Origin of the sequence: Winogradskyella sp. UBA3174 (assembly GCF_002364335.1) — a bacterium.
GTDB lineage: Bacteria > Bacteroidota > Bacteroidia > Flavobacteriales > Flavobacteriaceae > Winogradskyella.
Genome location: NZ_DEXW01000077.1, coordinates 6756 through 64426 on the forward strand (window position 1 = coordinate 6756; position 57671 = coordinate 64426).

The 57671-nt window shown below is 32.1% G+C and carries 58 protein-coding genes (1 of these 58 only partly in view); 16 read left to right on the forward strand and 42 right to left on the reverse strand.

From position 1 onward, the window contains the following. From B2U95_RS16325 to B2U95_RS14550, 13 genes are all read right to left on the reverse strand, one after another. Positions 1-96, reverse strand: a 96-nt coding sequence (locus B2U95_RS16325; protein WP_414727683.1) for an HYC_CC_PP family protein, incomplete at its 3' end; no start/stop codon positions are given. Positions 97-737: 641 nt separating this feature from the next. Next, the gene (locus B2U95_RS14495; RefSeq protein WP_296317383.1) at positions 738-2195 is read right to left on the reverse strand and encodes a transporter substrate-binding domain-containing protein; all 1458 of its coding nucleotides are present in this window, start codon (positions 2193-2195) and stop codon (positions 738-740) included. A 39-nt stretch (positions 2196-2234) separates the two neighbouring features. Further along, complete coding sequence (locus tag B2U95_RS14500) at positions 2235-2966, reverse strand: hypothetical protein (RefSeq protein WP_296317385.1); 732 nt, start codon at positions 2964-2966, stop codon at positions 2235-2237. Then, entirely contained in the window at positions 2966-3679 is a 714-nt protein-coding gene (locus B2U95_RS14505; RefSeq protein ID WP_296317387.1) for a DUF6090 family protein, read from the reverse strand. The genes B2U95_RS14500 and B2U95_RS14505 overlap by 1 nt, the downstream gene beginning before the upstream one ends. 75 nt (positions 3680-3754) lie before the next feature. Continuing rightward, entirely contained in the window at positions 3755-4261 is a 507-nt protein-coding gene (locus tag B2U95_RS14510) for a Pycsar system effector family protein (protein WP_296317388.1), read from the reverse strand. Positions 4262-4276: 15 nt separating this feature from the next. Further along, positions 4277-6103, reverse strand: coding sequence for an adenylate/guanylate cyclase domain-containing protein (locus B2U95_RS14515; protein WP_296317391.1), 1827 nt, complete (start codon positions 6101-6103; stop codon positions 4277-4279). Positions 6104-6190: 87 nt separating this feature from the next. Further along, positions 6191-7330: a hypothetical protein gene (locus tag B2U95_RS14520; RefSeq protein ID WP_296317393.1), complete on the reverse strand. Its 1140-nt coding sequence runs from the start codon at positions 7328-7330 to the stop codon at positions 6191-6193. 434 nt (positions 7331-7764) lie between these two features. After that, positions 7765-11256 carry a T9SS type A sorting domain-containing protein gene (locus B2U95_RS14525; RefSeq protein WP_296317394.1) on the reverse strand — a complete coding sequence of 1164 codons (3492 nt, stop codon included), beginning with the start codon at positions 11254-11256 and terminating at the stop codon, positions 7765-7767. Positions 11257-11443: 187 nt separating this feature from the next. Beyond that, on the reverse strand, positions 11444-11635 hold the full coding sequence (locus B2U95_RS14530) for a cold-shock protein (RefSeq protein ID WP_296317396.1): 192 nt from the start codon (positions 11633-11635) through the stop codon (positions 11444-11446). 392 nt (positions 11636-12027) lie between these two features. Continuing rightward, the gene (lpxD, locus tag B2U95_RS14535) at positions 12028-13017 is read right to left on the reverse strand and encodes a UDP-3-O-(3-hydroxymyristoyl)glucosamine N-acyltransferase (RefSeq protein ID WP_296317398.1); all 990 of its coding nucleotides are present in this window, start codon (positions 13015-13017) and stop codon (positions 12028-12030) included. A gap of 92 nt (positions 13018-13109) precedes the next feature. After that, positions 13110-14660, reverse strand: a complete 1551-nt coding sequence (locus tag B2U95_RS14540; protein WP_296317400.1) for an SDR family NAD(P)-dependent oxidoreductase — start codon at positions 14658-14660, stop codon at positions 13110-13112. A gap of 29 nt (positions 14661-14689) precedes the next feature. Then, on the reverse strand, positions 14690-15139 hold the full coding sequence (locus tag B2U95_RS14545) for a KTSC domain-containing protein (RefSeq protein WP_296317402.1): 450 nt from the start codon (positions 15137-15139) through the stop codon (positions 14690-14692). An 89-nt stretch (positions 15140-15228) separates the two neighbouring features. Next, positions 15229-16782 (reverse strand): DEAD/DEAH box helicase, encoded by a 1554-nt coding sequence (locus B2U95_RS14550; protein WP_296317404.1) that lies wholly within the window; start codon positions 16780-16782, stop codon positions 15229-15231. Positions 16783-16944: 162 nt separating this feature from the next. Between B2U95_RS14550 and B2U95_RS14555 the strand changes: the two genes are divergently transcribed. Both B2U95_RS14555 and B2U95_RS14560 read left to right on the forward strand, forming a co-directional pair. Then, positions 16945-17868 carry a M23 family metallopeptidase gene (locus B2U95_RS14555; RefSeq protein WP_296317406.1) on the forward strand — a complete coding sequence of 308 codons (924 nt, stop codon included), beginning with the start codon at positions 16945-16947 and terminating at the stop codon, positions 17866-17868. Between the two features lie 60 nt (positions 17869-17928). After that, a complete protein-coding gene (locus B2U95_RS14560) occupies positions 17929-20166 on the forward strand; it encodes a DNA topoisomerase 3 (protein ID WP_296317408.1) in 2238 nt (745 codons plus the stop codon). On the opposite strand, the gene B2U95_RS14565 is transcribed toward B2U95_RS14560, so the two are convergent. From B2U95_RS14565 to B2U95_RS14575, 3 genes are all read right to left on the reverse strand, one after another. Beyond that, complete coding sequence (locus B2U95_RS14565; protein ID WP_296317410.1) at positions 20156-20623, reverse strand: GyrI-like domain-containing protein; 468 nt, start codon at positions 20621-20623, stop codon at positions 20156-20158. The two genes, B2U95_RS14560 and B2U95_RS14565, sit on opposite strands and share 11 nt — an antisense overlap. Before the next feature lie 2 nt (positions 20624-20625). Continuing rightward, a complete protein-coding gene (locus B2U95_RS14570; protein ID WP_296317412.1) occupies positions 20626-21063 on the reverse strand; it encodes a DUF1801 domain-containing protein in 438 nt (145 codons plus the stop codon). Between the two features lie 69 nt (positions 21064-21132). Continuing rightward, positions 21133-21588: a cold-shock protein gene (locus B2U95_RS14575; protein WP_296317413.1), complete on the reverse strand. Its 456-nt coding sequence runs from the start codon at positions 21586-21588 to the stop codon at positions 21133-21135. Positions 21589-21610: 22 nt separating this feature from the next. Here B2U95_RS14575 and B2U95_RS14580 point away from each other — a divergent pair, with 22 nt between their 5' ends. Further along, the gene (locus B2U95_RS14580) at positions 21611-21793 is read left to right on the forward strand and encodes a hypothetical protein (protein ID WP_296317415.1); all 183 of its coding nucleotides are present in this window, start codon (positions 21611-21613) and stop codon (positions 21791-21793) included. Between the two features lie 184 nt (positions 21794-21977). Beyond that, the gene (locus B2U95_RS14585; RefSeq protein ID WP_296317418.1) at positions 21978-22337 is read left to right on the forward strand and encodes a DoxX family protein; all 360 of its coding nucleotides are present in this window, start codon (positions 21978-21980) and stop codon (positions 22335-22337) included. A 4-nt stretch (positions 22338-22341) separates the two neighbouring features. On the opposite strand, the gene B2U95_RS14590 is transcribed toward B2U95_RS14585, so the two are convergent. The 4 genes from B2U95_RS14590 to B2U95_RS14605 all read right to left on the reverse strand — a co-directional run bounded on the left by B2U95_RS14590 (position 22342) and on the right by B2U95_RS14605 (position 27008). Beyond that, positions 22342-22704 carry a DoxX family protein gene (locus B2U95_RS14590; protein WP_296317419.1) on the reverse strand — a complete coding sequence of 121 codons (363 nt, stop codon included), beginning with the start codon at positions 22702-22704 and terminating at the stop codon, positions 22342-22344. Positions 22705-22777: 73 nt separating this feature from the next. Next, a complete protein-coding gene (locus tag B2U95_RS14595) occupies positions 22778-24058 on the reverse strand; it encodes an FAD-dependent oxidoreductase (protein WP_296317421.1) in 1281 nt (426 codons plus the stop codon). A 19-nt stretch (positions 24059-24077) separates the two neighbouring features. Beyond that, positions 24078-24530 (reverse strand): hypothetical protein, encoded by a 453-nt coding sequence (locus B2U95_RS14600; protein WP_296317423.1) that lies wholly within the window; start codon positions 24528-24530, stop codon positions 24078-24080. Between the two features lie 3 nt (positions 24531-24533). After that, positions 24534-27008 (reverse strand): zinc-dependent metalloprotease, encoded by a 2475-nt coding sequence (locus B2U95_RS14605; protein WP_296317425.1) that lies wholly within the window; start codon positions 27006-27008, stop codon positions 24534-24536. 135 nt (positions 27009-27143) lie between these two features. Here B2U95_RS14605 and B2U95_RS14610 point away from each other — a divergent pair, with 135 nt between their 5' ends. Further along, the gene (locus B2U95_RS14610; RefSeq protein WP_296317427.1) at positions 27144-27437 is read left to right on the forward strand and encodes a DUF3817 domain-containing protein; all 294 of its coding nucleotides are present in this window, start codon (positions 27144-27146) and stop codon (positions 27435-27437) included. Beyond that, positions 27430-28668, forward strand: coding sequence for a mechanosensitive ion channel family protein (locus tag B2U95_RS14615; protein WP_296317428.1), 1239 nt, complete (start codon positions 27430-27432; stop codon positions 28666-28668). Before B2U95_RS14610 ends, B2U95_RS14615 begins: the two co-directional genes overlap by 8 nt. On the opposite strand, the gene B2U95_RS14620 is transcribed toward B2U95_RS14615, so the two are convergent. After that, positions 28665-29057 carry an acyl-CoA thioesterase gene (locus B2U95_RS14620; RefSeq protein ID WP_296317430.1) on the reverse strand — a complete coding sequence of 131 codons (393 nt, stop codon included), beginning with the start codon at positions 29055-29057 and terminating at the stop codon, positions 28665-28667. The two genes, B2U95_RS14615 and B2U95_RS14620, sit on opposite strands and share 4 nt — an antisense overlap. Before the next feature lie 196 nt (positions 29058-29253). Between B2U95_RS14620 and B2U95_RS14625 the strand changes: the two genes are divergently transcribed. Then, on the forward strand, positions 29254-29670 hold the full coding sequence (locus B2U95_RS14625; RefSeq protein ID WP_296317432.1) for a glyoxalase: 417 nt from the start codon (positions 29254-29256) through the stop codon (positions 29668-29670). Here B2U95_RS14625 and B2U95_RS14630 read toward each other — a convergent pair. After that, on the reverse strand, positions 29667-30344 hold the full coding sequence (locus tag B2U95_RS14630) for a DUF2461 domain-containing protein (RefSeq protein ID WP_296317433.1): 678 nt from the start codon (positions 30342-30344) through the stop codon (positions 29667-29669). The genes B2U95_RS14625 and B2U95_RS14630 overlap by 4 nt on opposite strands. A gap of 270 nt (positions 30345-30614) precedes the next feature. On the opposite strand from B2U95_RS14630, the gene B2U95_RS14635 reads away from it, so the two are divergent. Together B2U95_RS14635 and B2U95_RS14640 are read left to right on the forward strand one after the other, a co-directional pair. Beyond that, the gene (locus tag B2U95_RS14635; protein WP_296317435.1) at positions 30615-30836 is read left to right on the forward strand and encodes a hypothetical protein; all 222 of its coding nucleotides are present in this window, start codon (positions 30615-30617) and stop codon (positions 30834-30836) included. Between the two features lie 160 nt (positions 30837-30996). Beyond that, the gene (locus B2U95_RS14640) at positions 30997-31422 is read left to right on the forward strand and encodes a hypothetical protein (protein WP_296317437.1); all 426 of its coding nucleotides are present in this window, start codon (positions 30997-30999) and stop codon (positions 31420-31422) included. Between the two features lie 57 nt (positions 31423-31479). On the opposite strand, the gene B2U95_RS14645 is transcribed toward B2U95_RS14640, so the two are convergent. Next, on the reverse strand, positions 31480-32265 hold the full coding sequence (locus tag B2U95_RS14645; protein WP_296317439.1) for a tRNA pseudouridine synthase A: 786 nt from the start codon (positions 32263-32265) through the stop codon (positions 31480-31482). 70 nt (positions 32266-32335) lie between these two features. On the opposite strand from B2U95_RS14645, the gene B2U95_RS14650 reads away from it, so the two are divergent. Next, positions 32336-33133, forward strand: coding sequence for a LytTR family DNA-binding domain-containing protein (locus tag B2U95_RS14650; RefSeq protein ID WP_296317441.1), 798 nt, complete (start codon positions 32336-32338; stop codon positions 33131-33133). Positions 33134-33229: 96 nt separating this feature from the next. After that, positions 33230-34456, forward strand: a complete 1227-nt coding sequence (locus tag B2U95_RS14655; RefSeq protein ID WP_296317442.1) for a S41 family peptidase — start codon at positions 33230-33232, stop codon at positions 34454-34456. A gap of 93 nt (positions 34457-34549) precedes the next feature. Here the strand turns inward: B2U95_RS14655 and hisIE are convergent, their stop codons facing one another. The 19 genes from hisIE to B2U95_RS14750 form a co-directional block, all read right to left on the reverse strand. Further along, a complete protein-coding gene (gene hisIE, locus B2U95_RS14660) occupies positions 34550-35167 on the reverse strand; it encodes a bifunctional phosphoribosyl-AMP cyclohydrolase/phosphoribosyl-ATP diphosphatase HisIE (RefSeq protein WP_296317444.1) in 618 nt (205 codons plus the stop codon). Positions 35168-35240: 73 nt separating this feature from the next. After that, positions 35241-35996 carry an imidazole glycerol phosphate synthase subunit HisF gene (hisF, locus tag B2U95_RS14665; RefSeq protein WP_296317447.1) on the reverse strand — a complete coding sequence of 252 codons (756 nt, stop codon included), beginning with the start codon at positions 35994-35996 and terminating at the stop codon, positions 35241-35243. A 115-nt stretch (positions 35997-36111) separates the two neighbouring features. Next, the gene (gene hisA, locus B2U95_RS14670) at positions 36112-36846 is read right to left on the reverse strand and encodes a 1-(5-phosphoribosyl)-5-[(5-phosphoribosylamino)methylideneamino]imidazole-4-carboxamide isomerase (RefSeq protein WP_296317448.1); all 735 of its coding nucleotides are present in this window, start codon (positions 36844-36846) and stop codon (positions 36112-36114) included. Positions 36847-36876: 30 nt separating this feature from the next. Further along, on the reverse strand, positions 36877-37458 hold the full coding sequence (gene hisH, locus B2U95_RS14675; protein WP_296317450.1) for an imidazole glycerol phosphate synthase subunit HisH: 582 nt from the start codon (positions 37456-37458) through the stop codon (positions 36877-36879). Then, a complete protein-coding gene (gene hisB, locus B2U95_RS14680; RefSeq protein WP_296317451.1) occupies positions 37458-38591 on the reverse strand; it encodes a bifunctional histidinol-phosphatase/imidazoleglycerol-phosphate dehydratase HisB in 1134 nt (377 codons plus the stop codon). Before hisB ends, hisH begins: the two co-directional genes overlap by 1 nt. A gap of 117 nt (positions 38592-38708) precedes the next feature. Then, positions 38709-39743: a histidinol-phosphate transaminase gene (gene hisC, locus B2U95_RS14685; protein ID WP_296317453.1), complete on the reverse strand. Its 1035-nt coding sequence runs from the start codon at positions 39741-39743 to the stop codon at positions 38709-38711. 2 nt (positions 39744-39745) lie between these two features. Next, positions 39746-41026 (reverse strand): histidinol dehydrogenase, encoded by a 1281-nt coding sequence (hisD, locus tag B2U95_RS14690; protein WP_296317455.1) that lies wholly within the window; start codon positions 41024-41026, stop codon positions 39746-39748. A 2-nt stretch (positions 41027-41028) separates the two neighbouring features. Then, complete coding sequence (gene hisG / locus B2U95_RS14695; RefSeq protein ID WP_296317456.1) at positions 41029-41886, reverse strand: ATP phosphoribosyltransferase; 858 nt, start codon at positions 41884-41886, stop codon at positions 41029-41031. 229 nt (positions 41887-42115) lie between these two features. Further along, positions 42116-42931: a prohibitin family protein gene (locus B2U95_RS14700; RefSeq protein WP_296317457.1), complete on the reverse strand. Its 816-nt coding sequence runs from the start codon at positions 42929-42931 to the stop codon at positions 42116-42118. A gap of 11 nt (positions 42932-42942) precedes the next feature. After that, positions 42943-44976, reverse strand: a complete 2034-nt coding sequence (locus B2U95_RS14705; RefSeq protein WP_296317459.1) for a VWA domain-containing protein — start codon at positions 44974-44976, stop codon at positions 42943-42945. A 233-nt stretch (positions 44977-45209) separates the two neighbouring features. Continuing rightward, positions 45210-45956: a 3-oxoacyl-[acyl-carrier-protein] reductase gene (fabG, locus tag B2U95_RS14710; protein WP_296317461.1), complete on the reverse strand. Its 747-nt coding sequence runs from the start codon at positions 45954-45956 to the stop codon at positions 45210-45212. Between the two features lie 209 nt (positions 45957-46165). After that, entirely contained in the window at positions 46166-47038 is an 873-nt protein-coding gene (gene sucD, locus B2U95_RS14715; RefSeq protein WP_296317462.1) for a succinate--CoA ligase subunit alpha, read from the reverse strand. An 80-nt stretch (positions 47039-47118) separates the two neighbouring features. Then, positions 47119-47529, reverse strand: a complete 411-nt coding sequence (locus tag B2U95_RS14720) for a nuclear transport factor 2 family protein (RefSeq protein ID WP_296317465.1) — start codon at positions 47527-47529, stop codon at positions 47119-47121. Next, positions 47530-48465, reverse strand: coding sequence for a UDP-3-O-(3-hydroxymyristoyl)glucosamine N-acyltransferase (locus tag B2U95_RS14725; protein WP_296317466.1), 936 nt, complete (start codon positions 48463-48465; stop codon positions 47530-47532). It lies immediately after the preceding gene. Between the two features lie 80 nt (positions 48466-48545). Continuing rightward, positions 48546-49112, reverse strand: a complete 567-nt coding sequence (gene efp / locus B2U95_RS14730; RefSeq protein ID WP_296317468.1) for an elongation factor P — start codon at positions 49110-49112, stop codon at positions 48546-48548. An 87-nt stretch (positions 49113-49199) separates the two neighbouring features. After that, on the reverse strand, positions 49200-49985 hold the full coding sequence (gene lpxA, locus B2U95_RS14735; RefSeq protein ID WP_296317470.1) for an acyl-ACP--UDP-N-acetylglucosamine O-acyltransferase: 786 nt from the start codon (positions 49983-49985) through the stop codon (positions 49200-49202). A 93-nt stretch (positions 49986-50078) separates the two neighbouring features. Further along, the gene (locus B2U95_RS14740; protein ID WP_296317472.1) at positions 50079-51485 is read right to left on the reverse strand and encodes a bifunctional UDP-3-O-[3-hydroxymyristoyl] N-acetylglucosamine deacetylase/3-hydroxyacyl-ACP dehydratase; all 1407 of its coding nucleotides are present in this window, start codon (positions 51483-51485) and stop codon (positions 50079-50081) included. Beyond that, positions 51472-52500 (reverse strand): UDP-3-O-(3-hydroxymyristoyl)glucosamine N-acyltransferase, encoded by a 1029-nt coding sequence (gene lpxD / locus B2U95_RS14745; RefSeq protein WP_296317474.1) that lies wholly within the window; start codon positions 52498-52500, stop codon positions 51472-51474. The genes B2U95_RS14740 and lpxD (B2U95_RS14745) overlap by 14 nt, the downstream gene beginning before the upstream one ends. 51 nt (positions 52501-52551) lie before the next feature. Beyond that, a complete protein-coding gene (locus tag B2U95_RS14750) occupies positions 52552-53781 on the reverse strand; it encodes an HD domain-containing protein (RefSeq protein WP_296317476.1) in 1230 nt (409 codons plus the stop codon). A 41-nt stretch (positions 53782-53822) separates the two neighbouring features. Between B2U95_RS14750 and B2U95_RS14755 the strand changes: the two genes are divergently transcribed. From B2U95_RS14755 to B2U95_RS14775, 5 genes are all read left to right on the forward strand, one after another. Further along, on the forward strand, positions 53823-55370 hold the full coding sequence (locus B2U95_RS14755; RefSeq protein ID WP_296317478.1) for a bifunctional response regulator/alkaline phosphatase family protein: 1548 nt from the start codon (positions 53823-53825) through the stop codon (positions 55368-55370). A gap of 274 nt (positions 55371-55644) precedes the next feature. Then, complete coding sequence (gene tsaE / locus B2U95_RS14760; RefSeq protein WP_296317479.1) at positions 55645-56109, forward strand: tRNA (adenosine(37)-N6)-threonylcarbamoyltransferase complex ATPase subunit type 1 TsaE; 465 nt, start codon at positions 55645-55647, stop codon at positions 56107-56109. A 156-nt stretch (positions 56110-56265) separates the two neighbouring features. Next, positions 56266-56409, forward strand: coding sequence for a hypothetical protein (locus B2U95_RS14765; protein WP_296317480.1), 144 nt, complete (start codon positions 56266-56268; stop codon positions 56407-56409). Further along, positions 56351-56905: a hypothetical protein gene (locus B2U95_RS14770; protein WP_296317481.1), complete on the forward strand. Its 555-nt coding sequence runs from the start codon at positions 56351-56353 to the stop codon at positions 56903-56905. The genes B2U95_RS14765 and B2U95_RS14770 overlap by 59 nt, the downstream gene beginning before the upstream one ends. 110 nt (positions 56906-57015) lie before the next feature. After that, positions 57016-57671 carry the 5' portion of an alanine dehydrogenase gene (locus B2U95_RS14775; protein WP_296317483.1) on the forward strand. 544 nt of this gene lie beyond the right edge of the window, so only the first 656 of its 1200 coding nucleotides appear in the window; the start codon lies at positions 57016-57018; its stop codon lies beyond the right edge, outside the window.

Sequence of the window (57671 nt, forward strand, 5' to 3'; positions counted from 1 at the left end):
TCCACAATAATGCATGTTTATTGTAAACGACATTGTAGAGAATAACACTACAAAAGCCATTGCAAAAGACATTATTTTATGGAATACTTGCTTCATATCAATTATCAAAGGTAGAAATTTAAAAGATCTTTTTGATAATATCTTGTTAATTTACAGATTGCGACAACACTTTATAAGTACTATTTTTAGAAATAGTAGCTTAAATAGAGTAGAATTACTATTGAAGTTTACGCTCCAAAATAGTTATATATGCTGTTATTATGTAAAATAGAACTTCAATGTTTAGGCTTGGCCTCATAAAATTTTGGTTTAAACAATAGGCGAAGTGAGCGTAGATATTTTAGGCTATACAAATACAATTACCCTTTGGATGATTGGATTTACTCATGGTAAATTTATTATATAATAAGGAATTCGTGAACCTTACGGTTTGTATACAACACTTTACTAAATGTTCGTTTCTAATCGTATTTAGCTAAAAATGTACACTGTACATTTCCTTAACGCTAAATAGTCTAAAATATAGCGAATGAGCGCCATTGCATCCAGTGGATGGTTTTAGTTGGATACAGGTATTTACATAATTTAAGGAAAAAGAAATGCAATAAGACCTATGCTTTTATAGTTAAAGCAATTTTACATAACGTCAAATTATAGGATTTTATAAATGTCCTATAATTTATATTATGTAAAATACAAGTTTAATCTTCCCTGGGATACATAACACCTCTAGATGCTTACTCCAAAGTAATAAATTGCTTGTAATGATTATAGCGCTCAAAGATCTGTTGTATATAATTAACAGGTTCTGAGCCACGCACATAGCCATGTTTTACAACAGCTTTGTTATAATTTTTCGGAAAACGCAATGCCAATAGCATGTTTTCAACATTATCGGACCAGATCATTGGATCTAAACCATTTACTTCTGCTAAACGCTGTGCATCTTGCACATGTCCATAACCACAGTTAAATGACGCCAATGCCAATTTAATTCGGTCTAAACTATCAGGAACTTTATCGAAATAAGAATGCATAAGGTTTAAATAAGCTGTACCTCCTCGCAGACTTTCCTTAGGATCTGATAGATCTTTAATACCCAAGGAAACAGCCGTTGCAGGCATAACTTGCATTAACCCTGAAGCACCTGCCCATGATTCTGCACTAGGATCAAATCGAGACTCCTGGTAGACCTGTGATGCTATCAATCTCCAGTCCATGTCTATGTTGTTGGCATAGGTCTTTATAAGGTCGTCATATTTACTTATTTGATTATTCGTTAAACTATAATAGTCACTTCGTATTCTGCGTTTAAAAGACCTTCTATTTTTAAAATATTTATTATAAATAACACGATAATCCGTCTTTTTCCGTTCCGTTTTAATCCAGTTATTAATGACCATTCGGAAGTTCTTAGACTTTTTTCGAGTGACCCAAGCAATACGTTGTGATAGCGAAATAGGAACATCAATATTTAAAATCGAATTGTTAGAGGCATTTATATTGGCGAGGTTTTCATCAGCTATCGTGTATTTAATAGTGCCATCTGCCACCATATCCATAATCTCAGCGGTAGATAGCTGGCTACTCAGGGTATCAATAACAATGGTCCCTCCTATTTCGTTTGATAAACTCATTAACCGTTCGTGGTAGGCCGAATTTTTTCGAATGGATACCGTATCGTCAATTAATTCTAAAGGGTCATGTATGAGTTGATTTTCTAGTGTTTTCCATGACATTTTTAAATGGTTATCTGGTTTTTTTTGCACCAGTACTTGCTTGGTAAGGTATAAATATTCTGTAAAATCAACTTCCCGCTTGCGTTGATTGGTGATGGTCATGCCATGAGCAATCAGGTCTACATCACCTCTATTTAAGACTTCAAATTGAGCGTCTAAATCATCAGATATTATAATTTCTAGTTTTAGATTGAGATGGTCTGCAAGGCGCTCTAAAATTTCATATTCAAATCCCATCGCCTGACCTCTGTACAAGAAATAACTGGTGCTACTATAAACCACTAAAGCTCTTAAAACGCCATCTTCTGTGATATCATCTAAGTCTCGGTCTACTGAATTAGCGACAATGCTATCATAGAGGTCGTCTTCATTGGCCACTTTTAATTTTTCGCGCTGTTCGCAAGAAATTATTTGAAGCGCAATTAGGACTAATAAGAAGTATTTAAATTTAGTCATCTCTTAATACCAAATATAAGGATATTTGAATAAGCATAATTATGCCGCAGCATCTTCCATTAAGCGTTCTAGTTTTTTCTTATAGCGCATAAGATCAGAATAAAACCCTTTTACTAAATCACCATAACCATTCATATATAAAAATCGTAAGGATGCTATTCTGGCTTTATGACCTTCGTCATACAGCAAATAGTTTATACAATCATTCTCGCATCTAAAATCGGTAATTAGCATGGTATACCAGGGTTGTGTAGATTCGAGATATGCAAGATTTGTAGTAAACTTTTCATAGATGATTTTTTCAATATCGTCTATATTTTTAAAATACAATTTATAGAGACTACTGAGATACACTAGACTTTCAGAAGCTTCAGAATTATCTAATACTGCATTATCTATCCAATTCACGTTTTGCTTGTCTAGTCCTAAATCTTTGACATCAAATAATATGGTAGAAATTAAACTGCCATCATCTACTTTAATTTTATCATACTTACGCCCTAGTGTTTTTAAGTACACATTATCTAAAGTATCTAGTTCATTTCTAAATTTATCTATGTCCCTAATATCTTTTTCTAATTGCACCAGTACCCTATTTTGTAAGTTATTATTGGTATCTGTAATTTGTTGTTCTTTATTCCAATTATTAAGCCATAAAGCTATGAGAATACCAACAACAACAAGTATAATCTCGCCAATGGCATAAGCGATATAGTTGGTAAAGCGTTTTTCTTTGAGCATTTCGCTACGTATTTTGTTGAAAATTTTCATTAATATCTATTATTTAAAAAGCCTAGTGTTTTCTGTAAACCTGCTTTGTAGTCTTCAATATCTAATAAAAAGTCATTATAAAATAATTCAAAATAAGCTAGCCGATTAATATAATTAGGACTTTCAAAATAATTAAGACAATTTTCTTCACATTTCCCTTTAGTAATATAGTCTGAATACCAATCGTAATTATCGCGTAAGTATTCCATATTATTGACAACCTCTTCTAGTATAAGCTTATTTTTAAATTGAAATTCATCTTTGCTATAAATTTCATAAAAGCTCAAAATAGAATCGACATATTTATTTTTGGTCTTCAGATCTTTGTTATAATTAGATAACAATTCTTGTCCTTTAGATTTAAAATTAATGATATAGCTTCTTGCTAAGATATATCTACAGTCTACACAATTTCTTATCGAATCTTTAAATTTAGGTCTATAGAGCATTTTTTTGATAAGCTTTTGTGCAGGGTTCAAAGTTTTTATAGCATTTTTTGTTTCTTTTAAGTCGCTTTTAAAATCTGCTTCAATGACAGTAATGATGCGATTTAATTCGCTCTGGTCTCCCTTTTGTTGTTTCCAATCGTTAATAGCTAAGGCAATTAATATACCAATAACTACAAGTACAATCTCGCCAATGGCATAGGTTAAATATTTTCGTGTTTGTGTACCTCTTAGTAACTGAAAACGGGACTTACTGAAGAATCTCATGAGAAGAAAATATAAAATTATTATTGTTTTAAAACTATTTATATTCCGTTTAAGATAAATAGTTTGCTCTAGGATTTAAGCAAATAAAATCCAATATAATGTTGTCAATATTATAAATAGAAAGCTTAATGCAAAAAACAAGATTGATTTACGGACATTTTTAAACTTAAGATTTATAATCTTACTCTCAGTGTGTATTTGTTCAGCCAGTAATTTATATAATTCCTTTTCAGAACCACATACTTTTATTAATTCTGTAGTGTACTGATCCGTATCTCCAAATTTGTTTACAGCATCTCTAAAGAAAAAGACATTTTTATTATAGCTTAATTCTATTTGTGGTTTAAAACATCTAAAACAATAAAAAATAGAAATGGCTACTAAAGTAAGCCAGCAAACTAGTAATATTAATAATACTGTATTGTCCACAAAGACCTCTCTAAAACGCTCTATACGATCTGCAAAGAGTCCTAAAATTAGACTGTGAAATGAAAATACTATACCAGCTTTTAATTCTGATGCTCTTATGAGTTTTTCTAAGCGTTCTAACTGTTCCCAATAATTATTTGGATCTTGTGCCATTGATGAATTATTAAGTTAACAATTTACAAAATACATTTTCATGTAACCTCTATTTTTTACTTCAATTTCACCTCTATATTCACAGTCAAATTCAGACTTTACGATTTGGTAAGTGTTTTCAGAAATATTAATACGTCCTGCTTCTGAATTGCTTTCCATACGCGATGCAATATTTACAGCATCTCCCCAAATATCGTAGGCGAACTTTTTAGTACCTACAACACCTGCTACTACAGGTCCTGTATTAATACCAATTCTAATATCAAATGCTGCTGTTGTTATATCATCTAGTTTGGCATTAGCCACAAAATCATTCATTTCTTTGGCAGCTAATACCATTTCTTTTGCCTGGTCAATACTATCTAAACTCAAACCACCAACAGCCATATACGCATCACCAATGGTTTTAATTTTTTCTAAACCATACTTTTCCATAATTAAATCGAACTTAGAGAAATAATGATCTATGGTTTCTACCAACTTTTCAGGAGATAGATTCTCGGCATAACTCGTAAAGCCTTTGAAATCTGAAAACAGAACTGTAGTCGATGGGTATTTTTTAGCTTTTACTCTGCCATTATCTTTAAGTTCTTGCGCTGTTTCCTCTGGTAAAATATTGAGTAATAACTTGTCGGATCGCTCTCTCTCTAACGTTATAATTTTATTAGTAGCTCTCACAAACTTGTTCCGTTTAAATAAGCCAAAGGCTAACAAACCAATTAAAAATAAAACACCAACGGTTGCTAATAATATAATGCGGTTAGTTTTTCCTTTTTGTAATAAATTTTCTTCTCGTAGAATGCCTTTAGCTGTTTCATTTTCTGCATTTTCTGCCTCGAGTTCTCTTTTAGCCACTTCAAAATTCATAGACTTTTCTACGTTTTCTAAATTCACGACGCTATCTCTGTAGATAATATGAGTTTTATAGCGGCCTAAAGCTTCAGATGTATTGCCAGATCTTTCTAATAGTTGAGACAATTGTAAATTAGCGTCACTTATTTGGTCTTTTAAATGATATCTTTCTGCAAGTTTTAAACTTCTATTAGTATAATTAAATGCAGCGTCGTAATCTTTTTGAGCCACATAAATATCTGACATTGAATTAAGAAAAACAGAGATTGGATAATAATCTTCAACTTCTTCGAGGATTTTAATTGCCGCATTAATGTTTTCTTTTGCTAAGTCATGCTTACCTTGTTCTGCATAAACCATACCTGTATTCCCTTTATTATAGGCTTTACCAACAGGGTAATCTAATAGCTCAAATAGTTTTCCTGATTCTGCGAAATTTAATAAAGCTTTGTCGTATTGTCCGGTTTTATAGTATTCATCACCAGCGTTTAATAATGCGGATGCCAAACCGATTTCATCATTAATACTTCTCGAATATGTTATAGCTTCATCATAATATTTTTCTGCACTTTCGGAATTACCTAGCATTGAATAAGTATCTGCAATAGACCTTAATAAAGTACCTGAAAATTTAAAATCTTTATTCTCAATAGCTAATTCATTACATTTAGAAAAAGCTTCTATTGCTTCATGAAATTCACCTTTTAACTGCAAAGCATTTCCTTTCTGTAAAAAACCTATAATGCGGTAATCCAAAACAACCTCTTTTTTGAAAAGTCTATTGTTAGCTGAGCTTCCTGCTTCTTCTATTAAAGTTTGAGCATAAAATAATTTCTCCTCTGGATTCGTTTCGTTCTGTACAATCTGTGCAAGTAAAATTATAATGTCTTTTTTATTAAAAGTGGTTTTATACTCTTGTTTTAAATCATCTACAACTTCTTGATTTAGCTCACTATCATCTTGACATAATCCTTTTTGATAGCTGAACAAAAACAAAAAGCAGCACAATAATAAAATTGACTGCTTTTTAATATAAAATTTTAAATATTTACACATAAATAATACTTCATAATTAATTTACGATTGAGGCCTTTTACGTACTTGTAGTTTCGGATCAATAGTGAAACTTCTAGTCTTAAAAGGTATAGGGGCTACATTTGCCCAAATATTAGCTTGATAGTTACTCATTTTTTCCACTTGCGGGCCAGAACAAACAACTGGACCTTTAGTGTTGTTACCTGCAATACCTTCAATAACAAATGGAGCATCTGCAACCGATTTCCAAACATTATTGCTATAATTATTCATAAATGCTACTTTTGCACCAGAGTATACAACAGGTCCTTTCGCATTATTACCTGCAATACCTTCAATAACAAATGGTGCCAAAGCAACTAAATGCCATACATTGTTGGCATAGTTATTCATATAAGCGACTTGTTTTCCTGAATAAACTATAGCACCGCCTGAATTTTCGCCTGCTATACCCTCAATTACAAAAGGAGCATTGTTAACTTCATGCCATTTATTGTCAGCATAACTATTCATATAAGCAACTCTATTACCTGAGTATATTATAACTCCGTTCGCATTGTCACCAGTAATACCTTCAATATTAAAAGGTGCAAGAGCAGTCTCTTGCCATACATTTTTAGCATAATTATTCATGTAGGCAACTCTATTTCCAGAATAGACAATAGCACCTAAAGAGTTTTCACCGGCAACACCTTCTATTTCAAAAGGCGCATCATTAATTGCATGCCAAATATTTTTTTGATAACTACTCATATAAGCTACCTTTTGACCTACATAAACAATAGGACCATTTTCATTATTACCAGCAATACCCTCATATCCATTAAGCCCTATTGTAATCGTATAACTCTCGGTATCTCCTTCATTAATGGATTTATCATTCTTTATATTCGCTTTAAACTTATTATGTCCATTACCGCGACCAAACTGATTCATTAATGCAGAACCACCATCTTTTTTCACATTTTGAAAGAATACTGGTGTCATACCATTTTTAGCGACGACAGTCCAAGTTATCATCTGATTTTTGTACACTGACGAAACGTAGTGTTCAGGATCACCTAGAAGTCCATCAGGATCTCCCATATCATCCGAAAATGCGACCATTAAATTTTTGTTAAGTTCTGTAATGGCATCTGTATCTACAGTTACAGTTACATTAGTATCTTTTGCTGTACTCATGATTTTTAAAGTTTTTATTGATTAATAGCTAATTGTAGGGAGTAAGCGAATTATGTTATGGCTATAAGAAACTGATGTTCTAGAAATAATGCCTATTTCTATAGTATTGAATTTTTTCTTTTGGTATACTATAATGTGTTATCATATGGCTTTATCTAAAGCATACAATAAGCAGTGAGATAGTTCTACAGCACTAACCCATAGAAACTTTTATACCTAAAAACGGTATAAAAACATGCTCTGGTAAATTAGGGATAACAATAAATTAAGGTAGTGTTCTTAGGAAAGGAATAGTTTAAAATTACATATTATTGTCTTAAAAACCAAATATTAATAATTAATAACTAATTTACTCTTAGATAAATAACCTTAAAATTCATTAATTTATAAGCATAAAAAAAAGCCCATCATATTGTGATGGACTTTTTTATAACTTAGTTTCTACCACTAGTAACAATAAGCTTACCTTTTTGTATCCTATTTTTAGACCGTATAGTATATAAATAGACACCTGTACTTAATTGCCATTGTACTAATGGAATCTCACTATTGGCTTCAGTCTTAATCTGCGCTATTTGTTTCCCTTGGATACTATATAACGAAAATCTAATAGAATCATCCGTAGGACTTTTAACAGTAATCGCAGCATCACTAGATACTGGGTTTGGATATAATAGTATGGATTCATAACCCTGTTCTTCAACACTTAAGGCCTCACTACCAAGATTTATATTATCTATAAAAATCGGTTGACCAAAACCATTTATATTCCTAAATTTTATATTTACAGTGTCTGAACCTATAAATGCTGTTAGGTCAATAGTTTCTGTTCTCCATTCATCATCTGCAGGAACAAACTCTACTGTCGTATCTGCTGCAGTAGCAAGCACAGTACCAAATTTACTATACACTGTAGAATATGTTGCACCGCAATCTATGGATACTTGTACTTCTAAGCCATCGGAATAAACATCTGAGTATTGGGCATAAGCAACATCAAAGCTTAGTATTGCATCTTCTGTATTGGTTGCAGACATATTTAATGGTGCAATAATATCGCAGGTCTCCCCTTCTTCTGAAATAATATAATTATTTACCATCATACAACTCGTACTTAATCCAAAACCACCAACATTTGTACTATAAGTCCAAGAGAAATTACCCGAAGATTCTTGAGACCAACCTTCTGGTACAAATTGAACTTCAAAATCTTCTTCTAATTCTGTAGTACTTAATGCTTCTATATCTATCGTTATAGAATCACTTGCAGAGATACCTGCTGCATTTGTAACTGTTAATGTTACTATATGACTGCCAATCATTGTAAATGTCACTTCAGGATTTCGTAAATTAGAGGTCGTAATATTTCCATTTTCGAATGTCCAATCCCAGGTTGCTCCTGTATGATTTAACATAGAATAATCATCAAAATAAAATATGTCTTCTGTACAAGATGCACTAAACTTATCGACCATGATATTGGCAACAGGTCTACTTGGCGCTTCATACAAAGGACTTTCCCAAATACCTTTGCCATAACTTGCCAATCGTATTTTGCCATCTCTATAAAAAGGTTTTAAAGCACTTGTTCCTATCGTAGCTGGTAAATTTAAATTATCAATGGCCCAAGATGCCATGGTATTATTTTTATAATACACAGATGCGCTTGTACCAACATATACTCCTCCATCTGTACCTCCTATAGTAACTATAGATTGAATGTTTTGCGCATTTAATTCACTTGAAGTTTCATTGGTCCATGATGTACCACCATTAATAGATTTAAAAACTTTGCTACCATCATTTCCTCTAGCATATGCTACCCAAATAATTTGATCGTTTTCTGGATCTAAACTTATTAACGCTAAACTTCCTCCAGTGCTAGGCAAGCTAATAGTTGTGTTTGTTTGCCAATCATCTGTGGTTTTAACTATAGCCGCATTGCCAAATTCTTTACGCACAACGATATACATGGTTTCTGTGTTTGAACGTGAAATTTCAATATCTAAGACTTGATCGTTAGTAGCTGCAGTGAACATAGATGAAAAACTTGTACCACCATTTGTGCTTTTAAATAACTGATTGTCGTTTCCTAAGTAGACAATGTTATAAGAACTAGGATGAAACTCCATTTCCGATGATTCTGCAAACCAAGGACTTTCAGTTGGTAACATTTCTATTGACGCGTTAAGAATAGCACCATCAATAGCTTGAGGTATAATTTTACTTCCAATATTTGATGAATAAATACGCAGATCATTACCAGGATTAACATATCCAGAAGCGGGTTCTCCGCCTCCTAAGTCTAAAAAGGCACCACTTGGAAATCCTTCATAATACACATCTACTCCATTATGAAATGTACCACCTATGAGTAAATCATTATTCCATCCAGAATCAAAACCCCAAAAATCAACACCATGAACACCATTCATTTTAAATTCTGGTTGTGAACCAAACAAATCCATTGATTTATAGACACCACCATCTGTACTTGCCCAATACTCATTGCCAAAGGCCCTAAAATCTTGCATGTCTACATGCATAGGATTGTAATCACCACAACCATAATTATAAATACAACTAAAGGTTTGGCCACCATCTGTAGAGCGCCACATACCTATGCCTCCTACTAATATTTCATCAGGATTTGTATTTGAAGCCATCATAGCACAATTATAAAAGCCTTGATTAAAACTGAAGCCATTGGTTACTGGGCTAGAAGATATAAGATTTGGATGCCCAGGATCTGTATACGGTGAACCATCATAACTCATCGTATTAACCCAAGATATTCCACCATCATTACTTCTATATATGCCTATAAATCCATTATCACCAGGTTTAGAATCACCAATAAGATAGGCATAAATACGATTCGAATCTGCAGCACTTACTGCAATTCTTGCTCCGACAACAGTACGACTTGAATTAGTAGAATTATACCAACCTGTAGTTTGCGGTGTCCATGTAATACCAGAATCTACTGAAGTTAAAAATTGATGTGTATTTGTCGCTTCATTTCGTCTAACAGTATATAATATATTAGGATTATCAGATTTTGCCTTGACGTCAAAGCATTCAAAATTTAAAGTTTGAGTCCAACTAACACCACCATTTATAGTACGATGCATACCTGCTTTGCTTGCTACTAATACAATCTGAGGATTAACAGGATTGATGAATATTTCAGCAGGATTTTCAATATAACCAGATAAAGTAATAGTACTATCAAATACAACTGACCATGTATTGCCACCATTTGTAGTCTTTAAAATTTCACTACCAGAACCAATATATACAATATCTGAATTCGTGGGATGTACTGCTAATGCTGCAACTCCTGCATTTGCCAATACGACTTGTGGCGCTAATGAGGTCACAAGTGATAAGGATACATTAATCCAATTATCGCCACCATCATTTGTTTTATAGACTTCTCCATTCTCAGTTCCGCAATACAGCACATTAGGAGAGGCAGCACACTGACCTACAGAATAAACATTCGCTTGTGCTCCGCTTAATACAGCACCACCTTCACGAAAATTTTGAAACGGACCAAGTATAGACCAATTTCCAGATACACGCTTCTGTTGTAACAAAGCATTAGATTTCCTCCTATCTAGAAGGTTTCTAAGTTTTATTTTTTTTTCTACGTCATAGAACCCCTCATCATTTATAAAGTTGTTTATAGCTTTTCTCCAGCGTTTATAAAATTGCGTATGATATGATTTCACAAAAGAATTGTCTTTATAATACGTCTTGTAAAGATTATCTACAGTATTCACATTCGGATTTTCACTATACATTACTTTAGCCCATTCTGGAGCTTTTTTATAAAGCGCCCCACTTTTAATTGGGTAGCTTGTTTGTGAAAATGAAAATGCACTAATAAAAAATAAAATAAAAACGACGTTTTTTAACATAGCAAGTTTTTTAATTCTACAATTTAGCTCAAATAATTATATCTACTAGTATATATAAACCAATTATAGATCAAAAATCCCGCAATAAAACCACTATATTTTAAAATTCTTTTGAAAATAAAACTATTACAATCAAAAAAGTCCATCACATTGTGATGGACTTCTTTAACTTAGGTTAAGCGATATATTAGATAACTTTTACGTTTACTGCGTTTAATCCTTTTTTACCTTCTGTAAGATCGAATTCAACGGTATCGCCTTCGCGAATTTCGTCAGTCAATCCAGAAATGTGAACGAAATGTTCTTTGTTTGAACCTTCTTCTGTTATAAATCCGAAGCCTTTAGCGTCGTTGAAGAATTTTACTGTTCCTGTACTCATAATGTAATATAATTTATTGTTATTAATTACTTAGTAGTATCCAACAAGTGTGCCAAAAATTAAATACCGTCAAATAACAGATTTATTAATACTTTAAAACGATACGTCGATAAAATCGTCATCTATAAGCTACTAATTTATGTAACTCTTATTTTGAGAATAATTTTGCTTTTGAGATATGCCTCTATTTCTATTAAAGCTTAAGAATTATGGATACAAATTTCTCTTTATTTAATTAGATCAACAGTCTCTCTTATTGGTTATTAGTTTCAAGCGATTACAGACCATCTGTTATTTTAGATGCAAAATCAGACAGTTATAGCTTCAGGCTTACTTCGTTTAAAACGAAAAGTTAAAAAACGCAAATAAAATTTAGGTTTTAATACAATTTGTTATCTCGCTAATTTCCTTAGCGCCACCCATTGTTTTAGCATTTCTCTAGAATCTACTGCAGGATAACCTAATACTGTTTTTCCAGCTGCGACATCTTTCATTACACCAGATCCAGCACCAACGGTTGCACCAGAATGAATTGTTGTGTGATCTTTAATAGATGCACTACCACCAATAATAACACCATCTCCTAAGGTTACAGAACCAGCTAATCCACTACTCCCAGCCATAATACAAGAACGTCCAAGTACACAATTATGAGCAATCTGCACAAGATTATCTATCTTACAGCCATCTCCTAATATTGTAGAACTGAACTTAGCACGATCTACACAAGAATTCGCACCTATTTCTACAGCATTACCGATAACAACATTACCTATATGTGGAATTTTAACTAAACCTCTACCGTCGTCACTTGGACGGTATCCAAAACCATCTGCTCCAATACTTACATTGGTATGAAAAATACAATAACTACCTATAACACTGCGCTCTCTTATCACAGTTCCCGACCACACAGTAGTATGATTGCCTATAGTTGTTTCATCTAAAATAGTCACATTAGGATATAACGTAACATTTTCACCCAATACAACATCTTTACCAATATAACAGCCTGCACCTATTTTAGTTCCGTTTCCAATTTTTACTGAAGCATCTACAGTGGCTGAAGGATGAATTTCTGAAGAGAAATGTGGTGCGTCTAGCGTAAACACATCTAATAATTTAGCCATAGCCAAATCTGCGTTTTTCACTTTAATTAATACACGGTTTTCGCCAGGTTCTAAATCTATGTTGTCATTAATAATGGCTAAAGATGCTTTAGAGTCTGCCCAAAGGCCAGCATATTTTCTACTTCCTATAAATGTGGCGTGGCTAGTATTAGCCTTTTTAATTTCTTCTAAGCCTTCTATATTTTGAGTCGTATTTCCAACGATTTCACCATGTAGCATGGCGTTAATTTCTTGAATAGTAAATGATTTCATTCGTACTTTAATATCTATAAGTTAATAGACATACAAGATACTGTTAAAAATTTTAAATTGAAATTATCTTTGGAATAGATACGAATAGAAATTTACCAACTTATTGGACGGTAATCTTTTAAGAATTTACCACACCAATGTTTACCTGTGTTAATACCATCAAAAAGTGGATCCATTACGCGTGCAGCACCATCTACAATGTCTAGTGGTGGCTGAAAATCGTGTAACTCCTGCTTCCGTTTTGCTAATTCAGCAGGATCTTCGTCTGTTACCCAACCTGTATCAACAGCATTCATGTAGATACCATCTTTAGCTAAACTACCTGCTGCAGTGTGCGTTAACATATTTAAAGCAGCTTTAGCCATATTGGTGTGCGGATGACGGTCTTCTTTAAAGAATGAGTGGAACTTCCCTTCCATCGCAGACACATTAATAATATGTTTTTGACCTGTGTTGTCTTTTTTCATCACTTCAGATAAACGGTTACAAAGAACAAATGGAGCTACTGAGTTAACTAATTGAACTTCAATCATTTCTGTAGTTTCTATCTCACCTAACTTTAACCTCCAACTATTTGTTTTTCTTAAGTCTACTTGTTGTAAATCAGCATCGAGTTCACCTTCAGGAAATACTTCTTGAGCCACCAAAGTATTATCGAAACTATATGGGATTTGAGAAAGTTTAGCAGACGACCGTAAGCCGATACCAGGTTCTGGTCCGTGCCATGTTACAGGCATGTTTTTATTAGAAGATGCACCAGAAGTAAGTTGCTTTAACTCATCTAAACATTCGGTATGATCGTTTAGTACATCTCTAGCAAACTTTGGCAATGCTTCTATTGGCCGTTCTTCATTTTGCATTAAATGACTGTAAAAACCAGCTGGTCGTCTTACAGTTTGTGCCGCATTATTGATAAGAATATCTAATTTATCGTAACGTTGTTCTATAAAATTACAAAAGATTTCTACACTCGGAATATGTCTTAAATCTAAACCATGAATTTTTAAACGATGGCCCCATTCTGTAAAGTCATCTTCTTGTGAAAATCGTAAGGCTGAATCTACAGGGAAACGTGTTGTCGCAATAACAGTCGCACCTCCACGTAATAACATTAATGTAATATGATATCCTATTTTTAATCGCGAGCCTGTAATAACAGCAACTTGCCCTTTAACATCAGCTGTTTGAAAACGCTTGGCATAATTAAAATCACCACATTCTGTGCACATGGTGTCATAAAAATGATGAAGCTTGGTAAATAAAGTTTTACAAACGTAACAGTTACGAGCAGACTCTAATTCTAATTGTTCTTTGGCCTTTAAATCAGCCTCAGGCAGAAGCTTGGGCGCCACGAATATATGTGCTTCTCTTGCACTACGAATACCAGTGACCTTACGTGCATTTTTATCGCGTGCCGCTTGTTTTCTTTTTGCAGCTTTTTTAGCATCTTTTTTTCGACGAGAAAACTCTTCTCTACTTGGACGCGATAATTGTCCGGATGCAGTTATAAGTGCTGTACGTTGTGGTTTTGGAATTTCAAAAATCTGATCTGTATTTGCAACTAACCGTTCTAAAATGATGATGCACTTTTCAATCTCTTCTGGTGAGATGTCTTTAGATTGGTTTGTAGTGTCGTTACTCATAACTATAAATGAAATACCTTCTATGTGGACTAGGCCTCCTGAAGTTCTTTCTTAGATTTTCTGTATAAATATGAATTAAAGATACTACGTCTAGCAAATCGCATTTGTTTATCTGAATTCAGAAACTTGATAAATACACCTTTAGGCACTCCAAAATATTCATAAGTACTGCCATCTAAAAATGTAATTTCTAGCTGTAAGCCTTTATGCTGAAAATCTTGAATACTAGAATTCGTTATAATTTCTGTGTATTCTGCTAAATTAGCAGCCTTAGTTTCTGGAGCAATACTTACTAAAAAATGATACCCATCAATAATTTCAACACTTTTTAATTCGGCTTCTTCTTGACCAACATCACCATCTTGAAATTTATCTGGATGCCATTCTTTTACTAAATTTCTATAGGTTTTTTTTAAGGCTTTTAAATCTATTGAACCTTCTATAGAAAATAGTGTTTTGTATTGTTTAATGCGCTTCATTATGTGTGCTTTGAATTAAGGCGCGAAATTACGCTATTTTACAATAAAAATGTTAATTAATTTTCACAAATACAAACCTCTAAAAACACCTAGTCCTCAGGCGGATGACCGTGTATTTCCTCAAATTTTTCATCAAAATTAGCACGCAAATAAGAATTTAGCTTCTTCTGATAATCATCCTTCAACCATTTTAAGAAATTATAAGTGCTTTTACTGATGCATTTTGCATAGGTTTCTATACGTTGGTTAGTATCATCTTTTAGGAGCTTCGCTAAAATAATAGCATCATAAATATCTTCACTATTCTCTATACAAATTTTAGCGTGTTGCTCTATGGATCTTTCTAAAACAACTTTAGAAGATTCACCCTTTGCTACGGCATCTTTATAAGTTTGTTTAATATCAAAATAGGTGTCTTCAGATTTTGAAAACTCTTCTTTAACTTCATCAGATAAATCGTGCTTAAAAGTAGACTCAATAATATCGTCACTCTTAATACGATCTGCATACCAATTCGGTGATTTAAAGATGAGTTGCCAATCTAAGTCTGCTCCCCAAGGTCCGAATCTGTAAAGGTTGTTTCCTAGATCTATAGTGGTAAAATAAGGTTTGTTATTTAAAATACGAGAACCTCTACCAATCATCTGATAGTAAAGGGTTAATGATTTCGTTGCTCTATTTAAAATTATTGTATCAATAGTCGGCTCATCAAAACCTGTTGTTAAAATACTTACAGATGTTAAAATAGCATCTGGTGTTTCGTGAAACCATTGTAAAATTTGTTTTCGCTGCTTTTTAGTCGCTGTATTATCCAAGTGCATAATCGGTAAATCAGCTTCTTTAAAGGCATAATACACATTTATAGAGGTATTAATTCCGTTATTAAAGATAAGTGCTTTTTTGCCCAATGAATGTTTTTTATAGGCATCTACAAGTTTTTGTAACATGGCAGGACTAGAGTATAAATCCTCTGAAGATTTCACTGTGTAATCACCATTAGAACCCACCTCTAAAGACGTTAATCCCATGTCATATGCATAAGTTTCGGCACGTGCTAAAAACTCATTTTCAATAAGGTTTTCTATGGTTTCTCCTGTAATTAACTCATCATAGTTATCTTTCATTGGTAACTCTTTGTTAGAGCTCAATGGTGTCGCAGTAACCCCTAACACGAAAGATTTTTCAAAGAATTTAAAAAGTTTAGTAAATGAATTGTAATGCGCTTCATCAATAATCACTAAGCCAACATCTGAGATATCAAGCATATCATCATTCAAACGATTATTTAAGGTCTCAACCATTGCCACAAAACAAGAATAATCTGCTTGGTCGTCTAAGTTTGCTTTACTATTAACCACTTTATTAGTTACACCAAAGCTCGTCAACATTTTAGAAGTTTGGTTACAAAGCTCAACACGGTGCGTCATTACTAACACCTTTTTATTATGATTTTTAAGATATTGACGCACCATTTCAGAGAAAATCACTGTTTTACCACCACCTGTTGGTAGCTGATATAATAAGTGATAATCATCTGGTGCATTATCAAATTTTTCAAAAATCTTATTTATAGCTCCTTGTTGGTAATCGTATAATTCTTTATCAGTTTTCTTTTCTTGAATAACTTGATTTGTTTGCGACATAAATATGTTTTCGTAGATTTTATTTAAGTTGCAAAATTACAACACTTTGCAGCATAAAAAAAGCATCAAAAGTTAATTGAACCCTTTTATTATTTGAACGTTTCTAATGAAACAATAATAATTTTATATTTGCGTTAGAAATCTGAAAATGATAATCATTTAATGAAATACCCCCTTTTCTGTCTTGCTTTAGTTTGTACCACGTTATTAATTAATGCACAAGATGATTCCCTCGCTAATTCAATTAAGATAAAATTACCTATAACAAGCTTCATTAAAGGCAATGTTACAGAGGAAGTTGAAATTCCTGTGGTTTATAAAACAATTCTAAAAGTTAATATTAAAGGTGAATATTGGGATACTTTAAACTATAATCCTTACAAATCTGTTGCCTTAAAATTTCCCTTAAAAATAACATTTAACGATTCTACTTACTCGTCTCCTATTCCATTTAAAAAAGTGATTACGTCTCGCTATGGTTGGCGACGCGGTAAACCACATAAAGGTATTGATATAGATTTAGTAACCGGAGACAGTGTCGTAACCATTCTAGAAGGGATTGTACGTTTTGCGAGATACAGTCGTGGTCATGGCAAAACCGTTGTAATTCGTCATTATAATGGTTTAGAAACAACATACGCACATTTATCTGATATTGGAGTTAAAGCCAATGATACATTAGCTAAAGGACAATATCTTGGTAAAGGTGGTAATACAGGGAATTCTAGAGGAAGCCACTTACATCTTGTTGTAAGTTATAAAGGTGTGTATATTCATCCTGATTATTTGTTTGATTTCTCTGAAGCTAATACTATACGTGCTAAAGAACTTTGGGTAACCAAAAAATGGACGCAACCCGTTTATCATAATTCTAAGCGTCTAAAAAATATAGATACTTATCAAACCAAAGCAGAGGCTTTAGCGAGCTTAGTAAAGCAACGCAAAGTTTATGTTGTTAGAGGAGGAGATACATTGTCTCGTATTTCTCAAAAAAACAATGTTTCTATTTCTGCTATTTGCAAAACAAATGCTATAAGAAAGACATCTACACTAAAAATAGGTCAAAAATTAGTTTTAGAACTCTAAATAGTTTGCGCTTCAAACTATAAATTTCAGTAATTTGCACTTACTAAATTCTTATTTAATTTGAAAGTCTGTATTGCCGAAAAACCAAGTGTTGCAAGAGAAATTGCAGCTGTATTAGGAGCAACCACTAAACGTGATGGTTACTTTGAAGGTAATGGTTATGCAGTAACTTACACCTTTGGCCATCTCTGTACATTATTTGAACCCGTAGATTATAAACCGTATTGGAAAAGTTGGGACTTAAATAATTTACCCATGCTTCCTGATAAATTTCGGGTTAAGGTTTCTAATAATGATGGTATAAAAAAGCAATTTAAAATAGTAAAAAGCTTATTTGATAAAGCTGAACTTGTAATTAATTGTGGTGATGCTGGCCAAGAAGGAGAATTAATTCAACGTTGGGTTATAAACGAAGCCAATTATAAAGGTGAAGTACAACGGTTATGGATTTCATCTTTAACGACAGAAGCGATTAAAGAAGGTTTTAAAAATTTGAAATCATCTAAAGATTACGATAACCTATATTATGCTGGTTTTTCGAGATCTATTGGTGATTGGCTTTTAGGTATAAATGCTACACGATTATATACAGTAAAACACGGTGGTTATAAACAAGTTCTGTCTGTAGGACGCGTACAAACTCCAACATTAGCGATGTTAGTGAATCGTTTTAAAGAGATTGAAAATTTTAAGCCACAACCCTATTGGGAATTACAAACATTATATCGAGATACACTTTTTAGTTATGAAGAAGGTCGTTTTCTTAAAATGGAAGATGGTGAAGTTTTAGCTAACAAGGTTAAGGAACATGAGTTTGAAATTGTATCTATAACTAAAAAGAAAGGTACAGAATATGCTCCTAAACTTTTTGATCTTACAGGATTACAAGTGTATTGCAATACTAAGTTTGGATTTTCAGCAGATGATACGTTAAAGATTGCACAAAAACTATATGAAAAAAAGGCGGTAACATATCCGAGAGTTGATACTACATTTTTACCCTATGATGTGTATCCTAAAGTAAAAGGCATACTTTCTAAACTAACAGATTACTCAGTACTTACATCACCTCTATTAAATAAAAAAATTAAGAAATCTTCTAAAGTTTTTAATGATAAAAAAGTAACAGATCACCACGCTATTATTCCGACCGGAATGCAAATACATCTACAATACAATGAGCAACGAGTTTATGATATTATCGTAAAACGTTTTATTGGTGTTTTTTATGATGATTGTAAAGTCTCTAACACTACGGTAATAGGAAAAGCTGCAGATGTGAATTTTAAAACCACAGGAAAAGAGATTTTGTCTAAAGGTTGGCGTGTGGTTTTCGAAAACAAAGATGTTACAAGTTCGTCCAATACTATAAAAGATATAATGTTGCCAACGTTTGTTAAAGGTGAAAAAGGACCTCATAAACCTTCGTTTTTAGAGAAACAAACCAAACCACCGAATCAGTTTACAGAAGCTTCTCTTTTGCGTGCTATGGAAACCGCAGGCAAACAAGTTGATGATGACGAATTAAGAGATCTAATGAAGGAAAATGGTATTGGTCGCCCGTCGACACGTGCTAATATTATTGAAACGCTTTTTAGACGAAAATATGTTAAGCGTAATAAGAAGCAATTAATTCCGACGGTTACAGGGATTCAATTAATTGACACCATAAAAAATGAGTTACTGAAATCTGCTGAACTCACAGGCTCTTGGGAAAAACAATTAAAAGATATTGAGAAAGGCGAATTTAGCGCTGGTGCTTTTATAAAAGGTATGAAACGGATGGTTGACGCTTTGGTTTATGAAGTGAGAAGCGAAAAAGTACAAACACGTATCTCTGCCGTAAACAATAAACCTATTGGTAAGACTAAAACAAAACTGACATCGAATGCTCCATCTCTAAAAATAGTTGGCAGCACTTGCCCTAAATGTAAATCTGGTGACCTTTTAAAAGGGAAATCTGCTTATGGTTGCACGCTTTATGGTAAATCTTGTGAATTTACCTTACCATTTAGTTTTGGTGATAAAAAAATATCTGAAAATCAGTATGTGCGTCTATTAAGTAAAGGTTCTACAGTTAACTTAAAAGGTTTTAAGATTGATGGACAAATTTTAGAAGGCTTATTGCGTTTTGATGCTCATTATAAATTAAAACTAGAACTTAAACAAACGAAAGCTAAAAAGGTGTCAGCTGGTGATACTTGTCCTAAATGTAAAACTGGTAAATTACTAAAAGGAAAAGCTGCTTTTGGTTGTAGTAATTATAAAGTTGGTTGTGATTATCGTGTTAGTTTTTAGGAGTAATTGGAATGTAAAAATCTTCTTCTGAATCTGGGCTTCCATTCTTATATTTCTCACCCATAACTTGAAAGTGTGGTCTATCATCTACCTTAAAACCAGAATTAGGTAACCATTCGGTCATAATTTGTTGATAGGCTTTTAATGTATCCATCCCTTTATGAAGAAACACAGCATATTCACCTTCAGGTATTGTAAAACCTTTCATTTCTTTGGGAATAGTTTCTAAATTTGAAACTCCCACACATGCCCAAATATCAAAAGGTTTTTCAAAATCATTGAAATCGCTATAAGTTTGAAGTGCAATGAAGTCTTTATTTAAAATATTCTCAATCTTATTTTTGCTTGGCATAAATCGTTTCCATAGCTTTATGATATTTCCATATTCATTATGATACATGCTACTTTTCATTCCAATGATTCTTTTTTCTGAGATATATATAAGCTTAGGTTTCATTATTAACGTTTAATTTTTAAAATCATTTTAAAGTCTATAGGCTTAGAATGTTTTGATTCATTTTGAGGTAATATAATAGCCTCTTTAACTAAACCTTTTAAAGCATCGTTATCAAAAGATTTAGTGCTTGTAATTGGAGTATGTCTTATCAATTTACCCGTTCCTTTTAATAGATACTTTGGATCTGATAATAAGGTACCTTTATTAAGTCCAAGATTTAAATGATTAGTATAGATTGGAATCACACAAAATATATCACCTAGTTTTTCAGATAATGAATATACTGATGTTAAGGCATGTGTAGGGTACAAGAGCTCTGTTGCATTTGGATATGCCTCTAATATATAATCCCTTAGCTGGAGATATAAATCTATAAGATCTTGATTCTTATGCTTTAGATAATAAAGAAAGTCTGTGTGTAACTCTTGTCCTAAGCTCATAAATTAAAGGTATAAAAAAACCACCCTAAACTAAATTAAGATGGTTATATATTTATGAAGTATGTGTGTTTAAGCTTGTTTTACTTTAACAGCATTCATACCACGCTGTCCTTTTTCTAATTCAAACGTCACTTTATCGTTTTCAGCTATATCATCAATAATACCACTGACATGCGTAAAGTGCTTTTCGTTTGTATCAAGATCAATTATAAATCCGAAACCTTTAGAATTGTCGTAAAACGATACTTTCCCATTTCTTATTGGATCGAAAACTTCGTCGCTTTCTTCTTTTGTTGGAATACCAAGAACTATGTTCTTCGCTTTAACCTTAATCTTCATAGTTGGATCTGGTGGAGTATCTGTTAAATTCCCATCGTGATCTACATATGCTATAGGAATTCCTCCTGAACCATTTTCATCTCTATCAAGCTTACGCGCATCCATTTTCTTACGCTTATCTTCTCGTTTTTTTAATCTCTTTTTTTCTTTTTCACTTTTACTAAAAGTCTGTTGTGATTTACCCATTCGTTGTTTTAAATATTAATATATGCATGCCAAAGAAAATATTGAAGATTTAGAAACACGCTATCCTAAAACAATAATTAGTGTTGAAAAACCTTGGAAGAATAACTTTAGAACAAGCTATTTTTGCGATATATCTTCGTTTAAGCGGAGCAAATATACAATTTCTATTTTAATTATAAACAGTACAGGAGTCTATAAATTTTAATAGACCTGCCTTTTTGTATCAATTAATTTTAACACATTAATATTAAGATTAAAAACGGTGTAGTTCATTATGTTTAAACGTGGCGTTTACTATTGTGCTTTCAATATAAAATTAAAGAAAAGTTGTTACAGTTTACATGACTTAAAACTAAACAAATCACTTTAATTAGTTATATTTATATTCTATGACAAATGATAATATTGTATTAATATTAAGCCTTATTTCTGGTGTTTCATTCATCTATTACGGCCTTAGTTGTTTTAAAAGTAGAAGGGTAAGACTAGAATTTGAGCGTTATGGCCTTCCACACAGAAGAGTCCTAACTGGTGTATTACAGCTGTTAGGAGGTATAGGTCTTTTAACAGGTCTTTACTTAGCTACAGAATTAGCATTTTCTGCTAGTCTAGGGTTAACTATATTGATGTTTTTAGGGTTTTCAGTACGTCTTAAAATAAAAGATGGTTTCTTCGAATCTGCACCATCACTCATTTTTGCACTACTCAATCTTTATCTATGTTACCGTTTTTTTCTAATGATTAGTTAATAAATTATACTAATGCAATAACTAAACATAAAACTAAAAATAGTGCTGCTGGAAATGACTTAAATAAAGGGTCGCTAATTTTAATATGCATTATAATGGAACCTGTTAGCAATACTGCTAGAACTAAAGCAGAATAATATTCTAATTCAATCCAATAAATAGAAGCTAATAGGGTTAAAGAACACCCGACTTTAAAAAAACCTACAACATAGAGCATTGTAGTGTTTAGACCATATACGCTAAACTCTTCATTTAATGTTTGCGCATTTCCTCCTCTCCATTTTGTTGGTTTTTTATTCTGAATTAGCCAGACATTGAGAAGACTTAAGCCAACAATTAACTTTAAAGCAATATTAAAATATTCCATTATATTTTATTTTAAATGTAATTTACTAAAAAAATCTGAAGTTAAAATATTGAAAGCTTATATAATTAACCCACTAAATATATTCTGAAGTTAAGTTTTCAACCAACACACCATCTTCTAAAGATTTTATAACACCTTCGGCAGCACGTTCTCCAGAAATCATAGCTGCATTTAATGACCCATTAAGCAAGTAATCACCTGCTATAAAGATGGTTGGTTTTAATTGCGTTTCTGTGGGAGAGATATCGTATTGCAAACTATCTAAGTCAGGTAAGGCATTCTTAATATGATAACATTTGACGAATGTTTTGACTTGAATATTACAATAGGTCTTCAACTCTTCTTCAACCTTTTTTACTAATTCTAACTCCGATAAAGTATGATCTTTAACAACTGTAACAGATAATAATTCTTCGACTCCTTTCTCTTTTGTTTGCAAACTACTCACAAAGAAAATATTATTTATTAAAGCATCATTATCAGCAATTAACCCAATAATAGGGTTTTTAATTGTTCGCTTTATTACCTCAAAATAAAGGTTATAACACGATTTCCAATTTTGCTGCTGATTATTAAGATTTGCAATAAACTTATCTGGTGCTGTTGCTATAATTGTAAATTGAGTTTTAACAGTAGTGCCATCTTCTAATTGAATACTAGAGTCATTTACCTGCTTAATCTTTTTGTTAAATAAGAATTCAGTAGTTTTTAGTTGACTTTTTAGTTGTTTAGAAATAGCTTCTATACCATCTTTTGGTACAACTGCTAATCCATCTCCAAACATTTTGTAAACAAACTCAAACATTCTGCTAGATGTTCTCAATTCTGGTTCTAAAAAAATCCCCGAGAAAAAGGGTTTAAAGAAATTGGAAATGATTTTATCTGAAAACCCTTTTTCTTTTAAATAGTCTAAAGTAGTTGTTTCTTCTTCTCTGAAAATAGATTCTAATGTTTTCTTTTTAAGGACAGTATTAAGTTTTAGTATTTTTATTTTATCTGTTAATGTTCCGACGGAAGATGTCATCGTAGATAATAAAAAACTAAAATCCCTTAATGGATCACCAATAGTTTCCATCTTTCCGTTTAAGAATATTGCAGCTCCAGACTTAAGAGTCTGTAATTGTAAAGCATCAAAATCTAAATGTTTTTTTGCATAAGGATAGGCGTTTAATAATACCTGAAAACCATGGTCTAACTGATACCTTTTTTCAATATCTGTTTTAACGCGCCCACCTACTCTATCTGTTGCTTCTATTATGGTAGGTTTATATCCGGCAGATTCTAATGTTTTAGCTGCAATTAAGCCAGCAACGCCAGCACCAATGATATGAATTTTGTAATCCTTACGATTCATAATTAAATCCTAAAACAATTTATAGTTTTATTAATTCACCAACTTGCATGATATTTATAACACTCGATTTTGCTGTTAAAAACGTATTGCCATTTGGTTTTATGTCCAAATAAATTTCATTATTACCTATTTTAAAATTAATAGCTATAGCTTGTTTTTCATCATCAAATTTGACATTGTAATTTTGCATGGGTCCATTTGTCTCTATTTTTTTATTTTCAAAAGACAGCGATGTTATATTGCATGAAGCTTCATTACGATTAACAACAATAGTATTGGTATTGTTCTCGAGCTTCTCTCTGTTCTTATTATTATAAACAAAATTGCCAGTGAACTTATACGCTTTAGATTGAACTAAAGATTTTAAATTATTATATGATAATTGAAATGATGCTTTCTGAGTTTGTTTATTTTGTGCAATACCATAAGTGGTGAATAAAGCACAAACTATTATACATACAATTTTTTTCATCTTTTATTTTGGATCTAATGTTGTTTTAATTCTTTCTATACAATCTCTGTAGTGATATTTCGTCTCAGTATTTAATGATTGTCTCGCTGCTGATTCTAAGACACGTTTTAACTGATTCAATTCTCCTCTTACTAAAGCTCTTACATCAGATTGATTGACATCAAAATATTGTCTACTACGTCTAGGGTCTAAATCTTGGGTCATTAAATAGATCATTCTATCTAAATAAACACGTTGCAAGTTACGTCTAAAAACCGAAACATTTGATGCTGTTTTTGTTTCTTTCCATAGGCCTGAGCGTACGTCTAGTAACATTTCTAATGCCGAATAATTTGAGGCATCCATTGCATTATGATCTATAAGTCTACCTAATCGTTCGAAATTTAAGAGGTTATTAAGATGGCGACTTTGTAGACGTCTTAAGCGCTCAGAATAGCCAGCATAATCAATGTTTTGAAGAATTGACTTGTCTAATAACCAGCTTGGAGTTTCAAATGCATTTTTATGCAACCATTTTATAGCAGATTTCTGATACGATTTCGCAACTGGATTATACACATTACCAGATTGTTCTGGTGTTTTAGAATCTTCTACGACTCCACCTACATGAGTAACTACATGGCCTATATATCTGCTCCAAACACCTAGCATTTCTCCATATAATTCTTCTAAATCCTGATAATTATTAGTTTTATCGCTGGTCCAACTTGTTAAATTTTTAGCAACTATTTTTAAATTGCTTAAACCATAAGTACTTGCTTTTATACTATTGTTGCCAATATCTTCTGTTTGTGATGTAGGATCAAATCTGCTACTTTGTTTTCCGAATTTATAAAGTGGGTCGCCAGATTTCTCCATTACCCAACCATTTAAAGTTTCTTTTTCAGCATCCGCAGATTTAGCATTTGGTAAATACCTGTAACCATAATTAATCGCATAATTATCATAAGGACCTAATTGTCTTATAAAACGAATATTACTATCACCAGGCTGCGCAATGTAGTTGTAGCGTGCATAATCCATTATAGTAGCTGCAATACCATTTTTTTGTGTAAAATCACCATTTCTATAACTCTCTACATCATACGCGTAACTTGCGCTCATATTATGTGGCAATCCTAAGGTATGACCAACCTCATGAGCAATTACCATTTTCATCATCTCACCGATTTCTTCATCTGGTGTATTTAATGTTCTTGCAGCAGGGTTTGCAGCTCCTGTTTCTAACATATATCGGTTACGGTAAGAGCGTAAATGGTTGTGATACCAAATGATATCACTTTCAATAATCTCCCCACTTCTTGGGTCAGATACACTTGGACCAGTTGCATTACGCGTTGTACTGGCTACATACCTTACTACTGAATATCTAATATCTTCTGGGCTAAACTCAGGATCTTCTTCTTTTGTTGGAGGATCTTTAGCAATAATTGCATTTTTAAAACCTGCCGCTTCAAATGCTTTTTGCCAAAGTTCAATACCTTCTTTCATATAAGACCTAAACTTCATTGGTGTAGCAGGATCTAAATAATATACAATTGGTTTTACAGGCTCAACCAATTCTCCACGTTTGTAAGCCTCAATATCTTTTGGTATTAACTTCCAACGTCTTAAATATGTTTTTTTATCTGCTTTTAACTCGTTACTTCCATAATCGTACTGACTTAGTGTAAACCAACCTACGCGTTCGTCAAAATGACGCGGTTGCATTGGTACTTCTGGCAATAAAATCATAGATTGATTAACTTGAATACTTATAGTCTCATCACCTGTATTTACTGGTGGTTCTGTTGCATTAAATGTAAAGTCTTGTATGACTTCTATGTTTTCAGGATAACTTTTCATTCCGTTTATAAAACTTCGTGATTTGTCTAAGTTTCTCACTTTGTATTGTCTTCTTATATATGATGGTAATCCACTGATGGCTTTAACATCAGAACCATAAAAACTTGAAACATCGATAACTACTGATGATGAATCTTTAGAAAATGCAGCTATATCAAAAGCATATAAAGTAGGCTCGTAATTATTAGACCTAACGGATACATTAATTGGGAGGCTGTCTGAAGCTATTGCACTAGAGGATTTTTCTTTAATTAGAATTTTATTTTTAAAACGTTCCCAATTAATCATTCTTGTACTCGTTTTTGTACCAGCATTAACATAACCTCCTCCTAGATTTGTAGGTAATTTTGCTAAACGACTTACTAAAAGCATGTCTTTGTTTAGGTGATCCATTGGGATTTCGAAATAATACTTCTCACCTACTGCATGCACATCAAACAAGCCTTTATCAGTAATTGCATCTTTGGTAATTACTTTATCATAGTCTTTTATCTTTGCTAGTTTCTTTTTTGGAGGTTGAGGTTTTTCTTGTGTTGCTGCTGATTTGTTGTTTTTTGACTTTGTTTGTTTTTTAACTGTAGCACAAGAGAAAACAAATAGTGTAAAAAAGGTTAGGATAAAAATTTTCTTCATAATTGGTTGAATATTATTTATTGACTTGCTAAAGATAATTAATAGAATCGTAGTTTTTAATTTTTTCTTAAAAGCTGTTAAAAAGACCTTATTGTAGTTAATTCTAGAGTATTTTTGCGAAAATAAATTGTAGACATGCCAAAATCACTACCATATTTTAGGCTTCTAGCACTGCTAGAAGGGGTCTCTTATATCTTATTGCTTTTTATAGCAACGCCAATAAAATACCTTTCTGATGACCCACAATATGTAAAACTTTTAGGAATGCCGCATGGTTTATTATTTGTTGCTTACATTGTGTTTGCCATAATGATTAGTAGCGCAATGAAATGGAACAATAAAGCACTATTTGTTGTTTTAATAGCTTCTATTATTCCGTTTGGTACATTTTATATCGATAAAAAATTTTTAGCTAAAAAAGATGCTTAACATAAAACATTATTTTTACAATCTATTAATAGATAAGGGCTTGTCAGAGGACACAGCTAGTTATCTGAATATGTTGTCTTTATTATTAATATTATTAATAATAGCTTTTGCCGTTGACTTTATTACCAAACGTGTATTAAGGCGTTTCTCAGAAGGAGTAGCTAAACGTACCAAAACAAATTTTGATGATATCTTAATAGATAATAAACTACCAAGAAATGTAGCGCATATTGTACCCCTTATAATTTTAATTGAATTTGTACCACAAGTTTTTACAGACTTCAGTTACGCAGAAACTATTATCGAAAAAACACTTAAAGTTATTGCTATAATTTTAACACTTAGCATTATAAGAAGTATTCTTAAGTCTATTAAAGATTATCTTAAAACTCTATCGCGTTACAAAGACAAACCCATAGATAGTTATATACAAGTATTTATGATATTTGCTTGGCTAATTGGGTCGTTTTCTGCAATTGCCATATTAACTGGGATTACATTTCTGACTTTTGTAGGAACTTTAGGTGCTGCTTCTGCTATTATTATATTGATTTTTAAAGATACCATTCTGGGTTTTGTCGCTAGTATACAAGTATCTATTAACGATATGGTACGTATTGGTGATTGGATTACTTTTGAAAAATACGGAGCAGATGGTGACGTTATAGAAATTAATTTAGCTACAGTAAAAGTTCAGAATTGGGATATGACCATAACTACTATTCCAACCTATGCCTTAATTTCAGATTCGTTTAAAAATTGGAGAGGTATGGCAGACTCTGGTGGTCGTCGCATCAAAAGGTCAGTTATCATAAAAGTCTCTACTATTAAGTTTCTAAGTGATACGGATATTGAGAAACTCAAAAAAATTGAATTAGTTTCAAAATATATTGAATCCAAATCGAAAGAAATAAATGATTACAATACTAAAAATGGTGCTGACAAATCGGTCTTAATCAATGGAATCAATTTAACCAACTTTGGTGTCTTTAGAAAATATCTACAAACGTATATAGAAAACCACTCTGCTATTAATAAAAATATGACTTTAATGGTACGTCAATTAGAACCTACTTCACAAGGTATACCTATGGAAATTTATGCTTTTAGTAAGGATCAACGTTGGGTAAACTATGAATTTATTATAGGAGATATTTTCGATCATGTTTTAGCAGCTGTGACGTATTTTGATTTGGAAATTTACGAACTAACATTAGGGAAACAGAATTAAGAATCTTCTAAACGATCTTTAACAAATTCCACTTCCGTTTTACCATGTGGTAAAGGCTTACCGTCTTTACCTAAATTTACCATAATAATGTTGTCTACAGTTAAAATAGTTTCGCGTGTCATTTTATTTCTGACTTCGCATTTTATTGTTATAGATGACCTGCCAAATTTTTTAACTCCAATACCAATCTCAATAATATCTCCCTGTCTAGCAGAAGCCATAAAATTAATTTCAGAAATGTATTTAGTTACAATTTTAGAATTTTCAAGTTGAATAATCGTATAAAGTGCAGCTTCTTCGTCTATCCATGCTAAAAGCTGACCACCAAATAAAGTGCCATTTGGATTTAAATCTTCGGGCTTAACCCATTTCCGTGTATGAAATCTCATGTTTTTTTAGTATTAGCTTATAAGTATGTTAGTCAAAGATAACTCTTAATACAATATTTTAGAATTGATTTGTATTAGAAAATTGAATGTGAAAATTACTGTTGTTAATAACAGCGTTAACAAGATATTAGACGCTTAAATAATCAATGATGCTTAATGCCTAATTTAGTAATGTAATAAATCTTAAAACGACGTTATGAACTCAAGATCTGAAGACCTACTTAGCATTAGACCTATTATTATTTCTGCTAAAATTTATGATTCTATGCATTCTGAAGAGTTTTTTCAGAATAAAACCCTTCGACCAATTATTAAAATGCAGAATGATCTAATTATGGCTGTATTTAGTAATTATATAAGCAAACGCAAAAATGCATTTTACGAATTATCACTGCCAAAACAACTGGCTTATATTGATAATTCGCTTCATAAAGATATGAAGTTTAGAAACTCCTTAAAAGGAATTATTATTGGTCAGTTTACGGTTGAAGAATACGCGCTTTATATTCAAAATTCGTCAGCTTTAAATAAGCGTATAATGAACATTGTAAAAGAACGTTTGGTTAGTAATATTCAGCTTTTTACTAAGCCAGAAGTTTTAAAAGTTGTTTAAAGCATAGACTCCCCATTAATATTTGTTGTAAGTACATCACTCATGTAATTAAAGTATGGTCTTACATTTTTAAATGATGTATTAACATTATTTATAAAATCTTCAGCCAAGACTTCTTTATCTGTGTATTTTTTTGTGAAAATAAATTGTTTTTTACGAATTAAATCTATTGCAGGGTGTGCTTTATCAAATCCTCGTGGTGCAGACTTAAGCTCATCACCCACAAAATTTCCCCAAGTAGATTTAAACGTTTTATCATTAAGAATAGCTAGTATTTCGCTAGCGTCTGTTTCAAACTCTTTTCTAATACGTAATAAATCTTCTTTGCTTGGATTCCAAAACCCTGTTGCAATAAAAGATTCGTCATTAGGCTGAATGTGTAAATAATAACCTCCTCTTAATTCTGGTTTATGTCTAGCAAAAGAACCACCGAAATGTGTTTTGTAAGGTAATTTGTTTTTTGAAAATCTTACATCTCTATAGATTCTGAATATCTTAACTTTTTCTATCTGATCGTGTGTATTCATTAATTCACCTAAATAGTTATAAGCAGCTTTAACCTTAGTCTCAATAGCTTTAAACTCTGGTTTATGTTCGTTAAACCAATCTCTATCATTATTCTTTGCTAGTTTACTGAAGAATGTAAAGGTTTCTTTTTGTATGGTGTTGTACATAAATTCTAAGGTTTGTATAAAAATAGAAAAAAGCTATCGTAATTTATGGCGTTATAAACTAATAATTAATAAACACTAATTATTGTTATTTTATGTTTAAGTATCTCATATAGTTATTTCATCATTAAGAGTATTAATTTAGTCTCTACTAAGTATATAATCATTTATAATATTACTAGTAACTTAGCAAGATTAAATTTATTAAATTTTACTTGTGAGTTTTGATAATTTTTATTATCATGCACAACTTTTAAAACAGACATTATTTTTATGGGTAGACCAGCAACAAGACCAACAAAACTAAAGGACGGTTTCTATATTGAGATCCGAAACAAAGGCTCAAAATCGGGTGTAAAACTCTACAGCGGAACTAAATTACAGATGCATCGTGCAATAAAAATGTACGAACGCTCAAAACAAGTAGTGATACTTGGGGAATCTGTTAACGGAAAGTTTGTTGACAAAGAGCCAAAATTACATGTAGTAGATTAACTTTACATACAATTAAAATCAAAGGGTGAAAATATAAATTTTCACCCTTTTTTGTTTTAAATATGTTGACTCAAAAAAACGGTCTATTTAATTTTTTATAAATTGTTGATTCAATGGCAATTAAAAATGCTGTTTACTAACTAATTAAATCAACTGTATTATGATAACTTCAATTAATAAATTACCTGTTTGGTTTTGGATATTAAGCGTTTTAGCATTAATATGGAACGGCCTTGGTGTCATAGCCTATTTGGGTAAAGCCTTTGCAACTGACGAAATGATTGCTGCACTTCCAGTAGAGCAACAAGCCGAGTTTATAACAGAATATCCTGCTTGGTATACTGCTGCTTTTGCCTTAGCAGTATTTTGCGGCACACTCGGTTGTCTTTCATTACTTATCAGAAAAAAATGGGCTTTTCCATTATTTATTATTTCTGCATTTGGCGCAATTGTACAACATACTTATTTATTTATGAATGTAGAAATGACACCTGTACAACTAGTAATGCCAATAATGGTAATAAGTGTTTGTATAATACTCGTATGGTTTGCAAAAAACTCAGCAACAAAGGGCTGGCTTAAATAAAAAATTACTAACCAAGCAATTTTAAAAAGGTATTAGCAATTACGCTAGCAGCTTTTTTTATTCAAAATTCACGGAATGTAAAATTAAACCGGAAGCCGGAGCTATATAATCCATAACTTCAGTGCTATCGTCTTTTAAAGTTTCTTTTATAAAATCTAAGGTTACCTCTCCTCTACCTAATTTTATTAAACAACCAAACATTAAGCGTATTTGGTTACGCATAAAGCCTTTACCTATAACTTTAAATATATAAGAGTTTTCTGGAAAGAAACTTGCTGTATACAAATCATTACCTATAATCTCAGAAGATTCAATAGTTCTTTTATACTCACCTTTATGTGTTGCTTTGTAACAGTAAGTTTTAAAATTATAGGTACCTGTGAATAACTTAGCCCCTTCCTTCATTAATTCTATATCCAAAGGCTCTAAAATGGTTGTTAGTATTGATGCACAAAACGGATGATTTTTTTGACCTTCAGAAAATACATAATGGTATTCCTTTAGTTTAGAATCTTTGATGACGTTAAATTCCTTGTCAACTTCCTTTATTGATAATGCTCTAATGTCTTGTGGCAAGTTATGATTAAACAGTTCTAAGAATGCCTCAAAATCTAATATTGGCTCATTATATATAAATAATTCTAAAGCTGCCTCATTAGCAGATACCATCGCATCTGTTCTACCTGCACCTAATGTTTTAAACCGCACATCTTTTAATATAAACTTAAGTGTACGATCAATCATTAAGTGCACGGTCTTAACATCTGGCTGTTTTTGCCAACCATGAAAACGATAGCCTAAATATTGAATTTTAAGTAAGTAATAATAACGCTTATCAAACATAACAGCAAGAACGTTATTTTATTGAAGATTCCAAAAGCATTGCTTATTTTTATGCTTTAAGATATTGAATTTGAAAAGACTTTACCCTTTTGATCCATTATTAAAGCACCACGTTATAATTAGCTTACTATTAGCTATTTGGGTTTTTGTATTCTTGTATTTTACTGAGCCCTTAGATGTTAGTGAATTTCCTGAAAGGGAAAAACTAATTTATCTGCCTGGTTATGGACTTCTAGCAGGCTTATGTTATTTATTATTTCTTCCTATTCAAAACTATTTATATAAAAAAGAGAAACAAAACTGGACACTTCTCAGTGAAATCATTTTTTTACTCAGCTTCTCAGTAATAAGTATAGCCATAGCAAGATCCTATTATTTATATATAATAATGATAGATGAACCGTATCCTTATACTTTAGGCTACATGCTTAAAGCAATTTTTATACCGGCTATTGCTACTATTTTACCTATAGTTATAATAGCGCGTTTCGCTTTTGGAAAGTATCATGAAAAACGATTAGAAGATCAAAAAATTGAAATTAAAGGTGAAGGTAATTATGAAGGTTTACGTTTACAGTTAAATGAGGTTATTAGCATTCAATCCTCAGATAATTATATAGAAGTGTTTTATGTTACTGGTAATAGTTTGAAGAAAACATTGATTAGAAATAAGTTGTCTGTTATTGATGAAGAATTCCCGGAATTACTTAGAGTACATCGTTCTTATTTAATTAACCCATACCATTTTCAGCAATGGAAAACAGAAAATGGAAAACTCTTTATAATTTTAAATCATACTATAGAAGTACCTGTTTCTAAAACCTATCAGTCTGCAATAAAAGCAGCCATTAATTCTACCACAAACTAAGGTTGTTTTACCCCAAACACGTATTAATATGAAATAAATGGAACTCTCTAAAATATATTTGCTTCAGAAAGTTTAATCACACAAAACCATTTAATTATGAAAAATCTACAGGTATTTATTATTACTTTTTTATTCGGAACCATTTCAATATTCGCGCAATCTGAAACTTGTGATTGCAAAACAGATTTAGATTTTGTAGTTAAAAAAATCAAAAAAATGCCTTCCTATAAAAAGCAAATTAAAGGTGATTTGTTTTCTGAAACCTATTTGAGGTTATCGTCTAAAATGTCTAAACCAATCTTAATTGAAGACTGTTATAAATTACTCTTAGAACAAATGCTATTAGTAAATGATGCACATGCATCGCTTCAAGTTAATACAGAATTTTTATCTGAAACAACTCTAAAAAATGAAGTTGAACTGTCTGGATTCAAATCTTCAAATCTATTTAAAAATCACCCTAACACTAATCGTAATATTTCAGAATTAAAAGAGGAACTAACAGAAAAAAGTTCAGAAGATTTAGAAGGTATATACAATAACCGAAATGATGAAACCATTGGAATATATTACGCTGACAATAAAAAAGATTTAGTTGGTGTTTTATTAGAAACCAACAGCAACCATTGGAAAATTGGTGAAATTAGATTTTATGCTAACCATACAAGTAGTAATAAATACAATGTTTATTATTATAATGTTACTACAAGAACGCCAGGTTTAAGAAAAAGCTTTTCTTTTGAAAACGGTCGTATTTGGCATTATAAAAAAGTAACGAATAAAAATAATTTTGAATTTGTAGATAACGGTGATAATATCACAGTATTTAAGCAAATAAACAATGATACACAGTATTTATATTTTAAAACCTTTAGCAACGGTAAGAAAAAGGAATTAGTTAAATTTTTTGATGACACAAAAAATAAAATAACAGCAAAGAATGTGATTGTTGATTTGAGAAGTAACAGCGGCGGAAATAAGAAATTCTCAGATGTATTTCTTAAGTTATTAAAGGATAAAAACGTTTATGTAATCACCAATTGTTTTACAGGAAGTAATGGAGAACAATTCACACTAAAACTATTGAAAAACAAAAATGCTAAGCACATAGGACAAACAACTTTTGGTGTTATTGCTTACGGTCTAAATTATGGAAACAGCTACAACACACCTTCAAGTCATTTTAGAATTACACCAACAGATATGAACTATCATAAATATATTGCATATGAAGGAAAAGGTGTTACTCCAGAAATTGCTTTAGATTTTAATAGCGATTGGATGGAACAAACCTTAGAAATCATTAAAGCAGATCATAAATAAAATAGTATAAAGAGTTTACGTGGTTCTAATGCACGATTAAACTTTCTAAATTTCATTAGAATAACTGTCGCTATTTGGTTTTAGCGGCAGTTTTTATTTTTCTCTACGTTTTAATACATCAACAACATCATTTATTTTAAAACCCTTGGCCTGAAGTAACATTAAATAATGAAATAATAAATCTGCGCTTTCATCTAAGAATAACTCATCATTATTGTCTTTTGCTTCAATAACAACTTCTACAGCTTCCTCTCCTACTTTTTGAGCGATCTTATTAATGCCTTTTGCAAATAAAGAAGCAACATAAGACTTTTCTGAATCCCCTGCTTTTATTCGTGATTCGATAGTGTTTTCAAGATTAGAAATAAAACCGTAAGATGGCTCATTAGTTTCATTCCAGCAGGTATCAGACCCCTTATGACATGTTGGACCTTTTGGGTTAACTTTAATTAAAAGTGAATCACTATCACAGTCTAATTTTATATCTACAAGATTTAGAACATTACCACTGTCTTCGCCTTTTGTCCAAAGACGTTGTTTTGTTCTGCTAAAAAAAGTTACTAATTTGGAGTCTATTGTTTTTTGAAGGGCTTTATCATTCATATAACCCAACATTAAAATTTTGTTGGTTGTGATATCTTGAATGATAGCTGGTACCAGTCCATCTGGATTTTTATTAAAATCTACGTTCATTTTTTGTTTTTTAGTCATTCCTACAAATACAGGAATCTACTTTAAAATTATAATATTTTTGGTTCCCACCTACTTAGGGATGATAGTAAAACTAAAGCCTTACCGTAATACTATTTTTTTTTAACTCTTCTTTTAATTCTAAAATTGATATTTCTCCAAAATGAAATACACTTGCCGCTAATGCTGCATCTGCTTTACCATCTTTAAACGTATCAACAAAATGTTGCATAGTACCTGCGCCTCCTGATGCTATAATCGGAATATTTACTAACTGCGTCAATTTTGCTAAAGCTTCATTTGCAAAACCTGCCTTTGTACCATCGTGATTCATCGACGTGAATAATATTTCACCAGCACCACGTTCTTCAACTTCTTTAGCCCAATCAAATAAATTCAATTCTGTTAAAATTGTACCACCAGCTAAATATACCATCCACTCACTTTCAATTTTCTTAGCATCAATAGCAACTACGACACATTGACTTCCAAATTTATCTGATAACTCATTTATTAATTCTGGTCGCTTCACTGCTGAAGAGTTTATAGATATTTTATCTGCTCCGCATTTCAAAAGCACATCAACATCTTCGACAGAAGAAATACCTCCACCAACTGTAAATGGAATATTGACTTGTTCTGCAACATGCAACACCATATCATGCATAGTTTTACGATTCTCTAAAGTTGCTGAAATATCTAAAAAAACAAGCTCGTCTGCACCTAATTCTGCATATTGCTTCGCTAAAGTTACAGGATCACCAGCATCTCTTAAATCCACAAAGTTGACACCCTTTACGGTTCTACCGTTTTTAATGTCTAAACATGGGATGATTCTTTTTGTTAACATAAATTCTTATTTCGCAAGTCCGAGTGATGTGATTTTAATAGAATTGTATCGAGAACCTTAATTGACTTCTCTATATGATTCTTAACCCTCAGAATCAGTCGAAGTGACGGATTAGTTAAATAAATCGTTCTAATTCATGTAAACTAATTCTGTTTTCGTAAATCGCTTTTCCTATAATAACACCTTCACAACCAATAGCTTCTAAATCTTCTAAATCACTAATTCCAGCAACTCCACCAGAAGCAATAAGTTTTATGGATTGCGCACCACTACTGTTACTACATTCTTCTATTATGGACTTATACAATTCAATTGATGGGCCTTCTAGCATACCATCTTTTGAAATATCTGTACAGATCACATACTTAATACGTTTCCTTTGATAGTCTTTTATAAATGAAATAACTTCTTCTTTACTATTATCTTGCCAACCGTTAATCGCTATTTTACCATCATTACTATCTGCTCCTAAAATAATTTTTTGTGCACCATATTTAGAGAGCCATCCTTCAAAAGTTTCTCTATCGTTTACTGCAATACTTCCACCTGTTATTTGTCTTGCTCCACAATTAAAAGCAATATTCAAATCTTCATTAGATTTTAAACCACCTCCAAAATCAATTTTTAAATTGGTCTTAGACGCAAGGAGTTCTAAAACTTTATAATTGACGATTTGCCTTGCTTTTGCTCCATCTAAATCTACTAAATGTAGATATTCAATACCTGAAGCTTCAAACTCTTTTGCAACCTCTAACGGGTTTTCGTTATATATTTTTTTTGTATCATAGTCTCCTTTTGTAAGACGAACACATTTTCCGTCTATAATATCTATGGCTGGTATTATTCTCATTTTTTGATTTTGACTTTTAGCTAAAGACTTTTATAATTCTATAAAATTCTTTAAAATTTGTTCACCTGCTTTACTACTCTTTTCAGGATGAAATTGTACACCAAAGAAATTCCTGTTTTCTATGGCTGACGTGTATTCTAATTCATAATTTGAACTAGCAATCGCTTCACTACATTGTTCGGCATAATAACTGTGCACAAGGTACATGTATTCATTTTCTTTTATCCCTTTAAATAAATCAGATTTTAAATTAGTGATAGTATTCCATCCCATATGAGGTACTTTAACCTTGTTTGAAAAACGCTTCACATTTACGTCAAAAATCCCTAAACCTTGAGTGTTTCCTTCTTCTGTATGGTTGCACATTAATTGCATACCTAAACAAATTCCTAATACAGGTTGTGTTAATTGTGGTATCAATTTATCTAATCCTGTTTGTTTTAGTTTGAGCATTGCTGAACTTGCTTCACCAACACCAGGGAAAATTACTTTATCTGAATTTATAATTTCTTCTGTATCATCTGTTAAAATAGCCTCGTAACCTAAGCGTTGAAAAGCAAATTGAATACTTTTAATGTTTCCTGCTCCGTAATTTACTATTGTTAGTTTCATTAAAGCATCCCTTTTGTTGATGGCAAAATCATTTTCTCAACATCTTGTTTTACAGCCATTTTAATTGCTTTTGCAAAAGCTTTAAAAATAGCCTCTATCTTGTGATGTTCATTATCGCCCTCTACTTTAATATTAAGATTGCATTTTGCACCATCTGTAAACGATTTAAAGAAGTGATAAAACATTTCTGTTGGCATTTTACCAATCATTTCTCGCTTAAAATCAGCGTCCCAAACGAGCCAATTTCTTCCACCAAAATCAATAGCGACTTGTGCTAAGCAATCGTCCATTGGTAAGCAGAAGCCATAACGCTCTATACCTAACTTATTTCCTAAAGTCATTGCAAATACTTCACCTAACGCTATTGCTGTATCTTCAATAGTATGGTGCTCATCTACTTCTAAATCACCATCTACTTTAATATTAAGATCCATTTGTCCGTGTCTAGCAATTTGATCTAACATATGGTCAAAGAATGCAATGCCTGTATTAATATTGCTTTTTCCTATGCCATCTAGATCTAGGTCAATCTTAATTTTAGTTTCATTTGTATTACGCTCAATCCTGCCAATACGTTCAGTAGTTTTAAGAAATCTATAAATAACTTCCCAATCGTTAGTTTCTAATGCAATGCAATCTTCAATTTCAGAATTGCTAATTGTAATTTCGTCAGTTCCTAAATTAGTATTATCGTTTATAAAAATACCTTTAGCACCTAAGTTTTTAGCTAACTCAATATCTGTTAAGCGATCACCAATTACGAAGGAATTGGATAAATCATAATCTTCTGTAAAATATTTAGTGAGTAAACCTGTATTCGGTTTTCTAGTCGGTGCATTGTCTTTTGCAAAAGTTCTATCTATAAATTGTTCTTTAAAAACAACACCTTCTTGTTCAAATGTTTTTAAAACGAAATTATGAATCGGCCAAAATGTTTCTTCAGGATACACTTCTGTCCCTAAACCGTCTTGATTGGTTATCAAAACGATTTCAAAATTTAGTTCCCTAGCAATTTTACTCAGATATTGAAATACTTTTGGATAGAAATCTAACTTATCAAACGCATCTATTTGTTCGTCTGCTGGTTCTCTTATCAAAGTTCCGTCTCTGTCAATGAATAGTACTGGCTTCATATTAATAGTATTTCGTCAGTTCGAGTGGTTTTCCATTAAAGGAAATTGTATCGAGAACTTAAAGCATCTCGTTATAAATTTTTTAAAATAAAAATTCACTCGATGTGACGTTATAGTTTATAATTCTTTTAAAGTTTGTATTAACTTATTATTTTCTTTTGCAGAACCTACTGTAAATCTTAGGCAATTTTTACATAAAGCTTGATTAGTTCTATTTCTCGATACTATTCCTTTTTCTACTAATTGATTATAGCGTTTATTAGCGTCATCAACTTTTACTAATAAAAAATTAGCATCAGATGGATAAATAGTCACGACCAACTCAATAGCTTCTAAAGCGTCTACTAATTTTTGTCTTTCACTCAAAATAATCTTCACTTCGTGCTTTATAACTTCTATATTAGTTAAGCGCTCTAAGGCTTTTATTTGTGTTAACTCGTTAACATTATAAGGTGGCTTTATTTTATTTAAAACTGATATAATTTCTAGTGAAGCATAACAAACTCCTAAGCGAATACCTGCTAAACCGTATGCTTTTGATAATGTTTGTGTAACTACGAGATTTGGAAATTCATTTAGCCGACTTAGCCAACTGTCTTGATTTGAAAAATCGATATAAGCTTCATCAACCAAAACAATACCTTTAAAACCCTTTATTAAAGTTTCAATAGCTTTAGCTTTAAAACTATTAGCTGTTGGGTTATTGGGTGAACAAATAAATAACAGTTTTGAATTACTGTTTTGGTGCTCTAGAATACGTTCAACATTGGGTTCGAAATCAGAATTAAGTTGGACTTCTTTTATTTCTATAGCATTTAAATTAGCCAAAACGGCATACATACCATATGTTGGTGGTAATACAATTACATTGTCTTGATTTGGTTCACAGAAAGCTCTAAAAACGAGGTCCAAAACTTCATCACTACCGTTTCCTAATAGGATTTGACTTGCAGGAATACCTTTTAATTCAGATAAGCACGCTTTAACCCTTGTTTGTTGTGGGTCTGGATAGCGATTAACATCAGTTTCAAAAGGATTCTCGTTGGCATCAATAAAAACCATGTCATGACTAACAGATTCGTATTCATCTCTAGCAGAAGAATATGCTTTAAGGTTACGTATATTATCTCGTAAAAGGCTATCTATATTCATGTTTATAGGTCTTTTAATCTTAAAGTTACTGCATTTTTATGTGCTTGTAAACCTTCGGCTTCAGCCATTAACTCAATAGCATTTCCTATATTTTGAATGCCTTGCTTAGATATCTTCTGAAACGTCATGCTTTTTTGAAAGCTATCTAGGTTAACACCAGAATACGCTTTTGAAAACCCATTAGTTGGTAATGTGTGGTTTGTACCAGAAGCATAGTCACCTGCACTTTCGGGAGTATAGTTACCAATAAATACAGAACCTGCATTGCCTATATTCTCAACAAAATAATCATCATTTTCTGTCGCTACAATAAAGTGTTCTGGGCCATAAGTATCTATTAACTCTAAAGCTGTTTCAAAATTTGAAACAAGAATAGATTTTGAATTAGCGATGGCATTCTTGGCTAATTCTTTTCTAGGCAAAGCCTCTAACTGGTTTTTAACTTCTAAACTCACTGCTTCTGCAAATGATTTAGATGTTGTTACTAAAATAACTTGACTGTCTGAACCGTGTTCTGCCTGACTTAATAAATCTGAAGCAACATAAGCTGCATTAGCAGATTCGTCTGCCATAATTAACAATTCACTAGGGCCAGCAGGCATATCTATAGCAACACCATACTTAGTTGCAATTTGTTTTGCAACCGTTACAAACTGATTTCCTGGACCAAAAATCTTATATACTTGCGGAATAGATTCAGTCCCAAATGTTAAGCCTGCGATAGCCTGTATGCCACCAACTTTGATGATTTTAGTTACACCACATAGTTCAGCAGCATAGAGAATTTCATTCGCTATTTCACCTTTTTTATTTGGTGGTGAACATAAGACTATATCCTTACAGCCTGCTATTTGTGCTGGAACTGCTAGCATTAAAACCGTTGAAAATAAAGGTGCTGTTCCACCAGGAATATATAAACCTACTTTTTGAATCGGTCGCTTTTCTTGCCAACATTCTACACCTTCCATGGTTTGCACATAAACTTTATTTGTTTTCTGTGCGAAATGGAATTTTTCAATATTTAATTTAGCTAGTTGAATCGCTTCCTTTAATTCTTTAGAAACAGCTTTTGAAGCCATTTCAATTTCTGCAACACTGACACTATTTGATTCTAAGAGTACAGCATCAAATTTAGATGTGTATTTCGCAATAGCTTTATCACCATTACTTGAGACTTCAGCAAAAACTTCGTTCACTGTAGCTTCAATAGCTTCTAAAGATTGTGTTGGTCTTTTTAAAAGCTCTAACCAATCTTCTCTTTTAGGGTTTTCTATCAGTCTCATAATTATAATACCATATTCTCAATAGGGCAAACTAGTATACCTTCTGCTCCATTAGCCTTTAGTTCGTCTATAACATTCCAAAAATCATTTTTATTAATCACAGAGTGTAATGAACTCCAACCGTCTTTTGCTAATGGCAAAATGGTTGGACTATTCATACCTGGAAGTATGTTAACAATGGTTTCCAATTTATCATTTGGCGCATTTAATAAAACATATTTATTCTCTCGTCCTCTCAATACAGATTTAAGCCTAAATTGTAATGTATTAATGAGTTCCTGATTCTCTTTTGAAATTTTTGGTGACGTTGCTAAAACAGCTTCCGACTTTAAAAGAACTTCAATTTCTTTTAAGCCATTCTTAAACAAAGTACTACCACTAGAAACAATATCACAAATACCGTCTGCTAAACCAATGTTTGGTGCAATCTCAACAGAACCATTAATAATATGAAGGTTCGCTTTGATACTTGATTTTTCTAAAAATTGATTGACCGTATTTGGATAGGACGTTGCAATTCGTTTTCCTGCTAGATCTTTTAAGCTTTTAGCCTTAGAGGACTTTGGTACAGCAATAGATACTTTGCATTTAGAAAAGCCAAGGCGTTCTACAATTGTCAGATCACCACCTTTTTCGATCAGTACATTTTCACCAATTATAGCAGCATCTACAACACCATCTCTTAAATATTGAGGAATATCACCATTTCTTAAGTAAAACACTTCTAATGGGAAATTACGTGCCGAAGCTTTTAGTTGATCTTTACCATTTTCTACTGAAATACCAATTTCCTTTAAGATTTTCATAGAATCCTCGTTAAGACGACCCGATTTTTGTACAGCAATTTTAATTTTATTCATGTTTTGTTTTTGAATAGTTTGACAAAACGAAATGGTTTTTTCAAACAAAAAACCCATCTGAATTATCAAACGGGTTTTTAAAATATATTTTTAATTTATTCAATACATTTTCACCTCGCTTGAGCGATTATATGAAAATGATGATGTAATTGAATAAAAATCATACTATTTTTTTGTTGAAACAAAGTTTATGAAAACTATTTTATAAATCCAAAGGATTAACAAATTTTTATTGATTTCCTAAAATTATAGGTAATCCAGTATCACCAGAACCAATAACAATAATTTTACTGTTTGGTGATTCTGCAAGCTTTACAGTTGCTTCAATTCCTTTATCTTGTAAAATTTTATCAGTTAAAGAAGCGCTTAAAATACGGTTAGACTCAGCTTTACCCTTAGCATCAATAATTACTTTCTCAGCTTCTTTAGCAGCTGTTACTAATCTAAACTCATATTCTAAAGATTCTTGTTCTTGTTTTAATTTACGTTCAATCGCTTCCTTAATCGTATTTGGTAAAGTTACATCCCTAACAAGTACCTCATTTAATTGTACAAATTGCTTTTCTAAAATTTTCTTAGTTTCTTCAAAAATCTCGTCTTGTATAGCATCTCGCTTGCTAGAATATAATTGCTCAGGTGTATAACGACCTACAACACTTCTTGCCGCTGAACGGATAGCTGGCTGAATTACACGTTGTAAATAACCCTGACCTAATGATTGGTGAAGGTTACCTAACTGATCATAAACTGGCTCATACCATGCCGATGCATCAATTTGAATCTCTAGACCATTTGAAGACAATACTTTCATCTTCTCAAAAAGTTCTTGCTGACGCACTTCATAGATATAAACCTTATTCCAAGGTGCTACGATGTGAAATCCTTCACCCATTGGTGGCTCATCAACTACAACACCTTCTCCAAAGGTCTTAAAAAGCACTCCTGCCTCACCAGAATCTATAGTTACAGCAGATTTTGCGACAACTACAATCATTATTATAATTCCGACTAAAATTGGTAATCCAAATTTTGGTAATTTTTCCATATTATTTTATTTTAAATTAATCCGTTATATTTTCTAATAAACCACTCTATAAATAGACTTAATGCTATTAATACGAGTAGATATTTCCAATCTATCAAAGGTACGATATTTTTAGTGCTCTTTTGAATGGTTGCAAAGCGTTTATCTCCTAATAAATTGTTAATTAATTGCTCTAACTCTGTTTTAAAGTAGGCTTTACCTCCGCTATTAAACGCAACAGATACTAACTTACTAACATCCGCGTTTAAAAATTGCTGTTCTACATTGTATGCTAATACTTTAAAACTACCTGATGATGATACAGTTTCTGAGTTATGCTTAATTGTAAAGTCGTACAAACCTGCTTCAATACCACTTAAATCGACTCTATAATTTCCATTGTTTAATAAAAGCGGAACTTCCTTTAAACTATTTATGTCTTTATTTCTTAATACAACACTTAAAGACGCTTCTTTATCAAACTCAAAGTTTTTATTAAAATATTGTGCGGTTAGAATAACATCGTCATTACCATTATAAAAAGATTTATAATCTATATTAATTCGTTTGCGCTTTTTATTAGAACTAAGAAACTGTACTAATTTATTAATTACGTTATCAAAATCTACAAAACTATCTGTATCTAAGAATGTTTGAGCACGCCATCTCCAAATATCTTCACCATTGAGAATAGCATGTTTTGTGGTATTAGCTTCAAAAGTTGCTAACATAATTTGATCTGTAGTTATACCATTTACTGTTTTATATAGCAAGACATCATGTGGACCAGTAATAGCGAACGCACCGAATTCTGATTTAAGTGGTGGGAAATTATTAAAGTCTAAATTATCTACTATAAATGTTCCGTAATTTGTATTAAAATTAGGTTGATAATTCTCTGTTTGATTTGTTATTGTTTGCTTAAAATAATCTTGGGTATTATTGAGTATATTCCAATTGGTAGTTGCTCCTGTAATTGTAAATGTATTTAATTTTCTGTTTTTTATTTCCTTAAGTAGTTCGTTAAAGTTATTATTGGGCTGATATAATATAACTAATTGAAAATCATCAATTTTAGACACATATTCTTTTGGTTTTAATATTGAGACACTACGCTGTTCGTTGCCTTCAATAGATTTTTTAAGTGCCCCTAAATCTGGATGTAATCGGTCTGAAACTAATGCAATGTTTGTTTTTTGATCAATGACTTCTACACCAAAGTTCTTTGAATTATTGACTTTATTTTTCTCAGTATTTATTGGCGTTAACTCAACACGATATGTTTTTACACCAACACTAGTAGCTATTAATGCTGTTGAAACAATCTCGGATGTTTTAGACGCATCAAATGTTATTGGCTTTCTAAAGACGATAGAATTACCAGACCAAATTTTTAAGTCGGTAGTAACTGACACAACACCACTATAATTCGCTATGATTTCTATAGGGAATTTGTTCTTTAAATATACATAACGATTAACGTTTAGTTGCTTTATGCTTAAATCCGAATATAAGGTTGTATCACCAAGAATTAGTGGATAAATAGGTTGCTTTATCTTTTTAACTCCAAAACTATAATCTACTCCATAGGTTTGATTACCATCAGTAAGCATAATTATTGGTGCTGTTTGATTCGCATAAACTTCGCCTAGTTTTTTTAAGGATTCCGCGATGTTTGATTGATGCTCGTTAAAACTTAAACTATCTAAAGTATTAGTCGTTTTACCAAAGCTGTATGCTTTTATGTTGAAACGTTTTTTTAATTCAGGATTTGTGGTAAGAGAATTAAAGAGTGTCTTAGCATTTTCCGCTTGTTTTAGATATGTAATAGATTCAGAATTATCTACAGCAACTACTAGCGTTGGTTTTTCATCATAATAGTTAAATGATTCTAACTTTGGGTTAATAAGCAATAGAAGTATGCCAAAAATTGAAAGAGCTCTGAGTACAGTTAAAACATATTTACGCTTCGACTTTAATTTAGACTTATACACATACTGAAACAGCGCTAATAAAAGCGCTGTTATGCCAGCAATTATAATATATATTATTGTTTCTGTTTGCATTGAAGTTATTAACTTCTTTATTCTATTAAAATACTATCTTCAGTTAACGGATTTATACGATCCATTTTCATCAATCTTCATTTTTTCTTAAGATGACTTTAGTTCATCATAACCTTGTCCATAAACAACAAGTCCTGATGCAACAAATAAAACAGATAATATTATGATTTTTGTTTTTTGCATTTAATTTTAAAAATAAATCATGAGATTCCTGACTACGTAGTAATGACAATTTAAGTCAACATACCACCATCAACATGCAAAGTCTGTCCTGTAATATAAGCACTTAACTCACTTGCCAAAAACACACAAGCATTGGCAACATCTTGTGTTGTACCTCCTCTTTTCAAAGGAATTCCAGCTCTCCAACTATTCACAGTTTCTTCATCTAACTTAGCAGTCATTTCTGTTTCTATAAAACCTGGTGCGATGACGTTACTTCTTATGTTTCTAGAACCTAACTCTAATGCTACTGATTTAGAAAACCCAATGATACCAGCTTTTGACGCTGCATAATTAGTTTGACCTGCATTACCTTTTACACCAACCACAGAACTCATATTAATTATAGACCCTTTGCGTTGTTTTAACATAGGACGCATTACTGCTTTAGTCATATTAAAAACAGACTTTAGGTTAACTTCTATGACTTTATCGAAATCAGCTTCAGCCATTCTCATTAACAAATTATCTTTTGTGATACCTGCATTATTTATAAGAATATCTATAGAGCCAAACTCAGCCAAAACATCTTCTGCTAGTTTTTGAGATTCATCAAAATTTGCAGCATTGCTTTGGTATCCTTTTGCTTTGATGCCTAGGGCATTCAGTGCTTTCTCTAGTTCGTTTGCAGCTTCTACTGACGAGCTGTATGTAAATGCTATATTAGCTCCGTGTTGAGCAAAAACTTCTGCGATACCTTTTCCTATACCACGACTAGCTCCTGTAATGATTGCTGTTTTTCCTTCTAATAGTTTCATGTTTTATAAGTTAGATTAGTTAGTTCTAAATTGACATTATAAGTGTTATTTGTTCTCGATATAATTTTCAATTTTAATATAAGTTAAAAATCACTCGGACAGACAACTATTAATCCTTGCCTCATATCAAATATACCAATTACAAGTTGCATCAAATAAAAAAACCTTACAAGATTTTGTAAGGTTTTTAACAGTTTATAAGGTAAAGATTAGCTTAAAACTTCAGCGACTTTCTTTCCTATTTCAGCAGGAGATTCCACAACGTGAATTCCGCATTCTCTCATTATCTTCTTTTTAGCTTGTGCAGTATCATCACTTCCACCAACAATTGCACCAGCATGACCCATTGTACGTCCTGCAGGCGCAGTTTCACCAGCAATAAAACCAATAACTGGTTTTTTACTTCCACTTTCTTTATACCAGTAAGCTGCATCAGCTTCTAATTGACCACCTATTTCACCTATCATTACGACAGCTTCAGTTTCTGAATCGTTAATTAATAATTCTACAGCTTCTTTAGTTGTTGTTCCAATGATTGGATCACCACCAATACCAATAGCTGTTGTTATACCTAAACCTTGTTTTACAACTTGGTCAGCAGCTTCGTAAGTTAACGTACCTGATTTCGAAACAATACCTACAGTACCTGATTTAAAGACAAAACCTGGCATAATACCAACTTTAGCTTCACCTGGCGTAATAACACCTGGACAGTTAGGACCAATTAAGCGACATTCTTTATTTTTTATATATGCTGCTGCTTTAATCATATCTGCAACAGGAATACCTTCAGTGATAGTTATGATGACTTTGATACCAGCATCTGCAGCTTCCATTATTGCATCTGCAGCAAAAGCTGGTGGTACAAAAATTATAGTTGTATCAGCAGCTACCTTTTCTACAGCTTCAGAAACTGTATTAAAAACAGGCTTTCCTAAATGGGTTTGACCACCTTTACCAGGTGTTACACCACCTACTACATTAGTACCGTACTCAATCATTTGTTCAGCATGAAATGTACCTTCACTACCTGTAAAGCCTTGTACGATTATATTAGAATTCTTATTAACTAAAACGCTCATTAGATATTTTTGTTTTTAAGTTTAATTCAATTTTTTGTTGTGCAAAAATAAGAGTTTTCAAACGCAAAACCGAAGGCTTTTTATATTTTTCTTTCAGAGTAAGAATTAAGACTCTTACCGTTGTTTTCATCTGCTTGTTGACTTATCTCATAGCCTCTGTAAAGCTTATTGTTTATAATTTCCCAAATTGTTGAAAAGTGTGCTAAAACAACTTCATTCTCAGGGTTCTCAATAGTACTTGCAAATAGTGTATGCCTTGTTGTTACTGTTGCATCCACTTCTAATAAATGTGTGAATTCAAAACGAATGCTATTATAGGATTGTCTAGTGCCTTCAAAAAAATGAACAATATCATTATAGTTTAATATGGAGAATCCTTGACTACTACTCCAATGTAATTCGCAATCTTTGTGAAAATATTTAGCTACTACACTAGAATCATTTGCTAAATCTGACCCGTAAAATTCTTTAACTAATTCTTTTGCTGACATCTATAAATCTTTTAGTTTTTTTAATATTTCAGGGATTTTTTTAATGTAAGCACGTTCTTTAAAAAAAGCTCTTGCTTCTACAGCAGGAGAACCAAAATAAGTTTTGCCTTCTTCAGTCGTTTGGCCTAATCCTGATTGTGCAAACAATACTGTTCCTTTTGTAATTGTAATACCACTTTTAACACCAACTTGTCCCCAAATGGTTACATTATCTTCTACTACAACACAACCTGCAATTCCGGTTTGTGATGCTATTAAACACTTTTTACCAATTACAGTATCGTGACCTATTTGTATCTGATTATCTAATTTAGAGCCTTCACCAATTGTTGTATCACCAGTAACACCTCTGTCTATTGTGCAAAGTGCACCAATATCAACATTATTTTTTATAACCACTCGTCCACCAGATTTTAACTGATCATAACCTTCTGGTCTATTCTTATAATAAAAGGCACTTGCTCCTAGTATAGTGCCAGCATGAATCGTTACGTTATCACCTATTATGGTATTATCATAAATACTGACGTTAGAGTGAATTATACAATCCTTACCAATGGTCACATTATTGCCAATAAAACAGTTTGGTTGTATAACTGTACCTCTGCCAATAAACGCATCATCTGCGATTGAAGCGTTGGAAGACTTAAATGGTTTGAAATGCTGTGTGAGTTTATTAAAATCTCGAAACGGATCTTCCGAAATTAAAAGCGCTTTTCCTTTCGGACATTCTACTTCCTTATTTATTAAAACAATAGTAGCCGCAGATTCTAATGCCTTGTCATAATATTTAGGGTGATCAACAAAAACAATATCACCAGTTTCTACAACATGGATTTCATTCATGCCTAAAACCTTAAAGTCTTCAGGGCCAATAAAACTACAATCTATGAGTTTGGCTATTTCTTTTAAAGTATGTGGTTTTGGAAACTTCATAATTTAGATTTCAGTCACAGTTTTTAGTGATAAAGTAGCATTTAATAGCATACCGAATACTGTGACTGCTAACTTAATAATTACTCCTTTACACGTTCTTTATAAGTTCCTTTCTCTGTTTCAACCTTGATTTTATCGCCTTCGTTTATGAATAAAGGCACATTAATCTCTGCTCCTGACTCAACAGTTGCTGGCTTAGTAGCATTAGTTGCTGTATTACCTTTAATTCCAGGCTCTGTAGATGTAACTTCAAGAATAACAGATGCTGGCAAATCAACCGAAAGTGGCATATCATCTTCAGTATTGATAAGAATGGTAACTACCTGACCCTCTTTCATTAAACCAGGATTGTCAAGAGCAGCTTCTAATAATCTTATTTGTGTGTAATCAGCCTCATTCATAAAGTGAAAGAACTCACCATCATTATACAAATACTGAAATTTATGAGTTTCGACACGAACATCTTCAATTTTATGACCTGCAGAAAATGTATTGTCTAAGACTTTTCCACTAGTAACACTTTTCATTTTAGTTCTAACAAAAGCAGGGCCTTTACCAGGTTTTACATGAAGAAACTCAATAATTTTATATATATCGTTATTATATTTTATACATAATCCGTTTCTAATATCTGAAGTACTTGCCATAAATTTGTTTATTTGTTGAACCGTTTAGTTTTATATTTTATTCTGAACGATTAAATTTCTTGTATTTTCTACGCTCGCTTTTTGAAATTAATTGGATTTGAAATAGCCTTTCATAATTCCTCGATGCGAATTCTTAATAAATTGAAGAATTTCGTCTCGCTCTGGAGTCGCTTCCAACTCTGCTTCAATAAAATCTGACGCTTGTGTATTATTATAATTTTTTTGATATAATATTCTATATATTCCTTGAATTTCTCTAATTTTTTCTGATGTGTATCCTCTTCGTCTTAAGCCTACGGAATTAATTCCGACATAAGATAATGGCTCTCTACCAGCTTTTACAAAAGGCGGTACATCTTTACGAACTAAAGATCCACCAGTGACAAAGGCATGATTTCCTACAGAGACAAATTGATGAACAGCTGTCATACCTGCTAATACAACATAGTCACCAATAGTAATGTGCCCAGCTAAAGTACTATTATTAGAAAAAATACAATTATTACCCACAATACAATCATGTGCAATATGGCAATACGCCATAATTAAACAATTGTCACCTATTACGGTTTTCATTTTGTCAGTTGTACCTCGATTTATGGTCACACATTCTCTTATAGTTACGTTATTTCCTATCTCTACAGTCGTATCCTCATCATTGTATTTCAAATCTTGTGGTACAGCAGAAATCACAGCACCAGGGAAAATATTACAATTCTTTCCAATTCGAGCACCCTCCATAATGGTAACGTTACTTCCTATCCAAGTGCCTTCACCAATTTTCACATTATTATGAATGGTTGTAAAAGGCTCTATAACTACATTCTTAGCGATTTTTGCCCCAGGATGTACGTAAGCTAAAGGTTGGTTCATTTTTCAAGTTTTAGTTTTGATAAAGCTGTAAAAATATGTTCGCCTCGGAACTTACAGTTATCTTTTAATATATTGGATTCCACTCGGTTCATTTTATTTTACTTTTGAAATTTGGGCCATTAATTCAGCTTCTGCGCATAATTTACCATTTGCATAAGCATAACCTTGCATGTGGCAAATACCTCTTCGTATTGGTGTAATTAACGAACATTTAAAAATCAGAGTATCGCCAGGAACAACTTTTTGTTTAAATTTTACCTTATCCATTTTCATGAAAAATGTGAGGTAGTTTTCAGGATCTGGAACTGTACTTAAAACCAAGATACCACCAGTCTGTGCCATAGCTTCAACTATTAAAACACCTGGCATTACCGGTGCACCTGGAAAATGTCCTCTGAAGAATTCTTCATTCATGGTGACATTTTTCATTCCAATGACATGATTTTTTGTTAACTCAAAAACCTTATCTATCAATAGAAATGGTTGTCTGTGCGGTAGCATATCCATAATTTGATTAACATCCATCAATGGAGTAGAATTCAAATCTACCTGTGGCATATTGTTACGCCTTTCATTCTTAATAAGTTTAGACATTTTTTTAGCAAACTGGGTATTCACAAAATGACCTGGTTTATTCGCTATAACTTTTCCACGAATACGAGTACCTATTAAAGCTAAATCCCCAACGACATCTAATAATTTATGTCGTGCAGCTTCATTAGGATAATGTAACGTTAAGTTATCTAAAATGCCATTAGGTTTTATGGTTATTTTATCTTTATTAAAAGCTATCCTTAACTTCTCCATAGTCTCTGGTGACAACTCCTTATCAACATAAACTATAGCATTATTTAGGTCACCACCTTTTATTAAACCATGCTCTAAAAGCATTTCAATTTCATGTAAAAAGCTAAAAGTTCTAGCATCTGCAATCTCAGTCTTAAAATCTGCGACAGAAGTCATCGTAGCATTTTGAGTTCCTAAGACTTTAGTACCAAAATCTACCATTGTAGTTACTTGGTAAGAATTTGATGGCATAAGGATTATTTCACTTCCTGTTTCTTCATCTGCGTATGAAACTACCTGAGTTACTTCGTATTCTTCCCTGAAAGCCTCTTGTTCTATAATACCAGCTTTTTCTATAGCTTCGACAAAGAATTTTGAAGAGCCATCCATTATTGGTGGTTCTGAAGCATTTAATTCTATAACAGCATTATCTATATCTAACCCTACCAAAGCCGCAAGTACATGTTCGCATGTTTGGATAGTGACACCATTTCTCTCTAAACATGTTCCACGTTGGGTATTTGTGACATAGCTAGCGTCTGCTTCTATCTTTGGGCTTCCTTCTAAATCTACACGTTCAAATAAAAAGCCTGAATTTTCTACACCTGGCTTAAAAACCAATGTTACGTCAGCACCTGTATGAAGGCCAACACCTCTGAGTGCGACTTCTTTTTCGATAGTTTTTTGTTTGATTTCCGTTTTAATTATGGCCATCTACTTTCTTTTCTAATTCGTTTATAGTTTTAACTAGTTTAGGTAAATTCTTAAAATACACATACGATTTATTAAAGTCACCGTAAGTAAAGGCTGGAGAACCTTGTAAGATCTCATTATCTTTTACATTTCTACCAATACCAGATTGTGCCTGTATTCTTACATTGTTACCGATAACTAAATGACCAGCAATACCAACTTGTCCACCAATAAGGCAACTTTTGCCTATTTTAGTAGAACCAGCTACGCCAGTTTGTGCTGCAATTACAGTATTTTTACCTATTTCTACATTGTGCGCAATCTGTATTTGATTATCTAGCTTTACACCAGATCTTATAATTGTAGATCCCATTGTAGCTCGGTCTACAGTTGTACCTGCGCCAATATCTACAAAATCCTCTATAATCACATTACCAATCTGTGGAATTTTAGAATATTCACCATTTTTACCTGGAGCAAACCCAAAACCATCAGCTCCAATTATTGAACCCGAATTTATGACACAATTATCACCTATAATACAATCTGCATAGACTTTACCACCTGCAAAAATAACGGTGTTGTTCCCTAATGTTACATTATCACCAACATAAGCATTAGGAAAAATCTTTACATTTTTACCAATTTCAACATTATCTCCTATATAAGCAAATGCACCAACGTAAACGTCATCGGGTACTTTAGTCGTTTCTGCTATAAAACTGGGCTGCTCAATGCCAGACTTGTTTAACTTAATCTGATTGTAATATTCTAGTAATTTTGAAAATCCTTCATAGGCATCTTCTACCTTAACTAAGGTAGTTAGGATTGGATTTTCTGCCTCAAAGTCCGCATTTACAATAGTAATAGAGGCATCTGTTGTATATATATAAGGAGTGTATTTTGGATTAGATAAAAATGTTAATGATCCTTTAACACCTTCTTCTATCTTAGATAATTTGTAAACTTCAATATTAGGGTCGCCAACGACTGTTCCTTCTAAAATACCTGCGATTTGTTCTGCTGTAAATTTCAATTAATTGATTTTAATTAGTCTGTTGGTTTCCGCAAAAATAGAAAAAATGTATCACATTTTCTTTTTAGGATAACATATATAGTATTTCGTCACGGGTTTACTTAATGCTTTCAGGTTTAATTGATCTGATACCTTCACAATATCCTTTATTTTACCGGACTTTAAAAGGATATTAATATTTTGTTTTTTAATTTGATAAGCCTGATTTGTTATCTCGCCTGTAAATACAAAATAGTCAGCTTCTTGCTTCGTAATATTATATTTTTCAATAAGCGCTTTACAATGCTCATTTAATGCTATTGCATCTATTGGTTTATTTTTCAGCTTTATTTTTAATAAATCTCTATTTATTATCATTTCACAAAGATTACTCAAAACAAAATCGTTGTGATGTTGCCAATCTTTCATCGCTGATATAATATCATAATCATCGAGTTTTGCAAAAACACTTAACGTCTCCTTTGTAAAACTCATTGTATTAATTTCGGAATTAAGAAAATAATTTAGTGCTATGCTGCATTGTAATTTGGATCCTTTGTCTACTAATTCTTTAGCACGTTTTAGTACTCTAATTACTAGTTGCTCTGCAACCAAGCCTGTTTTGTGCAAATAGACTTGCCAATACATAAAACGTCTAGCTACTAAAAATTTCTCTATACTGTAGATGCCTTTTTCCTCAACAACTAACTCATCTCTCACCACATTTAGCATTGTAATTAAACGTTCGCTGTTTATATTACCTTCAGCAACACCTGTATAGAAACTATCGCGCTTTAAATAGTCTGCTCTATCCATATCTAGCTGGCTCGATATGAGCTGACACATAAACTTTCGAGGATATTCGCCTTTAAAGATTGAAATAGCTAACGTTAAACTTCCGTTAAATTCTTCATTGAGTTCTTCCATAAAACGGAGTGAAATTTCTTCGTGAGAAATATCATTAACAATACTATGTTCCATAGCATGTGAAAAAGGGCCATGCCCAATATCGTGTAATAAAATAGCAACTAAAAGTCCGTTTTCTTCATCTTCAGATACTTCAACACCCTTAAAACGAAGAACATTCAACGCTTTTTGCATTAAGTGCATACTTCCTAATGCATGATGAAAACGTGTGTGGTGCGCACCAGGATAAACCAAATAAGATAATCCCATTTGACTGATACGACGTAACCTCTGAAAGTACTTATGCTGAATGAGATCAAAAATTAACGAATTGGGGATAGTAATAAATCCGTAGATTGGATCGTTAAATATTTTTAGTTTGTTTTTTGTAGACAAAACTTTAAAATTCAATAATTAAGAAACAAATATACACCAACATGATAAATATTCTTTGGGTTGACGATGAAATAGACTTGTTAAAACCACATATCATTTTTTTAGAGCAAAAACACTATATAGTTACCACTTGCCAAAGTGGTACTGAAGCCTTAGAAATTATTAACGATACAAATTTTGATATTGTTTTCTTAGATGAAAATATGCCGGGTTTAACTGGTCTTGAAACTTTGAATGAAATTAAAGAACGTCGTGCCAATCTTCCTGTTGTAATGATTACAAAAAGTGAAGAGGAATATATTATGGAAGAAGCCATTGGTAATAAAATTGCTGATTATTTAATTAAACCTGTAAATCCACATCAGATATTATTGAGTTTAAAGAAAAATTTAGATCATTCACGATTAGTTTCAGAAAAAACCACTTCTAATTATCAGCAAGAATTCAGAAAAATTGCTATGGATTTATCTATGGTTAATTCTTATGAAGAATGGGTAGTCCTTTACCAAAAGTTAGTTTATTGGGAATTACAACTTGAAGGCATTGAAGATGTAGGAATGACAGATATTCTTGAGTCACAAAAAACGGAAGCCAACGCACAGTTTGGTAAATTTATTGAGAAAAATTATGAAGATTGGTTTCAGCCCAACACGGATTCACCTATAATGTCTCATACACTTTTTAAAGACAAAGTAGTACCAGAGTTAAGTGATAAGCAACCTACCTTATTAATAGTTATAGATAATTTACGTTACGATCAGTGGAAAGCTTTTGAACCTATAGTAAATAACTATTATAAGAAAGCATCAGAATTATCTTTTTACAGCATCTTACCAACTGCTACGCAATATGCACGTAATGCTATCTTCTCAGGGTTAATGCCTGCAGATATGGAAAAGCTATTTCCTCAGTATTGGAAAAATGACACCGATGAAGGTGGGAAAAATATGCATGAAGCTGATTTCTTGAGAGAACAATTAAAACGCTTAGGGCTTTCTAATATAAAATACGACTATCACAAAATCACAAATTTGAAAGCTGGTAAAAAATTAGTTGAAAATTTTCGTTCTTTAAAAAATAACGACTTAAACGTTATTGTTTATAATTTTGTAGATATGCTTTCGCACTCCAAAACAGAGATGGACGTTGTTAAAGAGCTGGCCTCAGATGATAAAGCCTACCGTTCTTTAACGGTTAGTTGGTTTAAAAATTCACCGTTATTAGAAATGATTCAGCTTTCTCAGCAACTCGGTTTTAAATTAATTTTAACCACAGATCACGGCACTATAAATGTAAAAGCACCATCTAAAGTTATTGGAGATAGAGATACGAGTTCAAATTTACGTTACAAAACAGGTAGAAGCCTTACCTACCAAGAAAAAGATGTGTTGGCCATAAAAGACCCAAAATCAGTTCACTTACCATCACTAACTATGAGCAGTTCATTTATTTTTGCTAAAGGTGATTTATTTTTGGCTTACCCAAATAACTTTAATCATTATGTAAGTTATTACAGAAACACCTATCAACATGGTGGTGTGTCTTTAGAAGAAATGATTATTCCTTTTGTAGTTATGGATCCTAAATAGTTATTGTTCTGAAAATGGTATTAGATATAAAAGATAACTAATTTCTAAAATGAATAAAGGAAAACAAGCAAGTGAGTTGTCACTAAATTACTTCTAAACACAGAAAACCAATACATATATCATATTGAGACATTGTGGAAATATTAATAAAGTACAACACTCATATTCTTATATAAAATCTATTAAAAGCAAAAAAACCCGATGAAACACGCTTTTTTCTAGGAATTCACAATATTTATGCTTAATATTGTCGCAACAAATAATTAAAATTTTATTGGAAACGTTAGTTTTTACATATCATTTAGAAGACATTGATACTATTGCAAAAGAAGTTTTAAAACATTTAAAAGTTAAAACACTTCTTTTTAATGGTGAAATGGGAACTGGTAAAACCACATTTATTAAAGCATTGATTAAAGCAATGGGAAGTAATGATATGGCTACGAGTCCTACGTTTTCGATAGTAAATGAATACGATATCCCTAGTGATAAAATTTTCCATTTCGATTTTTACAGAATAGAATCTTTAGACGAAGCCTATAATTTTGGTATTGAAGATTACTTAGATAGTGAGCATTGGTTGTTTATGGAATGGTCTGAGCGCATTGAAAATTTAATACCTAAAAACGCCCAAACCATTACTATAACTAACATAGATACTAATACAAGATCCCTCAGATTAACTATAGAAACAAATAAATTAACCCAAAATAGTGCTATGACAGAACCGAAATTTTAAATAAATTTCAACAAATATTCCTAAAGATAGTTTGTGAGTTACGGAAAAACCGTAATTGAAAACACATAATTTCTTGGACTTTAACATAATTTGATTTTTACAAGCGACCAATACGCTATAAATTTGTACTAATTAATTAATTAAATCCCTTGAATTATGAATACAAAAAAACTAGTACTAGCAATTGCTATCTTCGGAGGAATGTTATTTACTGTACAAGCAACTAACATTATTGACTTAGATGGAGAAGTTACAACACAAGTTGACAAAAGAAAACTTAAAGTCCCAACACACGGATAAAAAGTTTTATAATCGAAAGATTTTAACTGGGAGTATTATTGCATCTTTTATTGCAAGTACTCCCTTTTTGTTTTATTTATATGAGTATGTTCCAACTACTGAAAGTTGGGAAACTATTTTTGGCACATACAAAAGCATACAATATGGCGATGCAAATGTTGCTATGTGGGTACTTTCAATGAAAGTTATCCCCTTAATTTTATCTCTTATTTGGTTTTTCACTTGTAGGCATTGGTGGTATCATGTTTTAATTATACCAATAACTATGTTTTCTTTTCAATGCATTGGTGCTTTAAATGATGATATTATTTTTATGGATGAATTTCATATTATATATCTATTACCAATAATGGCCTTTATTTTCCCTTCAATTTATTTGATTCGAGCAAAGATGTTCAGTAAGATAAACGATGCAGATAAAACAATGGAAGAGCTCGAAGAAGAGTTTATGATAAAGCCTAAAACACTTTGGGGAAAGATTAGTCAGTATTTTTAAATATCTAATTTATATTTGATTTAAAAATTATTCGTAATTTGAGTTAGATTAATTCTAAGTATATAGCCTTTTGTTATCTTGCAAGTACTATATGCTAATAACTAACTTAAATGAGTAAGCCTTTATCACCTTTTACTAAAGCCCAATTATTACCACAAGAGGAAACCTTAGAGGTTTACAAGAAAAAAGGAAACCTTTTTATAGGTATTCCTAAAGAAACTCACTTTCAAGAAAAACGTGTATGTCTAACTCCAGACGCCGTTTCTGCATTAACTGCAAATGGCCATCGTGTTTTATTTGAATCTGGTGCAGGTAAAGGTGCAAACTTCAAAGACAAAGATTACAGCGAAGCTGGTGCAGAAGTCACTAAAGATACTACTAAGGTGTTCTCCTGCCCTATTATTCTTAAAGTAGAACCGCCATCAATAGAGGAGATTTCTTTAATAAACCCACAAACTATTCTAATTTCTGCATTGCAGATAAAAACACAAAGCAAAGGGTATTTTGAAGCCTTAGCAAAAAAACGTATTACTGCTTTAGCTTTTGAATATATAAAAGATGAAGATGGTGCATATCCAGTTGTTCGCTCATTAAGCGAAATTGCCGGTACAGCTTCCATATTAATTGCTTCTGAGCTATTATCTAATGTTAATGGAGGTAATGGATTAATGCTAGGTAATATAAATGGTGTGCCACCAACTGAAGTTGTTATTTTAGGTGCTGGTACTGTTGGAGAATTTGCTGCACGCTCTGCAATAGGCTTAGG

Excerpts from the sequence above, each read along its gene's own strand:
- B2U95_RS14585 (WP_296317418.1), top strand. The coding sequence starts at position 21,978 with ATGACAAATGATAATATTGTATTAATATTAAGCCTTATTTCTGGTGTT.
- hisC (WP_296317453.1), bottom strand. The coding sequence starts at position 39,743 with ATGAATATAGATAGCCTTTTACGAGATAATATACGTAACCTTAAAGCA.
- B2U95_RS14615 (WP_296317428.1), top strand. The coding sequence starts at position 27,430 with ATGCTTAACATAAAACATTATTTTTACAATCTATTAATAGATAAGGGC.
- B2U95_RS14620 (WP_296317430.1), bottom strand. The coding sequence starts at position 29,057 with ATGAGATTTCATACACGGAAATGGGTTAAGCCCGAAGATTTAAATCCA.
- B2U95_RS14500 (WP_296317385.1), bottom strand. The coding sequence starts at position 2,966 with ATGAAAATTTTCAACAAAATACGTAGCGAAATGCTCAAAGAAAAACGC.
- B2U95_RS14625 (WP_296317432.1), top strand. The coding sequence starts at position 29,254 with ATGAACTCAAGATCTGAAGACCTACTTAGCATTAGACCTATTATTATT.
- B2U95_RS14555 (WP_296317406.1), top strand. The coding sequence starts at position 16,945 with ATGAAATACCCCCTTTTCTGTCTTGCTTTAGTTTGTACCACGTTATTA.
- B2U95_RS14565 (WP_296317410.1), bottom strand. The coding sequence starts at position 20,623 with ATGAAACCTAAGCTTATATATATCTCAGAAAAAAGAATCATTGGAATG.
- B2U95_RS14510 (WP_296317388.1), bottom strand. The coding sequence starts at position 4,261 with ATGGCACAAGATCCAAATAATTATTGGGAACAGTTAGAACGCTTAGAA.
- B2U95_RS14755 (WP_296317478.1), top strand. The coding sequence starts at position 53,823 with ATGATAAATATTCTTTGGGTTGACGATGAAATAGACTTGTTAAAACCA.
- B2U95_RS14725 (WP_296317466.1), bottom strand. The coding sequence starts at position 48,465 with ATGAAGTTTCCAAAACCACATACTTTAAAAGAAATAGCCAAACTCATA.
- B2U95_RS14550 (WP_296317404.1), bottom strand. The coding sequence starts at position 16,782 with ATGTCGCAAACAAATCAAGTTATTCAAGAAAAGAAAACTGATAAAGAA.
- B2U95_RS14640 (WP_296317437.1), top strand. The coding sequence starts at position 30,997 with ATGATAACTTCAATTAATAAATTACCTGTTTGGTTTTGGATATTAAGC.
- lpxD (WP_296317398.1), bottom strand. The coding sequence starts at position 13,017 with ATGAAATCATTTACTATTCAAGAAATTAACGCCATGCTACATGGTGAA.
- hisH (WP_296317450.1), bottom strand. The coding sequence starts at position 37,458 with ATGAAACTAACAATAGTAAATTACGGAGCAGGAAACATTAAAAGTATT.
- B2U95_RS14605 (WP_296317425.1), bottom strand. The coding sequence starts at position 27,008 with ATGAAGAAAATTTTTATCCTAACCTTTTTTACACTATTTGTTTTCTCT.
- sucD (WP_296317462.1), bottom strand. The coding sequence starts at position 47,038 with ATGAGCGTTTTAGTTAATAAGAATTCTAATATAATCGTACAAGGCTTT.
- B2U95_RS14740 (WP_296317472.1), bottom strand. The coding sequence starts at position 51,485 with ATGGCCATAATTAAAACGGAAATCAAACAAAAAACTATCGAAAAAGAA.
- B2U95_RS14600 (WP_296317423.1), bottom strand. The coding sequence starts at position 24,530 with ATGAAAAAAATTGTATGTATAATAGTTTGTGCTTTATTCACCACTTAT.
- B2U95_RS14770 (WP_296317481.1), top strand. The coding sequence starts at position 56,351 with ATGGAGAAGTTACAACACAAGTTGACAAAAGAAAACTTAAAGTCCCAA.
- B2U95_RS14700 (WP_296317457.1), bottom strand. The coding sequence starts at position 42,931 with ATGGAAAAATTACCAAAATTTGGATTACCAATTTTAGTCGGAATTATA.
- B2U95_RS14635 (WP_296317435.1), top strand. The coding sequence starts at position 30,615 with ATGGGTAGACCAGCAACAAGACCAACAAAACTAAAGGACGGTTTCTAT.
- B2U95_RS14530 (WP_296317396.1), bottom strand. The coding sequence starts at position 11,635 with ATGAGTACAGGAACAGTAAAATTCTTCAACGACGCTAAAGGCTTCGGA.
- efp (WP_296317468.1), bottom strand. The coding sequence starts at position 49,112 with ATGGCAAGTACTTCAGATATTAGAAACGGATTATGTATAAAATATAAT.
- B2U95_RS14590 (WP_296317419.1), bottom strand. The coding sequence starts at position 22,704 with ATGGAATATTTTAATATTGCTTTAAAGTTAATTGTTGGCTTAAGTCTT.
- B2U95_RS14720 (WP_296317465.1), bottom strand. The coding sequence starts at position 47,529 with ATGTCAGCAAAAGAATTAGTTAAAGAATTTTACGGGTCAGATTTAGCA.
- B2U95_RS14630 (WP_296317433.1), bottom strand. The coding sequence starts at position 30,344 with ATGTACAACACCATACAAAAAGAAACCTTTACATTCTTCAGTAAACTA.
- B2U95_RS14495 (WP_296317383.1), bottom strand. The coding sequence starts at position 2,195 with ATGACTAAATTTAAATACTTCTTATTAGTCCTAATTGCGCTTCAAATA.
- B2U95_RS14595 (WP_296317421.1), bottom strand. The coding sequence starts at position 24,058 with ATGAATCGTAAGGATTACAAAATTCATATCATTGGTGCTGGCGTTGCT.
- hisF (WP_296317447.1), bottom strand. The coding sequence starts at position 35,996 with ATGTTAACAAAAAGAATCATCCCATGTTTAGACATTAAAAACGGTAGA.
- B2U95_RS14575 (WP_296317413.1), bottom strand. The coding sequence starts at position 21,588 with ATGGGTAAATCACAACAGACTTTTAGTAAAAGTGAAAAAGAAAAAAAG.
- hisIE (WP_296317444.1), bottom strand. The coding sequence starts at position 35,167 with ATGACTAAAAAACAAAAAATGAACGTAGATTTTAATAAAAATCCAGAT.
- B2U95_RS14765 (WP_296317480.1), top strand. The coding sequence starts at position 56,266 with ATGAATACAAAAAAACTAGTACTAGCAATTGCTATCTTCGGAGGAATG.
- B2U95_RS14645 (WP_296317439.1), bottom strand. The coding sequence starts at position 32,265 with ATGTTTGATAAGCGTTATTATTACTTACTTAAAATTCAATATTTAGGC.
- hisA (WP_296317448.1), bottom strand. The coding sequence starts at position 36,846 with ATGAGAATAATACCAGCCATAGATATTATAGACGGAAAATGTGTTCGT.
- hisB (WP_296317451.1), bottom strand. The coding sequence starts at position 38,591 with ATGAAGCCAGTACTATTCATTGACAGAGACGGAACTTTGATAAGAGAA.
- B2U95_RS14570 (WP_296317412.1), bottom strand. The coding sequence starts at position 21,063 with ATGAGCTTAGGACAAGAGTTACACACAGACTTTCTTTATTATCTAAAG.
- hisG (WP_296317456.1), bottom strand. The coding sequence starts at position 41,886 with ATGAATAAAATTAAAATTGCTGTACAAAAATCGGGTCGTCTTAACGAG.
- B2U95_RS14525 (WP_296317394.1), bottom strand. The coding sequence starts at position 11,256 with ATGTTAAAAAACGTCGTTTTTATTTTATTTTTTATTAGTGCATTTTCA.
- fabG (WP_296317461.1), bottom strand. The coding sequence starts at position 45,956 with ATGAAACTATTAGAAGGAAAAACAGCAATCATTACAGGAGCTAGTCGT.
- hisD (WP_296317455.1), bottom strand. The coding sequence starts at position 41,026 with ATGAGACTGATAGAAAACCCTAAAAGAGAAGATTGGTTAGAGCTTTTA.
- B2U95_RS14610 (WP_296317427.1), top strand. The coding sequence starts at position 27,144 with ATGCCAAAATCACTACCATATTTTAGGCTTCTAGCACTGCTAGAAGGG.
- B2U95_RS14580 (WP_296317415.1), top strand. The coding sequence starts at position 21,611 with ATGCATGCCAAAGAAAATATTGAAGATTTAGAAACACGCTATCCTAAA.
- B2U95_RS14505 (WP_296317387.1), bottom strand. The coding sequence starts at position 3,679 with ATGAGATTCTTCAGTAAGTCCCGTTTTCAGTTACTAAGAGGTACACAA.
- lpxA (WP_296317470.1), bottom strand. The coding sequence starts at position 49,985 with ATGAACCAACCTTTAGCTTACGTACATCCTGGGGCAAAAATCGCTAAG.
- B2U95_RS14655 (WP_296317442.1), top strand. The coding sequence starts at position 33,230 with ATGAAAAATCTACAGGTATTTATTATTACTTTTTTATTCGGAACCATT.
- B2U95_RS14520 (WP_296317393.1), bottom strand. The coding sequence starts at position 7,330 with ATGAGTACAGCAAAAGATACTAATGTAACTGTAACTGTAGATACAGAT.
- B2U95_RS14540 (WP_296317400.1), bottom strand. The coding sequence starts at position 14,660 with ATGAGTAACGACACTACAAACCAATCTAAAGACATCTCACCAGAAGAG.
- B2U95_RS14705 (WP_296317459.1), bottom strand. The coding sequence starts at position 44,976 with ATGCAAACAGAAACAATAATATATATTATAATTGCTGGCATAACAGCG.
- B2U95_RS14545 (WP_296317402.1), bottom strand. The coding sequence starts at position 15,139 with ATGAAGCGCATTAAACAATACAAAACACTATTTTCTATAGAAGGTTCA.